General features: G+C 69.3%; 57 protein-coding genes and 1 tRNA gene (2 of these 58 running past the window's edge). 21 read left to right on the forward strand and 37 right to left on the reverse strand.

Going from position 1 to position 54,678, the window contains the following annotated elements; genetic code table 11:
• Nucleotides 1–585: the 5' end (the start) of an Ig-like domain-containing protein gene (locus ABZZ22_RS03795; protein ID WP_354926960.1), read on the reverse strand. Its footprint begins 5,637 nt before the window's first position; the window shows 585 of its 6,222 coding nt (coding positions 1–585); the start codon lies at nt 583–585; its stop codon lies beyond the left edge, outside the window.
• Nucleotides 586–906: 321 nt separating this feature from the next.
• Between ABZZ22_RS03795 and ABZZ22_RS03800 the strand changes: the two genes are divergently transcribed.
• Genes ABZZ22_RS03800 through ABZZ22_RS03810 form a run of 3 tightly spaced genes read left to right on the forward strand, consistent with a single transcriptional unit; the run spans nt 907 to nt 4,622 of the window.
• Nucleotides 907–1,713 carry a protein phosphatase 2C domain-containing protein gene (locus tag ABZZ22_RS03800; protein ID WP_354926962.1) on the forward strand — a complete coding sequence of 269 codons (807 nt, stop codon included), beginning with the start codon at nt 907–909 and terminating at the stop codon, nt 1,711–1,713.
• Nucleotides 1,706–3,040, forward strand: a complete 1,335-nt coding sequence (locus ABZZ22_RS03805; protein WP_354926964.1) for an FHA domain-containing protein — start codon at nt 1,706–1,708, stop codon at nt 3,038–3,040. The genes ABZZ22_RS03800 and ABZZ22_RS03805 overlap by 8 nt, the downstream gene beginning before the upstream one ends.
• Before the next feature lie 13 nt (nt 3,041–3,053).
• Nucleotides 3,054–4,622 (forward strand): serine/threonine-protein kinase, encoded by a 1,569-nt coding sequence (locus ABZZ22_RS03810; RefSeq protein WP_354926966.1) that lies wholly within the window; start codon nt 3,054–3,056, stop codon nt 4,620–4,622.
• An 18-nt stretch (nt 4,623–4,640) separates the two neighbouring features.
• On the opposite strand, the gene ABZZ22_RS03815 is transcribed toward ABZZ22_RS03810, so the two are convergent.
• Complete coding sequence (locus ABZZ22_RS03815) at nt 4,641–5,396, reverse strand: hypothetical protein (RefSeq protein ID WP_354926968.1); 756 nt, start codon at nt 5,394–5,396, stop codon at nt 4,641–4,643.
• Nucleotides 5,397–5,401: 5 nt separating this feature from the next.
• The gene (locus ABZZ22_RS03820) at nt 5,402–5,710 is read right to left on the reverse strand and encodes a hypothetical protein (RefSeq protein ID WP_354926970.1); all 309 of its coding nucleotides are present in this window, start codon (nt 5,708–5,710) and stop codon (nt 5,402–5,404) included.
• 124 nt (nt 5,711–5,834) lie between these two features.
• On the opposite strand from ABZZ22_RS03820, the gene galT reads away from it, so the two are divergent.
• Nucleotides 5,835–6,929 (forward strand): galactose-1-phosphate uridylyltransferase, encoded by a 1,095-nt coding sequence (gene galT, locus ABZZ22_RS03825; protein ID WP_354926972.1) that lies wholly within the window; start codon nt 5,835–5,837, stop codon nt 6,927–6,929.
• Nucleotides 6,930–6,939: 10 nt separating this feature from the next.
• Here galT and nagB read toward each other — a convergent pair whose 3' ends face one another.
• The 5 genes from nagB to ABZZ22_RS03850 form a co-directional block, all read right to left on the reverse strand.
• On the reverse strand, nt 6,940–7,737 hold the full coding sequence (nagB, locus tag ABZZ22_RS03830) for a glucosamine-6-phosphate deaminase (RefSeq protein ID WP_354926974.1): 798 nt from the start codon (nt 7,735–7,737) through the stop codon (nt 6,940–6,942).
• 2 nt (nt 7,738–7,739) lie between these two features.
• Nucleotides 7,740–8,657 carry an ROK family protein gene (locus tag ABZZ22_RS03835; RefSeq protein WP_354926976.1) on the reverse strand — a complete coding sequence of 306 codons (918 nt, stop codon included), beginning with the start codon at nt 8,655–8,657 and terminating at the stop codon, nt 7,740–7,742.
• On the reverse strand, nt 8,654–10,099 hold the full coding sequence (locus ABZZ22_RS03840; protein WP_354926978.1) for a glycoside hydrolase family 3 N-terminal domain-containing protein: 1,446 nt from the start codon (nt 10,097–10,099) through the stop codon (nt 8,654–8,656). The genes ABZZ22_RS03835 and ABZZ22_RS03840 overlap by 4 nt, the downstream gene beginning before the upstream one ends.
• On the reverse strand, nt 10,099–11,217 hold the full coding sequence (locus ABZZ22_RS03845; protein WP_354926980.1) for an ROK family transcriptional regulator: 1,119 nt from the start codon (nt 11,215–11,217) through the stop codon (nt 10,099–10,101). Before ABZZ22_RS03845 ends, ABZZ22_RS03840 begins: the two co-directional genes overlap by 1 nt.
• A gap of 132 nt (nt 11,218–11,349) precedes the next feature.
• Nucleotides 11,350–11,805, reverse strand: a complete 456-nt coding sequence (locus ABZZ22_RS03850) for an HNH endonuclease (protein ID WP_354926982.1) — start codon at nt 11,803–11,805, stop codon at nt 11,350–11,352.
• A gap of 460 nt (nt 11,806–12,265) precedes the next feature.
• Here ABZZ22_RS03850 and ABZZ22_RS03855 point away from each other — a divergent pair, with 460 nt between their 5' ends.
• From ABZZ22_RS03855 to ABZZ22_RS03875, 5 genes are all read left to right on the forward strand, one after another.
• A complete protein-coding gene (locus ABZZ22_RS03855) occupies nt 12,266–13,777 on the forward strand; it encodes a carboxyl transferase domain-containing protein (RefSeq protein WP_354926984.1) in 1,512 nt (503 codons plus the stop codon).
• Between the two features lie 104 nt (nt 13,778–13,881).
• Complete coding sequence (locus tag ABZZ22_RS03860; protein ID WP_354926986.1) at nt 13,882–14,784, forward strand: hypothetical protein; 903 nt, start codon at nt 13,882–13,884, stop codon at nt 14,782–14,784.
• A 47-nt stretch (nt 14,785–14,831) separates the two neighbouring features.
• Complete coding sequence (locus ABZZ22_RS03865; protein ID WP_354926988.1) at nt 14,832–15,503, forward strand: TetR family transcriptional regulator; 672 nt, start codon at nt 14,832–14,834, stop codon at nt 15,501–15,503.
• Nucleotides 15,504–15,574: 71 nt separating this feature from the next.
• Nucleotides 15,575–16,510 carry an ABC transporter ATP-binding protein gene (locus tag ABZZ22_RS03870; RefSeq protein ID WP_354926990.1) on the forward strand — a complete coding sequence of 312 codons (936 nt, stop codon included), beginning with the start codon at nt 15,575–15,577 and terminating at the stop codon, nt 16,508–16,510.
• Nucleotides 16,510–18,159 carry a polyketide antibiotic transporter gene (locus ABZZ22_RS03875; RefSeq protein ID WP_354926992.1) on the forward strand — a complete coding sequence of 550 codons (1,650 nt, stop codon included), beginning with the start codon at nt 16,510–16,512 and terminating at the stop codon, nt 18,157–18,159. The genes ABZZ22_RS03870 and ABZZ22_RS03875 overlap by 1 nt, the downstream gene beginning before the upstream one ends.
• Nucleotides 18,160–18,241: 82 nt before the next feature.
• Here the strand turns inward: ABZZ22_RS03875 and ABZZ22_RS03880 are convergent, their stop codons facing one another.
• The 4 genes from ABZZ22_RS03880 to pdhA all read right to left on the reverse strand — a co-directional run bounded on the left by ABZZ22_RS03880 (nt 18,242) and on the right by pdhA (nt 23,387).
• Entirely contained in the window at nt 18,242–19,828 is a 1,587-nt protein-coding gene (locus ABZZ22_RS03880; RefSeq protein ID WP_354926994.1) for a calcium-binding protein, read from the reverse strand.
• Between the two features lie 111 nt (nt 19,829–19,939).
• Nucleotides 19,940–21,283, reverse strand: coding sequence for a dihydrolipoamide acetyltransferase family protein (locus ABZZ22_RS03885; protein ID WP_354926996.1), 1,344 nt, complete (start codon nt 21,281–21,283; stop codon nt 19,940–19,942).
• Nucleotides 21,277–22,254: an alpha-ketoacid dehydrogenase subunit beta gene (locus ABZZ22_RS03890; RefSeq protein WP_354926998.1), complete on the reverse strand. Its 978-nt coding sequence runs from the start codon at nt 22,252–22,254 to the stop codon at nt 21,277–21,279. Before ABZZ22_RS03890 ends, ABZZ22_RS03885 begins: the two co-directional genes overlap by 7 nt.
• Complete coding sequence (gene pdhA / locus ABZZ22_RS03895) at nt 22,251–23,387, reverse strand: pyruvate dehydrogenase (acetyl-transferring) E1 component subunit alpha (protein ID WP_354927000.1); 1,137 nt, start codon at nt 23,385–23,387, stop codon at nt 22,251–22,253. The genes ABZZ22_RS03890 and pdhA overlap by 4 nt, the downstream gene beginning before the upstream one ends.
• A gap of 277 nt (nt 23,388–23,664) precedes the next feature.
• Between pdhA and ABZZ22_RS03900 the strand changes: the two genes are divergently transcribed.
• Nucleotides 23,665–24,759: a DUF2855 family protein gene (locus ABZZ22_RS03900; RefSeq protein WP_354927002.1), complete on the forward strand. Its 1,095-nt coding sequence runs from the start codon at nt 23,665–23,667 to the stop codon at nt 24,757–24,759.
• 66 nt (nt 24,760–24,825) lie between these two features.
• Here the strand turns inward: ABZZ22_RS03900 and ABZZ22_RS03905 are convergent, their stop codons facing one another.
• Together ABZZ22_RS03905 and ABZZ22_RS03910 are read right to left on the reverse strand one after the other, a co-directional pair.
• A complete protein-coding gene (locus tag ABZZ22_RS03905) occupies nt 24,826–25,791 on the reverse strand; it encodes a glutathione S-transferase C-terminal domain-containing protein (RefSeq protein ID WP_354927004.1) in 966 nt (321 codons plus the stop codon).
• A gap of 59 nt (nt 25,792–25,850) precedes the next feature.
• A complete protein-coding gene (locus ABZZ22_RS03910; RefSeq protein ID WP_354927006.1) occupies nt 25,851–26,321 on the reverse strand; it encodes a hypothetical protein in 471 nt (156 codons plus the stop codon).
• Nucleotides 26,322–26,711: 390 nt separating this feature from the next.
• On the opposite strand from ABZZ22_RS03910, the gene ABZZ22_RS03915 reads away from it, so the two are divergent.
• The gene (locus ABZZ22_RS03915; protein WP_354927008.1) at nt 26,712–27,407 is read left to right on the forward strand and encodes a hypothetical protein; all 696 of its coding nucleotides are present in this window, start codon (nt 26,712–26,714) and stop codon (nt 27,405–27,407) included.
• An 82-nt stretch (nt 27,408–27,489) separates the two neighbouring features.
• On the opposite strand, the gene hisC is transcribed toward ABZZ22_RS03915, so the two are convergent.
• Both hisC and ABZZ22_RS03925 read right to left on the reverse strand, forming a co-directional pair.
• A complete protein-coding gene (gene hisC / locus ABZZ22_RS03920) occupies nt 27,490–28,569 on the reverse strand; it encodes a histidinol-phosphate transaminase (RefSeq protein ID WP_354927010.1) in 1,080 nt (359 codons plus the stop codon).
• 10 nt (nt 28,570–28,579) lie between these two features.
• Nucleotides 28,580–29,470 (reverse strand): arginine deiminase family protein, encoded by an 891-nt coding sequence (locus tag ABZZ22_RS03925; protein WP_354927012.1) that lies wholly within the window; start codon nt 29,468–29,470, stop codon nt 28,580–28,582.
• Between the two features lie 218 nt (nt 29,471–29,688).
• Between ABZZ22_RS03925 and ABZZ22_RS03930 the strand changes: the two genes are divergently transcribed.
• The 4 genes from ABZZ22_RS03930 (at nt 29,689) to ABZZ22_RS03945 (ending at nt 32,200) form a co-directional block, all read left to right on the forward strand.
• Nucleotides 29,689–30,360 (forward strand): GntR family transcriptional regulator, encoded by a 672-nt coding sequence (locus ABZZ22_RS03930; RefSeq protein ID WP_354927014.1) that lies wholly within the window; start codon nt 29,689–29,691, stop codon nt 30,358–30,360.
• Between the two features lie 68 nt (nt 30,361–30,428).
• A complete protein-coding gene (locus ABZZ22_RS03935; RefSeq protein WP_354927016.1) occupies nt 30,429–30,821 on the forward strand; it encodes a phage holin family protein in 393 nt (130 codons plus the stop codon).
• Between the two features lie 54 nt (nt 30,822–30,875).
• Nucleotides 30,876–31,346, forward strand: a complete 471-nt coding sequence (locus ABZZ22_RS03940; RefSeq protein ID WP_354927018.1) for a low molecular weight protein-tyrosine-phosphatase — start codon at nt 30,876–30,878, stop codon at nt 31,344–31,346.
• Entirely contained in the window at nt 31,343–32,200 is an 858-nt protein-coding gene (locus ABZZ22_RS03945) for a fructosamine kinase family protein (RefSeq protein WP_354927020.1), read from the forward strand. The genes ABZZ22_RS03940 and ABZZ22_RS03945 overlap by 4 nt, the downstream gene beginning before the upstream one ends.
• Before the next feature lie 34 nt (nt 32,201–32,234).
• Here ABZZ22_RS03945 and ABZZ22_RS03950 read toward each other — a convergent pair whose 3' ends face one another.
• Nucleotides 32,235–32,579, reverse strand: a complete 345-nt coding sequence (locus tag ABZZ22_RS03950) for a metalloregulator ArsR/SmtB family transcription factor (protein WP_354927022.1) — start codon at nt 32,577–32,579, stop codon at nt 32,235–32,237.
• 105 nt (nt 32,580–32,684) lie between these two features.
• Between ABZZ22_RS03950 and ABZZ22_RS03955 the strand changes: the two genes are divergently transcribed.
• A complete protein-coding gene (locus tag ABZZ22_RS03955; protein ID WP_354927024.1) occupies nt 32,685–33,911 on the forward strand; it encodes an MFS transporter in 1,227 nt (408 codons plus the stop codon).
• Here the strand turns inward: ABZZ22_RS03955 and ABZZ22_RS03960 are convergent.
• From ABZZ22_RS03960 to ABZZ22_RS03985, 6 genes are all read right to left on the reverse strand, one after another.
• Nucleotides 33,890–33,977: transfer RNA gene (locus ABZZ22_RS03960), tRNA-Ser, on the reverse strand. The genes ABZZ22_RS03955 and ABZZ22_RS03960 overlap by 22 nt on opposite strands.
• 10 nt (nt 33,978–33,987) lie before the next feature.
• A complete protein-coding gene (locus ABZZ22_RS03965; protein ID WP_354927107.1) occupies nt 33,988–34,455 on the reverse strand; it encodes a nucleoside deaminase in 468 nt (155 codons plus the stop codon).
• Nucleotides 34,456–34,481: 26 nt separating this feature from the next.
• Nucleotides 34,482–34,994: a tRNA adenosine deaminase-associated protein gene (locus ABZZ22_RS03970; RefSeq protein WP_354927026.1), complete on the reverse strand. Its 513-nt coding sequence runs from the start codon at nt 34,992–34,994 to the stop codon at nt 34,482–34,484.
• A gap of 95 nt (nt 34,995–35,089) precedes the next feature.
• The gene (locus ABZZ22_RS03975) at nt 35,090–36,694 is read right to left on the reverse strand and encodes a polyketide antibiotic transporter (protein ID WP_354927028.1); all 1,605 of its coding nucleotides are present in this window, start codon (nt 36,692–36,694) and stop codon (nt 35,090–35,092) included.
• The gene (locus ABZZ22_RS03980; protein WP_354927030.1) at nt 36,691–37,638 is read right to left on the reverse strand and encodes an ABC transporter ATP-binding protein; all 948 of its coding nucleotides are present in this window, start codon (nt 37,636–37,638) and stop codon (nt 36,691–36,693) included. Before ABZZ22_RS03980 ends, ABZZ22_RS03975 begins: the two co-directional genes overlap by 4 nt.
• Nucleotides 37,635–38,423 (reverse strand): MerR family transcriptional regulator, encoded by a 789-nt coding sequence (locus ABZZ22_RS03985; protein WP_354927032.1) that lies wholly within the window; start codon nt 38,421–38,423, stop codon nt 37,635–37,637. The genes ABZZ22_RS03980 and ABZZ22_RS03985 overlap by 4 nt, the downstream gene beginning before the upstream one ends.
• A gap of 67 nt (nt 38,424–38,490) precedes the next feature.
• On the opposite strand from ABZZ22_RS03985, the gene upp reads away from it, so the two are divergent.
• Nucleotides 38,491–39,132 (forward strand): uracil phosphoribosyltransferase, encoded by a 642-nt coding sequence (upp, locus tag ABZZ22_RS03990; protein ID WP_354927034.1) that lies wholly within the window; start codon nt 38,491–38,493, stop codon nt 39,130–39,132.
• 264 nt (nt 39,133–39,396) lie between these two features.
• Here the strand turns inward: upp and thpR are convergent, their stop codons facing one another.
• The 9 genes from thpR to ABZZ22_RS04035 all read right to left on the reverse strand — a co-directional run bounded on the left by thpR (nt 39,397) and on the right by ABZZ22_RS04035 (nt 47,980).
• On the reverse strand, nt 39,397–39,957 hold the full coding sequence (gene thpR, locus ABZZ22_RS03995) for an RNA 2',3'-cyclic phosphodiesterase (RefSeq protein WP_354927036.1): 561 nt from the start codon (nt 39,955–39,957) through the stop codon (nt 39,397–39,399).
• 33 nt (nt 39,958–39,990) lie between these two features.
• Nucleotides 39,991–40,725: a VIT family protein gene (locus ABZZ22_RS04000; protein ID WP_354927038.1), complete on the reverse strand. Its 735-nt coding sequence runs from the start codon at nt 40,723–40,725 to the stop codon at nt 39,991–39,993.
• Nucleotides 40,709–41,248, reverse strand: a complete 540-nt coding sequence (locus ABZZ22_RS04005; RefSeq protein WP_354927040.1) for a hypothetical protein — start codon at nt 41,246–41,248, stop codon at nt 40,709–40,711. Before ABZZ22_RS04005 ends, ABZZ22_RS04000 begins: the two co-directional genes overlap by 17 nt.
• Nucleotides 41,248–42,486, reverse strand: a complete 1,239-nt coding sequence (locus ABZZ22_RS04010) for an amidohydrolase (RefSeq protein WP_354927042.1) — start codon at nt 42,484–42,486, stop codon at nt 41,248–41,250. Before ABZZ22_RS04010 ends, ABZZ22_RS04005 begins: the two co-directional genes overlap by 1 nt.
• 136 nt (nt 42,487–42,622) lie before the next feature.
• Entirely contained in the window at nt 42,623–43,768 is a 1,146-nt protein-coding gene (locus ABZZ22_RS04015) for an acyl-CoA dehydrogenase family protein (protein WP_354927109.1), read from the reverse strand.
• A gap of 27 nt (nt 43,769–43,795) precedes the next feature.
• Nucleotides 43,796–45,181 (reverse strand): MDR family MFS transporter, encoded by a 1,386-nt coding sequence (locus ABZZ22_RS04020; protein ID WP_354927111.1) that lies wholly within the window; start codon nt 45,179–45,181, stop codon nt 43,796–43,798.
• Between the two features lie 104 nt (nt 45,182–45,285).
• On the reverse strand, nt 45,286–46,479 hold the full coding sequence (locus tag ABZZ22_RS04025) for a Fic family protein (protein ID WP_354927044.1): 1,194 nt from the start codon (nt 46,477–46,479) through the stop codon (nt 45,286–45,288).
• 63 nt (nt 46,480–46,542) lie between these two features.
• A complete protein-coding gene (locus ABZZ22_RS04030; RefSeq protein ID WP_354927046.1) occupies nt 46,543–47,253 on the reverse strand; it encodes a hypothetical protein in 711 nt (236 codons plus the stop codon).
• Nucleotides 47,254–47,284: 31 nt separating this feature from the next.
• The gene (locus ABZZ22_RS04035; protein WP_354927048.1) at nt 47,285–47,980 is read right to left on the reverse strand and encodes an NAD-dependent deacylase; all 696 of its coding nucleotides are present in this window, start codon (nt 47,978–47,980) and stop codon (nt 47,285–47,287) included.
• Nucleotides 47,981–48,093: 113 nt separating this feature from the next.
• On the opposite strand from ABZZ22_RS04035, the gene ABZZ22_RS04040 reads away from it, so the two are divergent.
• The gene (locus ABZZ22_RS04040; protein WP_354927050.1) at nt 48,094–48,651 is read left to right on the forward strand and encodes a hypothetical protein; all 558 of its coding nucleotides are present in this window, start codon (nt 48,094–48,096) and stop codon (nt 48,649–48,651) included.
• A 9-nt stretch (nt 48,652–48,660) separates the two neighbouring features.
• On the opposite strand, the gene ABZZ22_RS04045 is transcribed toward ABZZ22_RS04040, so the two are convergent.
• The 4 genes from ABZZ22_RS04045 to ABZZ22_RS04060 are packed head-to-tail and all read right to left on the reverse strand — an operon-like array spanning nt 48,661 to nt 52,119.
• Nucleotides 48,661–49,722, reverse strand: coding sequence for an acyl-CoA desaturase (locus ABZZ22_RS04045; protein ID WP_354927052.1), 1,062 nt, complete (start codon nt 49,720–49,722; stop codon nt 48,661–48,663).
• Between the two features lie 5 nt (nt 49,723–49,727).
• A complete protein-coding gene (locus ABZZ22_RS04050) occupies nt 49,728–50,561 on the reverse strand; it encodes an ABC transporter permease (RefSeq protein ID WP_354927054.1) in 834 nt (277 codons plus the stop codon).
• On the reverse strand, nt 50,561–51,301 hold the full coding sequence (locus tag ABZZ22_RS04055) for an ATP-binding cassette domain-containing protein (protein ID WP_354927056.1): 741 nt from the start codon (nt 51,299–51,301) through the stop codon (nt 50,561–50,563). The genes ABZZ22_RS04050 and ABZZ22_RS04055 overlap by 1 nt, the downstream gene beginning before the upstream one ends.
• Nucleotides 51,298–52,119 carry an alpha/beta hydrolase gene (locus tag ABZZ22_RS04060; protein ID WP_354927058.1) on the reverse strand — a complete coding sequence of 274 codons (822 nt, stop codon included), beginning with the start codon at nt 52,117–52,119 and terminating at the stop codon, nt 51,298–51,300. The genes ABZZ22_RS04055 and ABZZ22_RS04060 overlap by 4 nt, the downstream gene beginning before the upstream one ends.
• A 276-nt stretch (nt 52,120–52,395) precedes the next feature.
• On the opposite strand from ABZZ22_RS04060, the gene ABZZ22_RS04065 reads away from it, so the two are divergent.
• The 3 genes from ABZZ22_RS04065 (at nt 52,396) to ABZZ22_RS04075 (ending at nt 54,531) form a co-directional block, all read left to right on the forward strand.
• Nucleotides 52,396–52,671 carry a twin-arginine translocation signal domain-containing protein gene (locus tag ABZZ22_RS04065; protein WP_354927060.1) on the forward strand — a complete coding sequence of 92 codons (276 nt, stop codon included), beginning with the start codon at nt 52,396–52,398 and terminating at the stop codon, nt 52,669–52,671.
• Between the two features lie 76 nt (nt 52,672–52,747).
• On the forward strand, nt 52,748–54,127 hold the full coding sequence (locus ABZZ22_RS04070) for a DUF4331 domain-containing protein (protein WP_354927062.1): 1,380 nt from the start codon (nt 52,748–52,750) through the stop codon (nt 54,125–54,127).
• Nucleotides 54,124–54,531, forward strand: a complete 408-nt coding sequence (locus ABZZ22_RS04075) for a hypothetical protein (protein ID WP_354927064.1) — start codon at nt 54,124–54,126, stop codon at nt 54,529–54,531. The genes ABZZ22_RS04070 and ABZZ22_RS04075 overlap by 4 nt, the downstream gene beginning before the upstream one ends.
• 76 nt (nt 54,532–54,607) lie before the next feature.
• On the opposite strand, the gene ABZZ22_RS04080 is transcribed toward ABZZ22_RS04075, so the two are convergent.
• Nucleotides 54,608–54,678, reverse strand: partial view of a response regulator transcription factor gene (locus ABZZ22_RS04080; RefSeq protein ID WP_354927066.1) — the 3' portion only. Its footprint extends 592 nt past the window's final position; only the last 71 of its 663 coding nucleotides appear in the window; its start codon lies off the right edge, out of view — the gene reads right to left on this strand; the stop codon is at nt 54,608–54,610.

The raw sequence follows: 54,678 nt of genomic DNA on the forward strand, positions 1-54,678 counted from the left end.
CTCCGGGGCCTTGGGGAGCTTGGTCTCGACGGGATCGGCGAACCGCTCACCGTCCGGCGCGAAGGCGGTCAGCGTCCGCTTGGCGGCAGAGACGGCGTACGCGGTCCCGTCGGTGCCGACCGTGAGCACCGCGTCCGCGCCGACCGTCTCGGTGGGCTTGGCCGAGCCGGAGAGGTCGGAGAGGTCGCCGACACCGGTGGTCGGGTCGACGGAGGTGAGCCAGACCTTCCCGGTCTTCTGCTCGGCGACGCCGATCGTGTTGCCGCCCATCACCACCCGACTGTCCTTGACGGTCACCGCGTCGTCGTCCAGGCCCTCGGCGAGCTTGGTGTTGACCGGCGTGATCGTGCGGGCGTCGCGGTCGACGGACGCCACGGCGATGCCGTTCTGCACCACGTCGAGCCCGTTGCGCTCGGACCTGGACCCGGTCTCGTTGCCCGCCCAGACGACACCGTCGAGCTGAGCCACCGGGCGGTTCTGCCGGCCCAAGGTGCCCCAGGACTGGTTGGTCACCCAGATGCCGCCGTCGTCGAGATCGGCCTTGTGCACGGGGTAGCCCGTCGACTGGATGGCGTAGACGGTCAAACCGCTGGCAACCACCGCAAGGGCAGCCCAGGATGCGATAGCGGTGCGGTGACGCCGCGTCCAACCGGGCGCCATCCCGAAACGTGCCACCAAGACTCTCCCCAGGTCCTTCCATGCCAAATCGGCCAGCCGACGCAAAAAGCCGGGCTTACTCTAGGCGCGCATCAGGGTTGAAGCCACACGAATGAGTCAAACGTGGCACACGGCTCAGTGAACACGCTCACCGGTACCGTACGTGATGTTCTAAAGTGTCCGCTCCCAGCATCACTAATTCGCATCCTGACCGTGATGTCCCGATAACTGGCTCCGCAAAGGAACAGCATGACCGCATACCCAGCCCTGCGTGCCGCGGGGGCGACTGATGTCGGCCGGGTCCGCGAGGTGAACGAGGACTCGTTCGTCATGCTCCCCGCGGTGGCCGTCGTCGCCGATGGGATGGGCGGTCATGCCAGTGGCGACGTCGCCAGCTCGCTCGCGGTGGAGACCTTCCAGAGCCGCTTCTCGGCCGTCTGCCCGATTCCCGAGGACATCCTCGACGCCGTCCAGGCCGCCAACGCCGCGATCACCGCTGAGGCGACCCGCCACTCCGAGAAGCAGGGCATGGGCACGACCCTGACCGGAGTGGCGCTCGTGGAGTCAGAGGGTGCGCCCCACTGGCTGGTGTTCAACGTCGGCGACTCGCGCGTCTACCGGCTCTCGATGACGGGCGTGACCCAGGTGAGCATCGACCACTCCGAGGTCGCCGCCATGGTCGAGGCGGGGATGATCACCGCCGCAGAGGCCCGTGTCCACCCGCTGCGCAACGTCATCACCCGGTCGCTCGGCACCTTTCCGTCGCCCGAAGCGGACACCTGGCTGATGGCCGTGTCGCCCGACGACATGTTCCTGCTCTGCTCAGACGGTCTCACCGGCGAGCTCGAGGACCACGAGATCCACGAGATCGTGTCCAAGACGCTCGGTGTGGGCGGAAGCATCGACAACCTCGCCCAGAGGCTGGTGGATGCTGCGGTTGCATCGGGTGGGCGCGACAATGTCACTGTGGTACTCGTGACACCGCCGCCCTCTCTGTTCGCCGCTCCCACGGACTCTGCCCGATCTTCAGGGGACGTCACGTCGTCTCATGAGTGATTCCGCTACCTACTGTGTTGGGCACTGGCTCGCGTTGAAGGGCGACCGGTGCTGGGCGCTGGTCCAGCTGGGGCCGGGCGACCCGCGGGTCGGCGGCGTCCAAGCCGCCCTGGCCGACCCCCGGCCCGTCGACGCGATCGCCGGACTGCTCTCCGCCGACGGACCGCGCGCCCCCGGCTTCGCGATCGTCGGACGCGAGGGCCCGCGAGTGCGCTACGCCGTACGCTCGCCGGCCAAGGTGACCGCTGTCGTCAACGAGGTGCCGGTCTTCGTCGACGGCATCGACGTCTCCGGCAAGTGGGCCGACGGTCACTTCGCCGCTGTCCCCGAGCGCGCCGAGCTCGCCAACGGCGCCTGGGGCGGCATGGAGGAGGACCAGCCGCTGCTCGATACCGCCCACGCCCGCTCGCTCGACGTCGTCTTCGATCCCAACCTCGGCGCGCAGGCGCAGGCCGACGCGACGATGGCGCAGATGGACCACACCATCCGGCGTTCGGACCTGGCCGCCTCTCCGCCTCCCCCGGCTCCGCCTGGTGTGCCTCCTCCGCCGTCGCCAGGCGTGCCGCCGTTCCAGAGCCCTCCCCCGGCCGCGGTGCCGCCGCCACCGGTGTCGCCGCCGCAGCCCGCGCCGGAGTCCAAGAAGGGCATCATCGACGGGCTTCCGTGGCGCAAGAAGGGTGCCAAGAAGCCCGACCCGAACGCGTGGGGGCCGCCCGACCGGCAGCCCATGCCGCCGGCCATGCCTCCGCAGAGCCCGCCGCCGATGCCTGGGCCCCCTCCTGCGCCCCACCCGCCCCAGGACATGGCCACCCGGGTGCGCAACACCCCGACCCCGACCCCGGTGCCACCCGCCGGCGGACCGACGGTCTGGGCGGTCTACTGCCCGCAGGGGCACGCGTCGCCGCCCTACTCCCCGACCTGCCGCATCTGCCGGATGACGCTGCCTCCTCATCAGCAGCCGGTCTCGGTCCCGCGCCCCGCGCTGGGTCAGCTCAAGCTGGACGACGGCCGGATCGTCGTCCTGGACCGCGGCGCGGTCTTCGGGCGGTCGCCGCGGGCGGATGCCAGCGGCAACACGGGGGCCGGCGGCGTACCTCCGCATCTGGTGAAGGTGATGCTGCCCGACATCAGCCGGCTGCACACCGAGGTGCGCCTGGAGGAGTGGCAGGTGCTCGTCCGCGACCTCGGCTCCGCCAACGGGTCCTACCTGACCCTGCCCGGTGGGCGTCCGCAGCAGATGCGGCCGATGGAGGAGTACGCCCTGGAGCCCGGTGCCGTGGTGAGCCTCGCCGGCTCGATCAACCTGACCTACGAGGTCCTCGGATGAGCGAGCGCAGCGAGTGAACCAGGCACAACACCCCGAGCTCGGTCCCGAGCTGCCGGGGATGACCTGCCTGGGCCGGCTCGGCTCGGGCGGCTTCGCCGACGTCTACCTCTACGAGCGGCACCACCCCAAAGTGCGGGTCGCGGTGAAGCTGATGCGGTCCGCCGACCTCGCCGAGGCCCAGCGGGCGCAGTTCGCCGCCGAGGCGGCGGTGATGGCCGAGCTGGCCGAGCACCCGTTCATCGTGCCGGTGCACAGCGCCGGCGAGACGCCAGACGGCCGGCCCTACCTGGTGATGGGCTACTACCCCAACGCCGACCTCGGTGCTCGCGTACGCAACAACCCGATGAAGGTGCAGGACGCGCTGCGCTTCGGGATCCAGATGGCGTCGGCGGTCGAGACCGCGCACCGCGCCGGGATCATCCACCGCGACATCAAGCCGTCCAACATCCTGCTCTCCCGCTACGACGTGCCTGGTCTGGCCGACTTCGGCATCGCCGGCCGTCCGCGCGACGACGAGGGCGACATCGGGGTCTCGCTGCCGTGGTCGCCGCCCGAGGTCCTCACCTCCGTATCCAACGGCACGGTGGCCTCCGACGTCTACTCGCTGGCCGCGACCGTCTGGCACCTCCTCGTCGGCCGGTCCCCGTTCGCGGAGCGCGGCAACAACTCAGACCGCGCCGTCTTCTCCCGCATCCTGCACACGGCTCCACCCGCAACAGGTCGGCCCGACGTACCTCCGTCGTTGGACCGGGTCCTGCAGCAGGCGATGGCGAAGGACCCGACCTACCGGCCGAGGACGGTCCTCGACCTGGCCCGCCACTTCCAGCGGATCGAGCAGGAGCTGCGGCTCGGACGCACCGAGGTGCAGGTCCTCGACCGCGACGCCGGCGGCAGCGGGTCCATCCCGGTCGTTCCCGACATTGCGGCCGCCCGCGGCGAGGGACCGACCACGGGCTCCGGCCGTGCACATCTCCCTTCCCCGCCCGCCGACCCGGAGATGGAGAAGGCCACCGAGCTCAAGCCGCCGTCCCAGGTCATCGCGCAGGCTCCGATCACCCAGCCCCCGGCCTCGCTCGCGTCGACGCCGGTGGCGGATGCCGGCTCGGCTTCCGGCGACCGCACCCGGTTCAGCTACCCGCGTACGGAGGAGGGCCCCTCCGTCCTCACCGGCGCGCGCCCGGGCGAGACCCGCAGCAAGACACCCGCGATCATCGGCGTCGTCGTCCTCTTTCTCATCGCCGCCACCATCGGCATCATGCTCTCCCGTGGCGGCGAGGACGAGAAGCCCGACGAGGTCCCGCCCCCGCCCGTCGAGACCGACCTCCCCGGCGTCACCGGGCCCGCCGCCCCGGGCAAGGTGAAGGGCACGCTCAACGGCAACCGCGCCGTCTTCACCTGGTCCGGCGTCCCCGGCGCCACCGGCTACAAGTGGGTCGGCGACAACTCCACCAGCGGGAACGTGAACCGCCCCAAGGCGGTCGTACGCCTCGAGGGGGCCACCAAGGTCTGCATCCAGGTCCGCTCCCTGGGTCAGAACGGCAACGTCTCCCAGGGCGCCGCCCAGGCCTGCGTGTCGAAGTAAGGGGTCGCGACCTCGAGCCTAGCTCGATCGGTGCGGCCCGGGATGCCCCTCACGTCGGATGCAGGGTCGCTTCGCGCGCTCGAGGATGGCACCGCAGCGTGGTTCGCGGCGCTCGGACATGATCCGGGTCAGATCCAGCGGATCAGCTCCTGCGCGAGCACGCCTCATCGCCGCGCCGAGAGCCGCGATCGGGTCGGGGTTGCCGGATGCGTCCCAACCGTGGGTCATCGCGGCTTCGAGCTCGTCCTTCGACAGGTTTGTCGCCGTCGTCTCATCGAGGATCCCGGCCACGACAGCTGCCTTGACCATGCCGGGTGGCGCCGGCTCGGGACGGTAATCCCAGCCATCGAGTCCAACGTCCTCCGCAACCACCTCGACCAGGGCGAGCACTTCCCAGACCTCGGTCATCAGGTCTGGGTCGATACGCCCGCTGCGAACGAGGGCGGCCGCCATGTCGTACGCCGCTTCCGCCCTTCGCGGTCCCGCGACCAGCACCTCGATCATTCCGACCGGAACCCCGTCGACGACATCAACGCGACTGGCGAAGACGACCCGGTACTCCTTGTGGAGTACGTCGAGGGTGTTCCATCCCGCCAGCTTCTGCCCTCCTCGGTTGCTGAGTGGTTGGGCACCGGCCGGGTTGCGACACAGAGCGATGACATCAGCCAGGAGAGACTCGCGCTGCGCGATCGTCAGCGGCTCGAGTGACTCGACGAACGCATCGTTGAACTCGACGTACGCCTGATCGTCAGGAAACTTCTCGCCTGCGCGCACAGGGGCTAGGCCACGTCGCGGTGTGCCATGGCCCGCTCACGGACCCGGTGCACATCGACCCCGAGCCGCTCGCAGACTTCCTCCAGAGACAACAGCTCGCCACGCGAGGAGACGATGTCGGCTGCCACGTCGAGCACCCGCGCCGTCGCCTCACGCAGCGCACGGAGGTCGGCGTCCAGATGCTCCGCCGACCCGATCACGGCCACTGCCCGGCCATGGCTGGTCAGGACGACTCGACCCTCGGTGCTCTTGGCCGCCAGCGCAGAAACACCCATCCGAGAGGCAGCTGTCATCGGCACACGTGTCTCCTTCACGGCTGCAACACTACCTAGATCTATGTAGTGTTGCAAGAAGTAGCGGGCGGTCGACGTTCCATCCAGATCGCAGATGACCGCATCCTGTCGTCGCGGCCGAAGTCGCCCGGGAGATAATCGGCGCATGCCGAACACCCCAGAGCCGACCAACCCTGTGGCCACGTCAGCGAAGCTGGCGGACGGTCGCGAGATCTGGTTCTTCGACGAGCAGCCGACGGTGCGGTCGGTGCACGACGAGCGGCCCTTGGAGCCGCGGGCGGGCGGGTCACAGCTGCGCTGGGACCGGCTGACCGCGACCTGGACGGCGGTTGCGGGACACCGGCAGACGCGTACGTTCAAGCCGCCGTCCAACGAGTGCCCGCTGTGCCCGTCGGTCGACGGGAGGCTCACCGAGATCCCGGCCGAGAGCTACGACGTGGTGGCCTTCGAGAATCGGTTCCCGGCGCTCTCGACGGTTGCGGTCGGCGAGGCTACCGGGGAGCCGTTCGTCTCCCAGCCGGGGCGGGGCCGGTGCGAGGTGGTCTGCTTCACCAGCGACCACGAGCAGAGCTTCGTCGACCTCCCTCACGAGCGGGTGCGGACAGTGCTCGCGGCGCTCGCGCACCGCACCGAGCAGCTGACGGCGATGCCGGAGGTGGCGTACGTCTTCTGCTTCGAGAACCGCGGCGAGGAGATCGGGGTGACCCTGCAGCACCCCCACGGGCAGATCTACGCCATGCCGGTGCTGCCGCCGCGGATCGAGTCCCTCGTGAACGCCGCCGATGCCCATCGCGACGAGACCGGCGAGTGCCTGCAGTGTGCGGTGCTCGCCGACGAGCTCGCCGACGGGTCGCGGGTGGTGGCCGGGAACGAGTCGTTCGTGGCGTACGTGCCCTATGCCGGTCGCTGGCCCTACGAGATCCGAGTCGTGCCGCGGCGCCACGTCGGCTCGCTGCCTGGGCTGACCGCCGACGAGATGAACGACCTCGCTGCGCTCTATCAGGAGTGCCTGCGCCGGATGGACGGGCTCGACGACGCCGGTCCGGTGCCCTACATCGCCGGCTGGCAGCAGGCCCCGACCGGCCGTGAGGAGACCTGGCACCTGGCTGCCGAGATCTTCACCATCCGGCGGGCGCCGGGACGGCTGAAGTATCTGGCAGGCATCGAGTCCGGAGTCGCGCTCTGGATCAACGACATCCCGCCGGAGACCGCGGCCGAGCGGCTCCGGGCCGCGCTCTGACGCCCCCGCCTCAGAGCCCCTGCCAGTCCGGCTTCCCGGCGTAGACCTCGCGGTAGTAGTCGCGGCGTACGAGGCGCGAGGCCGCGGCCTCGTCGAGCAGCACGGAGACGTGGGGGTGGAGCTGGAGGACCGAGGCAGGACAGCTCGCCGAGACCGGGCCCTCGACCGCTGCGGCGATGGCGTCGGCCTTGCCCTCCCCGGTCGCCAGCAGAAGCAGGTGGCCGGCTCTGGTGATGGTGCCGAGGCCCTGGGTGAGCACGTGGTGAGGCACCGCGTCGGGCGAGCCGAAGAAGCGCGCGTTGTCCTTGCGCGTCGTGGCTGTGAGCGTCTTGATCCGGGTCAGCGAGGCCAGCGACGAGCCGGGCTCGTTGAAGGCCAGGTGTCCGTCGGAGCCGATGCCTAGGAGCTGCACCTGGATCCCGCCCGCTGCCACGATGGCCGCCTCGTAGCGCTCGCCGGCGTCCGGCAGCTTGGCCTCGGTCGGGTCGGGGCCGTGGACCCGCTCGGGAGGGATGCCGATCGCGTCGGTGAACTCTCGCCGGATGGTCGTGAGATAGGACTGCTCGTGACCGTCGGGGAGGCCGACGTACTCGTCCAGGTTGAACGTCTCCACGCCGTCGTAGGACGGTCCATGGCCGTCCTGGGCGCGCCGGACGAGCTCGACGTACGTCGCCAGCGGCGTCGAGCCGGTGGCCAGGCCGAGCACCGCCGGGGCGCCGTCGTCCGCCCCGCGGCGGATGACGTCTTCGATGGTGTCGGCGGCGAGGGAGGCCACCTGGGCCGGGGTGTCGAGGACAACTACTTCCATGGTCAGTCCTTGGTCGGAGTGATCGTCGGAGTGATCAGAGCGGCGCCGATGGCGGCGACCGGTGCGGCGGAGACCACCCTCAGCCGCGAGGCGAGCTCGAGGGAGGCGAGGAAGGGCGAGGCCTCGGTCTGCCTGACGAGCGCGGCCGCGATCGCCTCGCGCAGCGGCTCACCGACCGTCGCCACTCCCCCGCCGATGACGACGCGTTCGGGGTCGACGGCAAGAGCGAGCGCGCGTACGGCGGCGGCGACGCCGTCGGCGAAACGGTCACGGACCGCGACAGCCGCCGGATCGCCCGCGGTCGCTGCCGCGAAGAGCGCGGCTGCGGGATGGCCGGTGGCGGTCGGCCAGGCGGCCGCGAGCGCGGCGCCCGAGGCGACCAGCTCGAGACAGCCACGCTGCCCACAGCCGCACACCGGGCCCTCGGGGTCGACCGGGAGATGCCCGACCTCTCCGGCTGCGCCGTGGAAGCCGCGGCGGAGCGCTCCGCTGAGGTAGAGGCCGGCGGCGAGGCCGGTGCCGAGCGAGAGGTAGACCAGGTCGTCGACGTCCTCGACCGCGTGCGCGCCGAGCGTGGCCGCGTTGGTGTCGTTCTCGAGGGTGACGACCGCTCCGGCCCGCGCGCCGAGGAGCTCCGCGAGCGGGAATGCGTCGCCGTCCAGACCCAGGTTGACCGCATGCTTCACCGTGCCCGCTCGGGTGTCGACTATGCCGGGGATGCCGACCCCGATCGAGCTGATCTCGCCGTCGGCGAGCGCATCCCGCAGGCTGGCGACCACCGCGGCCGCGCTCTTCACGACGCCCTCGGCGCCCGGGGTGGTGGCGGCACGGTCCTCGGCCAGCACGGCCCCGTCCGGGCCGATCGCGATGCCGTGGATCTTGGTCCCGCCGATGTCGAGGCCGACCCGTGCTGCGCTCACTGGTCCCAGCCCGATCGTCGCAGCACCTCGGTGACGGCGGCCACGCCCGGCCGGGAGAAGCCCTGCGGGCACAGCCGCGGCAACCGCCGTCCGTCGTACGTCCCAGGCCAACCCCACTCCACCAGCACCGCGGCGCCGCGGAGCTCCGCGACGGTCTGGCCGACGTCGGGACGCCGGTGGGCGTCGCGCACCTGCACGATGAGGGGCGCGTCGGGGAGCTCCGGGAGCGGTTCGCCCGGGCGCAGGACGATGTCCGGAGGCAGTCCCCACGGGACTTCCCCGACGGCGATGTTCGCCTCGGTGTCGACGGTCACCACCCGGGCACCGGTGAGGTCCGGGATATCGGTGAAGTCACTCGCCGTCGCGAGCGCGCGGCGGGCACCTTCGATCGAGCGCAGCTCGAGCTTCGGATCGTCGATGTCCGGGCACTGCTCGGTTCCGGGGAAGTCGGCGAGCAGCCGGTCGACACGCGCGACAGCATCCTGGAGCCGCTCCAGCGCGAGCTCGCCGGAGTCGACCGCGGCCACGATCGCGGCGGCCGTCTCGCGGACCAGCGAGGCGGGCTTGTCGGGACCGAGGACGAGCAGGTCGGCCCCCGCCGCGAGCGAGAGCACCGCGGCGGCCGGGATCCCGCGCTCAGCAGAGGCTCCGGCCATGTCGAGGGCGTCGGTGACGATCGGCCCGACGAAGCCCAGCTCGCGCAGCAGGCCCAGCACCGGCGCCGAGAGCGTGCCGGGCAGGTCGGGGTCCAGCGCCGGCACCACGATGTGGGAGGTCATCACCGAGGCCGCACCGGCCTCGACGGCCGCCAGGAACGGGACCAGCTCGCGCTCGTGAAGCGTCGCCAGGTCGGCGTCGAGTACGGGCAGGGCGACGTGGCTGTCCTGGCCGGTGTCACCGTGGCCCGGGAAGTGCTTGACGCAAGCGGCGACGCGGGTCGATTCCAAGCCCCGCACCCACGCGGCGACGTGCTCGGCGACCACGCCGGCGTCGTGGGAGAACGACCGGGTCGCGATCACCGGGTTGTCGGGGTTGGAGTTCACGTCCGCGACAGGAGCCAGATCGAGGTTGATGCCAGCCCGCGCCAGCCGTACTCCGACGGCTCTGCCGGTCTCCTCGGTCAGCGCCAGGTCGTCGGCCGCGCCGAGGGCGGCGGCCCCGAGCACCGAGGAGCCGGTGAGCGCCTCCAGTCGGGTGACGTCTCCGCCTTCCTCGTCGATGGTGATCACCGGGACCCGGCCACCCAGGGCAGCGGCGGATCGGATCTCGGCCGTCAGACGGCGTACGGACTCCGCACCGGCCTCGGTGTTGGTGCCGAAGAGGCAGATCCCGCCCAGGCCCTCGCGGAGCAGTTCGGCGTAGTCGGCAGGCAGCGTGGCACCTGCGAAGGCGGACACCTGGACGCGCAGCGCCAGGGTCTCGACGGCGGACGAGGGCGGCATCACGATACTCCCAGCTCACCGGCGAGGACGAGCACCGCAGCCCCGACGATGACGACGTCCTCGCCGAGCGTGGACGTACGGAACTCCAGCCGCTCGCCGCTGACCGGCATCGTCCGCTCGCGGATGATCCGATCGGCGGTCTCCCGCAGCGGTCCGTCGAGAAGTTCGGCCGGCCCAGAGAGGACCAGTTCGTGAAGGTTGAGGGTTCCGACCACGGGCGCCAGTGCCTTTCCAAGATGTTCTCCGGCTGCCACGAGCGCATCGTCGTGGCCTGTCTCGATGCGTTCCCGCAGGCGCGGCACCGCAAGGAATGTCTCCAGGCAGCCCGAGCGGCCACACGCGCACAGCGCGCCTCCTGGGTCGACGGTCACGTGCCCGAGCTCACCGGCCGCGTCGACGAAACCGTGGAGGAGCGCGCCCTCGAGCACGAGACCGGCACCGACACCGGTGCCGACCCTCACGAGCATCAGCCCGCCGTCGCCGGACTGCCCGAAGGTGTACTCCCCCAGCACCGCCGTGTTGGCGTCGTTGGCGACGTACGTCGGTCGGCCGGTCTCGCGGCGCACGTGCTCGGCCAGGGGGACATCGGTCCAGCCCAGGTTGGGCGCGTCGATCACGGTGCCGTCGGCCGAGACGACACCTGGGCTGCCGATCCCGATGCCGAGGATCGGCCGGGCGGAGCTGGCGATCAGCTCGGTGACCAGACCCGTCACCAGACGCACGGCCTCGCTTCCGGTGCGTCCCTCTCGGCACCTGGTGGTGCGGTGGATCACGTCGCCGGTCAGGTTGAGCACGGCCCCAGCCACCTGGTCGTCCCCGGAGACGTCGATCGCCACGATGTGGGTGGCGTCGGCGGCGAGCCCGACCAGCATGGGCGGCTTCCCCACCCGGCTCTCCACCGGTGCGCCGAGCTCCTCGACGAGCCCGTCGTCGAGCAGGCTGCCGACCAGATCGGAGACCGTCGCCCGGGTCAGACCGGAGGATCGAGCCAGGTCGGCACGGCTCGCGGGACCCACCGCGAAGAGGTGCTGGAGCACCAGAGAACGATGATGACGCCGCGCATCTTCCTGCAGCAGTTTCCCGATCGGCCGCAACGTACGCCGTCTCGCCTTCGACATGTTTGTTAGTCCATCGTACTTATTAATGGTGCGTCAAGTCGACGCGACCATTTTCCCGCCGAGACGTCACATTCTGACGCCGATGGGTCAGTTCCTGGGCCCCGAGGCGTCAGGAACTGACCTCTCGACGGGTCAGGCGATGGCGGCGAGCTGGGCACGGGTTGGGATGAACGGTTGGATTCGGAGGGACATGTGAGCCTCCTCGGGCGTGCGGTTGCCTTTGCGTCCGTTGCACCTGCCGCATGCCGCCACGGTGTTCATCCACGTCCACCTGCCGCCGCGTGACTGTGGCAGCAGGTGGTCGATGGTGCGAGCGTGGCCGCCGCAGTAGGCACAACGATGCTGGTCGCGCCTGAGCACTCCCTCGCGGGAGTAGCCGGCCGGGCGATACATCCAGTGCATGGCGATGTAGCGGACCAGCCGCACCGCCTTGGGCCACGGATGTGGCCCGATCATCTTGTCGCCCTGTTGCTCGTGGACCACCGCCACCTCGCGGAACAGCATCCGCACGGCATGCTTGAACGAGACCCTCCCGAGCGGCTCGAAGGAGGCGTTGTACAGGGTCACTGCACCCATGGTCGTGGTCATGCTCGGTTACCTCCCAGGAGAGTCGGATAGGGATCGCGTGTCGATCGGACGGAAACACTGGACTGAAACAAAAGGTGGGCCGCCCCGGCGAGACGGACATGTCTCGCAGGAGCGGCCCGGAGTGATCCGGTGCAGCTATGCACCCAGGTCACTGTCGGCTCCCGCGGGCATGAGGGTCGCGCTCGTGCGCAGCGGTCAGCGACCAGGCCGCCGGGGCGGTGGTCGAGTGCTGCGCGTTCATGGCCGGACCTTCGGTTGGGCTTGGATGGCTGAGCCCGGCGCGAACCGGGTGCTACCAGAGTAGAACGAACACCCTCCACCTACCAACGGTTTTCGCAGGTCAGCCGCATGTCGTTCCGGTTAACGACAGCCAACTCGCATCGTTTGTGCCCGTTAGCGACGAGATCTGCCGATCTGGACTGGACTGGCCACCAAGCCAATCCCTGGGTATGGTCGGCCCATGGGCTTGACCTCCGCTGAGCTGATCGACCTCGTGCTCGACCCCGACACCTGGACACCTTGGGACGCCCCGCCGTCCTACGGCGAGGTCCCGGAGGCGTACGCCGCCGACCTGGCCCGCGCACGAGAGCGCGCCGGGACCGACGAGTCGGTGGTCACCGGAGAGTCCCGGATCGCCGGACGACGGGTGGCGGTGGTGCTCTCGGAGTTCCGGTTCCTCGCCGGGTCGATCGGGCGCGCGTCGGCCGATCGGCTGATCGCCGCCGTGGAGCGGGCGACGCACGAAGGGCTGCCGCTGCTGGCCGGGCCCGCCTCGGGCGGGACCCGGATGCAGGAAGGTACGCCGGCGTTCGTGCAGATGGTGCGCATCGCCGAGGCGGTCACCCGGCACAAGGCGGCCGGACTCCCCTACCTCGTCTACCTGCGCCACCCCACCACCGGTGGAGTGATGGCCTCCTGGGGCTCCCTGGGGCACGTCACCGTCGCCGAGCCCGAGGCACTCCTGGGCTTCCTGGGGCCGAAGGTCTACGAGGTGCTCAACGGCCGGCCCTTCCCCGCCGGGGTCCAGGTCGCGGAGAACCTCTTCGCGCACGGTCTCGTCGACGGCGTCGTACCTCCCGACGAGCTCGCGGGGCTCGTCGACCGCGTACTCACCATCCTCGACCTCCGGCACGAGACGTCACTCGCGTCGGCCGAGACGTCAGCGAGTGACGCCTCGACCGACGGAAGTGACGCTTCGGACGACGCGCGCGACTTCTCGGCGATCGACACCTGGGACGCGATCACGCGGTCCCGGCGGGCGGACCGACCAGGAGCGCGAGCGCTGCTCCGGATCGCGGCCTCGGACGTCGTACCTCTCAACGGCACCGGGCAGGGCGAGCGCGACCCGGGGCTGATCATCGCGCTGGCCCGGTTCGGGTCGGCGCCGTGCCTGGTGCTGGCGCAGGACCGCCGCGAGCAGGCCCATCAGCCGCTCGGCCCGGAGGGGCTGCGCGAGGCGCAGCGCGGGATGAAGCTCGCCGCCGGGCTCGGCCTCCCCGTCGTCACCGTCATCGACACCCCAGGCGCCGCACTGTCGGCCGAGGCGGAGAACGGCGGCATCGCCGGCGAGATCGCGCGTACGCTGGGAGCGCTCGTCAACGTCGAGACCCCAACGCTCAGCCTGATGCTCGGCGAGGGCAACGGGGGCGGCGCGCTCGCCTTCCTCCCGGCCGACCGGGTGGTCGCCGCCCAGCACGCCTGGCTCTCTCCGCTCCCGCCGGAAGGCGCGAGCGCGATCGTGCACGGCAACTCCGACCACGCCGCCGAGATGGCCGAGGCGCAGCGGGTGCTGGCGGTCGATCTCCAGCAGATCGGCGTGGTCGACCGGATCGTCACCGAGTCCCCCGACGCCGCCGACGAGCCCGTGGCCTTCTGTCGCCGGGTCGGCGCGATCCTGGAGGACGAGCTGCTCGCGCTGCTCGCCGCCGGCCCGGGCACCCCGGCGGCGCGGGCCGCTCGTTACACAGGCTGACTCGCGCCGATCCGAGGACACCCGCGGCGACGTCCGCCACGATTGGGGTAGCTCGGCGCTGCCGACTCCGGCAGCACCCCCACACTGTCGATCGGAGTTTTCTCGTGCCTCAGATCAACCGTCTCCTCGCCGTCGCGACCATCTCGCTCGCCACCGCCCTACCCCTTCTCGGCGCCACCCCGGCGCAGGCCCAGGACGGGAGCTTCAGCGCGCTGACGTACAACATCGCCGGCCTGCCCGAAGCCATCTCCAGCGCCCCGACACCCCGCAAGAGCGCCACCAACGAGATCGGCCGACGGATCGACGGGTTCGACATCGTCAACGTCCAGGAGGACTTCAACTATCACGCCTACCTCTACGAGACCGACGTGCACGCCCACCGCACCCCGACGTCGGGCGGCGTGCCGTTCGGCAGCGGGCTGAACAGCCTGCACCACCAGCCGTACGAGGCGCTCGATCGCGTCACCTGGAAGCACTGCTGGATCGGCTCGGCCGACTGCCTGACCCCGAAGGGGTTCACCTTCCACCGCGCTCAGATCGCCCCGGACACCTGGATCGACGTCTACAACCTGCACGCCGACGCCGGCGACGGTGCCCTGGACGAGGCCGCTCGACGCGGAAATCTCAAGCAGCTCACGGCGTACATCTCCGCGCACTCCGCCGGCAACGCCGTCCTGGTCATGGGCGACACGAACACGCGCTACACCCGCGAGGGTGATCGCATCTCCGACTTCGCCGCCGCCAACGGGCTCACCGATGCCTGGGTGGAGCTGGTGCGCAGCGGCGACGAGCCCGACCGCGGCAGCCCCGCCCTGGGGTGCCCGGAGGTGAACCCAGGCGTGGAGTGCGAGGTCGTCGACAAGGTGCTCTACCGCGACGGCGACGGCGTGGATCTGAGCGCGACCTCCTACCGCAACCTGGACGCCGACTTCCGTGAGGACGGCACCGGTCTGATGCTCTCCGACCACTTCCCCATCGCGGTCGACTTCAGCTGGACCACCGACTGATCGGGTAATCCCTTGCGCGGGGGCTGAACACGTGTTTAACATTGAACATGCGTTCAGCCCCTGCCGACCCAACGACTCGCGAGCGGATCCGCGACGCGGCCGTGCTGCGGTTCGCGCGTGACGGCTTCAGCGCCTCGATCCGCACGATCGCCACCGACGCCGGAGTCAGCCCGGCCCTGGTGATCCACCACTTCGGCTCCAAGGACGAGCTGCACGCCGAGTGCGACGCGAAGGTGCTCGACGAGATCCGGGCGACGAAGAACGAGACGATCGACGAGCTCGCCTCGGGCCAGAGCATCCTGCACCGGTTCGCCGCCGCGGACGAGTACGCGCCGATGCTCGCCTACGTCCTCCGCTCGCTGCAGGACGGTGGCCCCGTCGGGCGCGTCTTCATCGAGCAGATGATCGAGGACGCGGTCGGCTACACCAAGCATGGCGTCGAGGCCGGCCTGATCAAACCCAGCCTGGACGAGCCGGCGCGGGCGCGCTACCTGGTGCTGTCCGCCCTCGGCATGCTGATGCTCGAGCTCAACCTCGACCCGCCCAAGGACCCCGCCGACCTCGGCGGAATCGTGCGAGAGTTCATGACGACCAGCTACTTCCCGATGATCGAGCTCTATACCCAGGGCGTCTTCACCACCCGTCGCATGCTCGACGACTACATGCTCTACGTCCCGGACCCGCCGAAGAACCCCGCGACGGAACCCCCAGTCACCTGAGCACATCAGAGTGATGGCCTGTTCCGTCGGCGTACGTCCTCATACGTCTCCAACGTGGAAGTGAGTTCTTCATGTCCGACAACATCCCTGCGGTCGAGATCGCGGGCCTGCACAAGTCCTACGGTTCGTTCAAGGCCCTCGACGGCCTCGACCTGACCGTCCAGCCCGGCCAGGTGGCCGGGTTCCTCGGCCCCAACGGCGCCGGCAAGTCCACCGCCATCAAGGTCCTGCTCGGGCTGCTGCGCGCCGACGCCGGCACCGCGCGCCTCTTCGGCGGCGACGTGTGGCGCGACGCGGTCGAGCTGCACAAGCGGATCTCGTACGTCCCCGGCGACGTGTCGCTGTGGGCCAACCTCACCGGTGGTGAGTGCATCGACTACCTCACCCGGCTCAAGCCAGGCGGCGACAAGGCCCGACGCAAGACGCGCCGGGTCGAGCTGCTGGAGCGGTTCCAGCTCGACCCGACGAAGAAGGCGCGCACCTACTCCAAGGGCAACCGGCAGAAGGTCGCCCTGGTCGCGGCCTTCCTCGACGAGTCCGACCTCTACATCTTCGACGAGCCGACCTCGGGCCTGGACCCGCTGATGGAGGCCGTCTTCACCGAGTACGCCCGGGAGGCCAAGGCCGCGGGCTCGTCGGTGCTGCTCTCCAGCCACATCCTCAGCGAGGTCGAGAAGGTCTGCGACACCGTCACGATCATCCGGGCCGGCGTCGCCGTCGAGTCCGGAACGCTCGACGAGCTGCGCCACCTCACCCGCTCCGCCGTCGTCGCCACCGTCGGCGGCGACCCGTCCCCGCTGAGCAGCCTCGAGTCCGTCAACGACCTCGTGACCAGCCAGAACGGTGTCGGCACCCGAGTCGCCTTCGATGTGGACAACCACGCCGTCGGTGACGTGCTCAAGACGCTGACCGACCTCGACGTACGCGGTCTGACCATCACCCCGCCGTCGCTGGAGGAGCTCTTCATGCGGCACTACGGCGACGTCATCGAGACGGAGGAGGTGTGATGAGCGCGCTTGCCCCGGCTGTTCCGAGGCGTACGCCCCTGGACTCCTTCGCCGGCACCTGGCACCTGACCCGGTTCATGCTGCGGCGCGACCGGGTCCGGCTGACGGTGTGGACGGTCTCGCTGCTGGCTCTCTACGCCTACTTCGTCACCGCGCTGAGCGCGCTCTACCCGGCCGCCGAGGACCGCCAAGGGCGCGCCGCGCTGATGGAGCAGCCGGCGTCGATCTTCCTCGGCGGGCCCAACTACGGGCTCGACGACTACACGATCGGCGCCATGTTCGCCAACGAGATGACCCTGTGGATGATCGGGCTGCTCGGCGTCATGAACATGTTCGAGGTCGTGCGCAACACCCGCGCCGAGGAGGAGAGCGGTCGGGCCGAGATGGTCCGCTCCGGCGCCGTCGGACGGCACGCGGCAGTCGCCGCGTCGCTGCTGACGGTGGTCTTCGCCAACGTCGTCTTCGCCCTGCTCGGCAGCGCGCTGCTCATCACCGCCGGCGGCCTCGCCGTCGCGGACACCTTCGCTCTCTCGACGGCGATCGCGGTCACCGGCCTGGTCTTCGCCGCCGTCGCCCTGGTCACCTCGCAGCTGACCACGCACGGGCGCGGCGCCACCGGTCTCGGCCTCGCGGTCCTCGGCTTCGCGGTGCTGGTGCGCGGCATCGGCGACCTGCAGGCCGAGCCCGGCGAGCACGGCACCTGGCTCTCCTGGCTCTCGCCGATCGCGTGGGCACAGCAGATGCGGGCGTACGTCGACCTGCGCTGGTGGCCGCTCGCGCTGAGCGTCGTGGCGATCCTGGTGCTGCTCGCGCTCGGGGCTTTCCTGGCCTCGAAGCGCGACTTCGACGGGGCTCTGCTCACCGGCGGATCGGGTCGGGCCGAGGCACCTTCGATGCTCTCGAACCCGCTCGCGATGTCCTGGCGTCAGCAGCGGATCGCTCTGTTCTGGTGGTTCCTCGGCACCTTCGTGATGTTCGGGGCGACCGGCACCTACCTCGGCGAAGGCGTCGAGGACATGGTCGACGACATCGCGGGCTCCAACCCCGAGGCGGCCAAGATGTTCGGCGACGACCCGCTCACCGGGTTCCTGGCGATCATGATCCTGTACGCCGCACTGGCCGCTGCCGGGTATGCGATCGCCACCACGCTGCGGGCCAAGAACGAGGAGGCCGACGGCCGGCTCGACATCACCTTGGCCAAGCCGGTCTCGCGTGGCCGCTGGTTCGCCGCACACCTCGCCGTCGTGGCGTTCGGCGCCTTCGTACTGACCATGATCTCCGGCGCGCTCGCGCTGTGGGCCGGTGCGCTGGTCAACGGTGAGGTCGAGCTGGCGACGTTCCTGAAGGGCGGCGCGGCGTTCCTGCCCGCAGTCGCCGTCTTCATGGCGCTGACCGCGGCCCTGTACGCCTGGGTCCCGAAGATCACGCCGGTCGTCTGGGCGCTCTTCGCGTTCACCGCCATCACCGGGATGTTCGGGCCCCTCTTCGACCTCCCGGACGCCGTAGCCGGCATCTCCCCCATCTGGTGGGTCGGCCGCTACCCGCAGGAGCCCATCGAGCCGTCACACATGATCGGCCTCAGTGTGGTCGCAGCCGTTCTGCTCGTGGCTGCGTTCGTCGGCTTCCGCCGCCGCGACATCACGAGCTGACGCACTGCCGAGAAGTCACGTACGCCGGTCGAATGGGCACCTCGGTGCCCACTCGACCGGCGTTACTGACGTCTCGGCGGGGTCAGGATCCGGTGACCTTGAAGGTCGCGTTCGGCAGCTGCTGCTCCGGCCGCATCGAGCTCGGATAGGTGTCGACCCACTCCTGGTAGAGGTGCGGGCCGTAATACTCCTCACTGACTGAAATACGGTCATCCGCATCGACCTGGAGGTCATAGACGCCGGTCGGGGTTCCCTTCGGGACCATCAGGCTCACGGTCCACTCACCGGAGTAGATGGTCCCGGCGGTACGCACCGGGTCGGACCCACAGATGAAGTCGCCGTCCATCGTGCGGCCGAAGCACACGGTCAGGGACTTCAGCCCGTTCATCTTTTCCACCCCGATCCGGTCCGTCACCACCAACACCGCCTTGATGGTCTTCGCGCCGGTACGCACGTCGACCGACGTCGCGCTCAGACTCTTGAGCTTCACCACCGGCGGCGCCGTGTCCGGGTTGGTGCTGGTGACCTGCGTCGACGCGACGTCGAACTCGTCAGTCGTACGCCCAGACGTGTCCGTCGCGATCGCCTCGAGCGAGAGCTTGCCCCCGGGCGTCCACCTGGGCACAGTGACGTATCCCTGCCACCAGCCGTCGCGCACACCGCCTGAGACCATGGGCATGAAGTTGGTGTAGAGCTGCGCCGGGTTGTCGTCGGCGAGTCCGGAGACCCATCCCTGGACCCGGGAGACGCGAAGGTCGTCCTTCACGTGAATCCGCACCCGGACCTTCGTGTCGCCGGAGTCAGAGTTGATCGCGGTCGGGGAGAGAGACGCCCCTACGACAACCGGCGCAGTCCTATCGCGGAAGCATCCGTAGAGGTGGTCGTAGACGTCGTAGTAGCAGGTGTTGGCGCCGGCATTGCCATGGACCTCGTCCAGCCCCGCCCCACCGGAGAGCTTGTCGTTGCCGTCGCCACCACTGAGGGTGTCGGCGCCGTTCTCACCCCAGAGCCGGTCATGGCCCGGACCACCGTTGACGGTGTCCAGGTGGTTGTTCCCGTGGAGCTGGTCATCACCATGGTTTCCGGACAGGCTGTCATTTCCGTCGCCGCCATACAGGCGGTCGTTGCCGTCTCCGCCGCTGACCGAGTCAGACCCTGTGCCGCCAGAGATGACGTCCCAGCCGGTGCCACCATAGATGGTGTCCCCGGCAGCACCGCCGTAGATGCGGTCAGGCCCGGCCCCGCCTGAGATCACGTCGTGGTGGCCGCCGCCGGAGATGACGTCGCCGCCGCTTCCGCCCCAGATGTTGTCCTGACCTGTGCCCCCGCTGAGGCTGTCCCGGCCACCACCGCCGTGGATCCAATCCTCACCGCTCCCAGCGAGCACCCGGTCGGCGCCGTAGCCGGCGTAGACGTGGTCTCCGCCGGACCCGGCATCGATGAGATCGTCGCCGCCCTTGGCGTAGATGATGTCGCCGCCACCGCGGCCACAGATGACGTCGCGGCGCGAGGTCCCTCGCAGGACATCACCCCCCGGCGTACCGACGATCGTGCAACGTACGCCGGTCGAAGTTGTCGCCGCGCTTGCGGGGCTCGCCACGAGTACGGTCGCCGAAGCGGCCATCGCGACGATCCCGGCGAGCAGCGTGCGCCCCGTCAGGAGCACCATTCCTGCCTCCAGAAGATCCTCAGGCCCGCGTCAGCGCGGGCCTGAGGATAGTTGCAGATCCGATACCGGCCTGGGTAGCGAATTGACGTTCTGTGGAGCGATTGTCGAACCTCAGAACAGCAGGGCTGTGCTCGGGTCTCCGACGATCTTCGCCACGTCAGCCAGGTAGCGGGAGCCGGCCTCGCCGTCGATGTGGCGGTGGTCGAAGCTGAGCGCGAGGGTGCAGACGTCGCGGGGCTCGATGCGCTCGTCGTCCCCGGTGCCGACGATCCACGGCTGGCGCTTGAAGGCACCGACCGAGAGGATCGCGGACTCGCCCGGGTTGATGATCGGGGCGCCGCCGTCGATGCCGAACGGGCCGATGTTGGTGATCGTGAAGGTCCCGCCCGCCTGGTCGGCCGGCGGGGTCTTGCCGGTGCGCGCGGTCGCGGTCAGCTCGTTGATCGCGGCGCCGAGCTCGACCAGGGACATCCGGTCGGCGCCCTTCACGTTCGGCACCTGCAGGCCCCTGGGGGTGGCCGCGGCGATGCCGAGGTTGACGTACTCCTTGAACACGATCTCCTGGGCGGCCTCGTCCCACCAGGAATTGATGATCGGCGTACGTCGCATCGCCAGCAGCGCTGCCTTGGCCACGATCAGCAGGGGGCTGACCCGGACCTCCGCGAAGTCACGGTCGCTCTTGAGCTCGCCGACCAGCTCGGACGTACGAGTCACGTCGAGCGTCGTCCAGATCGTCACGTGCGGCAGCGTGAACGCCGAGTCGACCATCGCCTGGCCCATCTGCTTGCGCAGGCCCTTGATCGGCTCGCGCCGCTCGCCTTCTGCGACGGTCGAGCCGTGCTCGGGGGGCGCGAAGGAGCTCACGTCGGCACCGGCGCTGTGGAGGTCGGCGATGGTAATCACGCCGTCTGGCCGCTCGGGGACGACCGTGGCTAGGTCGACGCCCAACTCTCGCGCGGCCTTCCGGGCGGACGGCTTGGCGAGGACACCAGTGCCCGCGGAGGCGGTTGGGGCAGAGACGGTGCGGGTGCGGCGTACGACTGCGTCTTCCTTGGAGCCGTAGCCGACTAGCGTCAGCGGCTTCTCGGGCTCGTCAGGGGCCGTGTTGGTCTCGACACCGCTCACTTCGCTCGCGGGCTCGACCGACGGTTGGTCGGTCGAGGCTTCCCCGTCGGTCGAGCCGTCGGAGCCGCTAGGCGGAGACGTGTCGAGACCAACAGAGTCGCCGATGCGGATGATCGGGGTTCCGACCTGGACCTCGGCGCCTACCTCGACGAGGAGCTCCTGGACCACACCCGCGTACGGAGACGGCAGCTCGACCACGGACTTGGCGGTCTCGATGTCGCAGACGGGGTCGTTGACCTTGATGACGTCGCCGACGGCGACGTGCCACTCGACGATCTCCGCCTCAGTGAGGCCCTCACCGACGTCGGGCAGCTTGAACTCGTTCACCATGCCAGGCTCCTGTCCACGGCGTCGAGGACCCTGTCGAGGTCCGGAAGGTAGTGTTCCTCGGCTCGCGCCGGCGGGTAGGGCGTGTCGAACCCGCCCACGCGCAGCACCGGCGCCTCCAAGGAGTGGAAGCAGGTCTCGGTGATCCGGGCGGCGAGCTCGGCGCCGAGGCCGAGGTTGACGTGGGCCTCGTGGACGACGACAGCCCGCCCCGTACGCCGCACCGACTCGAGCACCGGCGCCATGTCCAGCGGCGAGAGGGTGCGCAGGTCGATCACCTCGAGCGACTTGCCCTCCCCCGCGGCCGCTTCGGCGGCGGTCAGCGCCGTCTTCACGGTGGGACCGTAGGCGAGCACCGTCACGTCGGAACCGGACCGCACCACCCGCGACTCGAACAGCGCCCCCGGCGTCGCGTCGACGTCGACGTCGGCCTTCGTCGAGTGGTAGAGCCGCTTCGGCTCCAGGAAGATGACCGGATCAGGATGGGAGATCGCCTGCTGGATCATCCAGTAGGCGTCGACCGGGTTCGAGCAGGCCATGACCTTGAGGCCTGGCGTGTGTGCGAACTGCGCCTCCGGCGACTCGCTGTGATGCTCGACGGCCCCGATGCCACCGCCGAACGGGATCCGGATGACCATCGGCATCGCGACCCGGCCGCCGGAGCGGTAGTGGAACTTGGCGACCTGGGAGACGATCTGGTCGTAGGCCGGGTAGACGAACCCGTCGAACTGGATCTCCACCACCGGCCGGTAGCCACGCAGCGCGAGGCCGACCGCCGTGCCGACGATCCCCGACTCCGCCAGCGGCGTGTCGATGACCCGCGCCTCGCCGAAGTCCTTCTGGAGCCCGTCGGTGATCCGGAAGACACCGCCGAGACGGCCGATGTCCTCACCCATGAGGACGACCTTGTCGTCGTCCTCCATCGAGCGCCGCAACCCGGCGTTGAGCGCCTTCGCCATAGTCATCTTCGTCATCGGGAAGCCCCCTCGTGCTCGAAGGAGGAGAGGTACGCCGCGTAGCCGTCGCGCTGCTCGCGCAGCTCCTCGGGCAGCTCGGTGTAGACGTTGTCGAAGAGCTTGACCGGGTCGGGCTCGGGCAAGGCCTGGATCCCGGCGCGCAGGCGTTCACCGAACTCGTCGGCCTCGGCCTCCACCTTGGTGAAGAAGGAGGTCGAGGCGCCGCCGCCACGGCGCAGGTAGGCCTCCACCCGGGCGATCGGGTCCTTGAGCTTCCAGGCCTGGACCTCGTCGGAGAGCCGATAGCGGGTCGGGTCGTCGGTGGTGGTGTGCGCGCCCATCCGATAGGTGTAGGCCTCGACCATCGTCGGCCCGCCGCCCTCACGGGCCCGCTTGAGCGCCGACTTCATCACCTCGTACGTCGCCAGCACGTCGTTGCCGTCCACGCGGATCCCGGGGAAGCCGAAGCCCTGGGCGCGCTTGTAGAGCGGCACCTTGACCATCTGCTCGACCGGCTCGGAGATGGCCCACTGGTTGTTCTGGCAGAAGAAGACGACCGGCGCGTTGTAGGTGGCGGCGAAGACCATCGCCTCGTTGACGTCGCCCTGCGAGGAGGCTCCGTCGCCGAAGTGGGCCACGACTGCCGTGTCCCGCGTCGGGTCGCCGGTGCCGACGAGACCGTCCATCTGCACTCCCATCGCGTAGCCGGTCGCGTGCAGCGTCTGGGCTCCGATGACGATCGTGTAGAGCCCGAAGTTGTGCTCGGCGGGGTCCCAGCCACCCTGGTCGGTGCCGCGGAACAGCCCGAGCAGCTGCATCGGGTCGACCTCGCGACACCAGGCCACGCCGTGCTCGCGGTAGGTCGGGAAGACGAAGTCCTGGGGCGCGAGCGCGCGGGCCGCGCCGATCTGCGCTGCCTCCTGGCCCAGCAGCTGAGCCCACAGGCCCAGCTCACCGTGGCGCTGCAGCGCGGTGGCCTCGACGTCGAGGCGACGGGTCAGCACCATGTCGCGGTAGAAGCCGCGTACGGCCTCGTCCTCGGGGCGGTCGGGTGAGAACTCGAAGTCCGGGTGCGTGACCCGTTCTCCCTCAGGGTTCAGCAGCTGCACCATGTCGGTGTGGCTGGGACTCGGATCCAGAAATTCAGTCATCACGCTTCCTTCACACGGGGTGGGGTCGCCACCGCTGGTCATGTCGTACGCAGACTTGTGATCTGTCACACATCGACATAGTCAAACGGTACCCGCCCGCGGTTGCTTCCTCAGTCACACCGGAAACCGATGGGTGGCGGAGGTGTTCATCCCGGCCAATGCAGATCGGCGGTGCCGTCCTCGGTTACTGAAACTCACTCCGCGGTAGACAACTAAGCAAGCGCTTAGTAAGTTTGCCGGACGCGATGCCCCCCAAGGTCCAGGAGATGAGGAACCGATGACTCGAATCACCCGAGTGGAGTCGCTCAAGAGCGACCTCGGCGTGGCTGATCTGGTGGACATCTCGGCACCATCGCTCGAGGAGGGCGAGGTGCTGGCGCGGATCGAACGCTTCGCTCTCACGACGAACAACATGACCTACGCGGTCTACGGCGACGCCCTGAAATATTGGAATCTGTTCCCTGCCGAGCTGCCCGGACACGGCTGCATGCCTGCGTGGGGGCACGCAGAGATCGTCGAGTCGCGGTCGTCCGAGGTCCCCGTCGGGACGCGGGTCTTCGGCTACTTCCCCCTCGCGACCCACCTGACGATGCGACCCACGAAGGTCACCTCCCGCAGCTTCACCGACGGCGCCGAGCACCGCACCGGGACGCCCGAGGTCTACAACCTCTACGAGCTCCAACCAGAGGATGCCGATCCTCGGCTGGACAGCCTCACCGCCATCTTCCGCGCCCTGTTCATCACCTCCTACACCGCGGCGGACTACCTGCGCGAACGCGACTACTTCGACGCCGAGCAGTTCGTGATCTCGAGCGCCTCGAGCAAGACGGCGTACGGCATCGCCTACTGCCTGACCGACTCTCCGGCCGAGAAGATCGCGCTCACCTCCGCCCGCAACATCGACTTCGTCAACGGTCTCGGCCACTACACCCAGGCACATGAGTACGCCGACCTGACAGCCCTCGACCCGAGCAAGCGGACGGTCTATGTCGACCTTTCAGGCGACGGTGACCTCCGCCGCCGAGTTCACGAGCACTTCGGTGACCAACTCGCCTTCGACTGTCTCGTCGGGTCGACCCAGGCCGAGGGATTCCCCGAGGAGGACGCCAGCCTCGTAGGGCCGGCTCCGGTCTTCTTCTTCGCGGCCCTCCAGCTCGACGCCTACAAGGCCGCCGGCCAGTCGCGTCCTTTCATGCAACGCTATCGAGACGACGAGCGGGAGTTCCTCGAGCGTGTGGCGGCACCGGAACGGCCCTCGATCAAGCTGATCGAGCACGCCGGCCTCGAGGATGCCCCAACCGTCATCGCCGAGTTCCATGACGGCACGACGGACCCCGTCGCCGGCCATGTGTTCATCCCCAACGTTGGCTGACCGACCGGTCGCGCCGGCGCGCTTCTCCGTGCGCAACCTCCAAGCCGGCTGAAAGAAGATCTTCTTTCAGCCGAGCGACTCACGCCCGTGCGGCTCGTCCCAACCGGAGAGATCCGGGCCGGCGGGAACGATCTGGGTGGGGTTCAGGTCGGTGTGGACGATGTAGTAGTGCTGCTTGATCTGGTCGAAGTCGAGCGTCTCGCCGATCCCCGGGGTCTGGTAGAGGTCGCGCGCGTAGGCCCATAGCGCCGGGATCTCGGCGAGCTTCTGCCGGTTGCACTTGAAGTGGCCGTGGTAGACCGCGTCGAAGCGGGCCAGCGTCGTGAACAGCCGGATGTCGGACTCGGTGAGCTGGTCGCCGACCAGGTAGCGCTGCCGCGACAGCCGCTCCTCCAGCCAGTCGAGAGCCGTGAAGAGGCGGTCGTACGCCTCTTCGTACGCCTCTTGGGAGCCGGCGAAGCCACACCGGTAGACCCCGTTGTTGACCTCGGTGAAGACCCTCTGGTTGACCTCCTCCATCTCCTCACGGAGAGCGCGCGGCCACAGGTCCGGCGCGTCGTCGGCGAAGAAGTCGGTCCACTCGTGGAAGAAGTCGTGGGTGATCCACGGGAAGTCGTTGGTGACGACCTCGCCCGAGGACTCTTCGACGATCGCCGGCACCGTGATGCCGCGCGGGTAGTCGGGGTAGCGCTTGAGGTAGGCCTGCTGCAGCCGCTCGATCCCCAGCACCGGGTCGACGCCGCCAGGGTCGAGGTCGAAGGTCCACGACCTGGCGTCGTGGGTCGGCCCGGCGAGACCGAGGGAGATGACGTCCTGGAGCCCGAGCAGGTTGCGGACGATGATCGCCCGGTTGGCCCACGGGCAGGCGGCGGCCGCGACCAGCCGGTAGCGGCCAGGCTCGACGGGCCACAACGGGACTTCGCTCGGCCCGAACTCCGGCTTCCGCGCGTCCCGGGTGATCCGGTCCGGGATGTAGTTCATGTCCCGGTTGAACTCGTTGCCCGGCTGGATGTAGGTCGCCTTCTCCCCCATGCACCTCACCTTAGGCGCTGGGCCGGAACGTGAACCAGGGAGACGACGAAAGTCGAGCCTCAGGCCGTTCCCCAGCTCTCGACCCGCCATTCGCCGCCCTCCCGGACCAGGAAGACGATCATCGACTCGTCAGGGACCGGGCCGTCCTCGGCGGCGTACGAGACGGCGACGGTGACGCTGGCGGTCTCGCCTTCCACCTCGGGCTCAGCGAAGACCATGGTCCGGGTCACGGCGCGCGGGTTGGGGTCGACATAGGTCCGTTCGCCCTCGGCGGCGTCGATCATCGCGCGGGCGCCACCGCCGTCGAGGAGCTCGTCGCCCTCGTCGGAGGCCAGCTCGTAGAGGGTGGCGACCGAGGTCGTCTCCATGAACTCACGGGAGACCTCGCCCGGACCCGAGGATCGCGCCATCCACCAGAGCGCGAGCGCGGCAAGAGCCACGACCGCCACCAGCAGTCCGGAGATGCGTACTCCGCGACGCCAGCGGCGGCCGCGGGTCACGATGCTCGCCCGCTGCGGAGGCTGTCCCACGAGCAACACCGTAACTTCACTCCTGCTGGTCGGGGGCCACATCGACCGATACCGGCCGACATCAGGTGAGCGGAACTCCGCTGGACCTAGTGGGTACCACGATGAAGGGAACTACTGGATCCGAATACGTTGATTGGTAATCGCGTTTCACCCGATGGCTTTCGAAAGTCGAGTCTTATATACCTTTTTACCTGCAGCCAACATTGGATTGTTTGAAATCGAGCAAAAACCCGGTCTTTAGTCCCGGTTGACGGCATACCAGAAAGAGCCTTGAAAACCGAAGACAACGCACTCATAGGAACCAATAGATAAGAGAAAGTCCTTGACTTTAAGGTCATGAGCGTCTCAGGATTCAACTGGTACGACCCAACAGCAAACAAAGGAGATCTCGTGAACTCTCGGGCTCGAATCGCCGCTGTCGTCACCGGACTCGCAATGGCCACGGTCGCCGCACCAGTCATGGCCAGCCCTGTGCCACCCCCAGGTCCTGACTGCCCAGTCCCGGAAACACCAGCCCCGGGCGTCCCGGTCCCCGGCTGCCCGGTTCCGGACGACCCGGGCCCGGACGTTCCGGACACCCCGGACACCCCGGACACCCCGGACACCCCGGATACCCCGGACGCGCCTGACGCCCCGGACACCCCCGAGGTCCCGGATGCGCCTGACGCCCCGGACACCCCCGAGGTCCCGGACGCGCCTGACGCCCCGGACACCCCCGAGGTCCCGGACGCGCCTGACGCCCCGGACACCCCCGAGGTCCCGGACAACCCGGCCCCGGACGTTCCTGACGCCCCCGACAGCCCTGAGGTCCCGGGCACCCCGGCTGCGGACGTTCCCGCGCCGGACGTGCCGGTCCCGGATGTCCCCGTTCCGGACGTTCCCGTTCCGGACGTGCCGGTCCCGGACGTTCCGGTTCCGGACGTTCCGGTTCCGGACGTTCCGGTTCCGGACGTGCCGATCCCGGGCACCCCTGAGCTGCCCAACGTCACCGACAGCCTGCTGGGCATCATCAACAGCCTCCCGGTCGTCGGCCCAGTCCTGACCGACCTCCTCAGCTCGATCCTCGGGAAGCTCCCGGTGCCGTAAACCCATACATCGCAACCACATAGCAGAGGTCCAGCAGCGCGGGGTGCTGCTGGACCTCTGCTATCTGGCCGAACGCCCGTTCTCAGCCCGTCGGGAACGAACCCGCGAGCTCGATGAGGCGAGTGTTGGCCTCCGCCTCGCCGATCGAGACGCGCACGCCTTCCGGCGGGTAGGGACGGACCATCAGGCCGATCTCGTCGGCAGCCGCGGCGAACTCGGCGCAGCGGTCTGCCGAGGCGAAGGCGAACCAGACGAAGTTGCCCTGGGCGTCGGGGACGTCCCAGCCGGCCGCGCGTACGCCCTCTACGACGCGGACGCGCTCGGTCACCAGGTCGTCGACGCGGGCCAACAGCTCGGTCTTCCGCTCGAGCGAGGCGACGCCGGCCGCCTGCGCGACCACATTGACCCCGAACGGCAGCGCCATCGCCCGCAGGGTCGCGGCGATCGGCGCGGGCGCGAAGGCATAGCCGACACGGAAGCCGGCCAACCCGTAGGCCTTGGAGAAGGTGCGCAGCACGACCACATTCGGCCGGGACCGGTAGGTGGCGATGCCGTCGACGGCGTCGTCCATGCGCACGAACTCGGCGTAGGCCTCGTCCACCACGACCAGCACGTGCTCGGGGACCTTCGCCAGGAAGGCATCGAGCTCGGCCTGGGTGACCGAGGTGCCAGTCGGGTTGTTGGGGGTGCAGACGAAGACGACCTTCGTACGCTCCGTGATGGCCGCCGCCATCGCGTCCAGGTCATGGCGGCCGTCGTCGGCGACGGGCACCTTCACGGCGGTCGCACCGGCGGCGAGGACCGCGATCGGGTAGGCCTCGAAGCTGCGCCAGGCGAAGACGACCTCGTCCTCGGGCCCGCAGTAGGCAGAGACCAGCTGGAAGATCAGCGCGACGGCGCCGGTCGAGAGCGCGAGCTCCTCGGCCGGGACCTGGTAGTTCGTCGCGAGCGCCTCGTAGAGCTCGGTGTTGCCGGCGTCGGGATAACGGTTGACCCGTCCCGCCGCCGCGGCGGCGATCTCGACGACACCGTCGAGCGGCGGGTACGGGTTCTCGTTGGAGGAGAGCTTGTAGGTCACCAGCCCCGGCCGCTCGGCCGGCGGCTTGCCCGCAACGTACGCAGGCATCGCAGCGACACTGGGACGAGGCTGTGGGGTGTTCATGATCACAACTCTAGGTCGGGATGACCTCGCCCCCGTAAACCACGGGAAGGTCGCGGCCGACCACGATGTCGAGCGGGTTGGTGACGCAGCGGACCGACCCGCCGCCGAGGTGGAGCTCGCTCATCTCGACGATCCGGATCGTGAAGCCCCAGCCCTCGAGAACGGTGCGGATACGGTCCGGGCAGGACGGCATCACGATGGTGCGGCCGATCACGATCGAGTTGGCGGCGAACGTGCTGAGCGCCTCCTCCTCGGTGATGACCAGTGGCTCCGGGATCAGGTCGAGGAGCGCCTGCGCCGACTCGGGAGCGAGCGCGTCCGGGCAGATGATCGCCCGGCGCTCGTCGAGCGGGCAGAAGGCGAGGTCGAGGTGGTACATCCCCGAGTGGGTCGTGCGCACGCCCAGCACCCGCACGTTCATCTCTGCCGCCAGGGTCTTCAGCGCCATCTCGTCGGTGCGCGGCCCGGTGCCGGCGACCAGGTGGCCAGCGAACGGGAAGACGTCCCCCGCCTCGAAGGTCGGGCCGATCCCGTCCTTGCCGACGTACGCCGTCCCCCAGCCGTTCGTGGCGAACCACTCGACAGCGGTGAGCGTCTCGTTGCGTCGCTCGGGAAAGCGCATGTGAGAAAGGAGCACGTGGCGACGCCCGTCCGCCAAGCCAGCCGCGAAGCCGAGGTTCATCGCGTAGACCATGTCGGGGCTGTCCTCGCGGGGCGCGATGACGTCGACGCGCCCGCCGAGCTCCTCGATGGTCGCCCGGAGGGTGTCCCACTGCGCGCGAGCGCGGGCCGGATCCGGCTGGATCTCGGTGTCCATGAACGGGTTGATGGCGTAGTCGATGCGGTAGTGCGTCGGCTCGGTCATCAGGTAGTGACGGCCCCAGCTCAGCGATGTGCTCACGCGACCACCTCCCTAGCGCAGGCGCCAGAATACGGACGCGGTCGCGTGTTGCTTGGACGGTTCACTCGCTGGCGCTCGCTCACTCGCTAACCCCTCTCAGTTCTGATCATCAGATCGTCCGATTGCCTGATTGACTGATTGTCAGACAATCTCCTGCCGATAGGTTAGTACACGAACGGTCAGCACCGGAAGACAGCGCAGGTAGGACAATGGGGCCCATGTTCGAGTCGCTCACCCTGGACGAACCAGCCTCGACGGTCGACCGAGTCGCCGACGAGCTCCGCCGGGCGGTGTTCGAGGGCGAGCTCGAGTCCGGCACCCCACTGCGCGAGCACGGCCTCGCCGAGTCCCTGGGGGTGGGCCGCTCCACTGTCCGCGAGGCGCTCACCATCCTCGTCGCCGAGGGGCTGGCCATCCGTGCCCCCAACAAAGGCGTCGCCGTCGCGACCCCTGAGGCCGCCTCGGTCCGCGACGTCTGCGCCGCCCGCTGGGTGCTCGAGGGGGCCGGGGTCCGCAACTGGGCGAACGCCTCCGTCGAGGATCGCAGGGCCGTGCACGAGTCCCTCGATGCGTACATCTCGGCGGTCCACTCGGAGCACTCGACCTACCGTGAGCTCAACGAGCGCCATCTCGCCTTCCATCTCTCGCTCGTCGCGCTCACCGGATCGCCTCGGCTGATCGCGATGCAGGAGCACCTGGTCCTCGAGCTCAAGCTCGCCCTCGCCCAAGTCGACCGCATCCGACGCAACGCCCACGACCAGGCCGAGGACCACGCCGCCCTGGTTCGCCTCCTCGACGCCGACAGCATCCACGACGCCGAGCGGTTCCTGCAGAAGCACCTCTCCGACGCCGCCCACTCCATCTGCAAGGCACTTCGCCTGGAGAGATAACGGTCTCGCGACGTCACACCTCGTGTCGTACCCTTGCGTCCCGCGGGGAGACTGACACACTCTCCGGCATGCGTATCGCAACCTGGCTCATCACCAACGCCATCGCTCTGGCCGTGGCCACGTGGCTCGTCGGCGGGATCTACTTCGACGGCCCCACCAGCGGCATGGAAGAGATCAAGCAGAAGCTGATTCCACTGCTGCTCGTCGCTCTGGTGCTCGGCATCGTGTCGGCGTGGGTGAAGCCGATCCTGAAGTTCGTGGCATTCCCGTTCATCCTGCTCACCTTCGGCCTGCTTCTGCTGGTCATCAACGCGGCGATGCTCGGCCTGACCGCGTGGATCCTCGGTCCGACCGAGATCGGTTTCCACGTCGACGGGTTCTGGGCCGCGGTGCTCGGCGGCATCATCATCTCGATCGTCGGCTGGGCCCTCGACCGGCTCTGGCCGGAATCCGCCAGCTGAGGTCCAGGATCGGCATCCGCCCCGCGTTCTTGGCCAAAATGTAAAACTCGGGTCATGAAGATCGCGGTCGTCTGCCTGGGCAACATCTGCCGTTCACCGATGGCGGAGGTCGTGCTGCGGGATCGTCTGGACCGTGCCGGGCTCGACGACGTCGAGCTCGTCTCGGCCGGCACCGGCGGCTGGCACGCCGGCGAGAAGATGGACCGCCGCGCGGCCGCGACGCTGCTCGAGGCGGGCTATGACCCCGACCGTCACCGGGCCCGGCAGTGGCCGGTCGGGGACCCCGAGACGTACGACCTCGTGCTTGCGATGGACGCGGACAACCTGGCTGATCTCGCCGATCTGGCTGGTCAGGCGCCAGAGAGCAGGCTGCGGATGTTTCGTGATTTCGATCCCGAAGGCCCCGGTGATGTGCCCGATCCCTATTACGGTGGTGCCGAGGGGTTCCGGGAGGTGCTGGCCATGGTGGAGCGTACGAGTGATGCGATCGTCGCGTCCCAGGCCACGTCGAGGCGCGGTTCGTGACCCGCCAGCCCGCGGTCGCCCGACGTGCAGAGCAGCTGCTCGGGGCCGCGGTGGTGAGCACATCCCCAGTTGCGGGCGGCGACACCTCTACCGCCACCAAGATCCGGCTCAGTGACGGCTCGCTGGTGCTGATGAAGGCACTCTCCCCCGCTCGTGACGACTTCGTCGCCGCCGAGGCCCGCAGCCTTCGCTGGCTGGAGGAGTCGGGCGCCGTGAAGGTCCCCGAGGTGCTCGCGGCCGAGCCCGACTGCCTGGTGCTGCGCTGGATCGATCCCGGCCGCCCCAACGCCGAGACCGCCGAAGAGCTCGGCCGCGCGCTCGCGGGCCTGCACTCCACCCCCGTCTCGGGGTTCGGCGCCGACAAGGACGGGTTCATCGGCCGGCTGCCGATGCCCAACAAGACCGCGGACACCTGGGCCGAGTTCTATGCCGTACGCCGCCTGCTCCCCTATCTCAGGGCCGCCCGCGACCGCGGCACCATCGACGCCGCCGGCGCCGAGCGCGTCGAGCGGGTCGTCGGGAAGCTGACGTCGCTGATCCCGGAGGAGCCGCCTGCCCTTCTCCACGGCGATCTCTGGAACGGCAACGTGCTCTGGGACCGGAGCGGCGACGCCTGGCTCATCGATCCCGCTGCGTACGCCGGTCATCGTGAGATCGACCTCGCCATGCTCGCGCTCTTCGGCCTCCCCCATCTGGAGCGGATGATGGCCGCCTACGAGGACGCGACTCCCCTCGCCGAGGGCTGGGAGGACCGCCAGGGCCTACACCAGCTCTTCCCGCTGCTCGTCCACGCCGCGATGTTCGGCGGTGGCTACGGCGCCCGTGCCGCCACCGTGGCCGCTCGCTACCTCTGATCCAGAGCGCCGGCGGCAGGCCGAATCGGGCGGCCTACTTCAACCCGACCGCAGCCGCTTCTCCCGGCGCTGCCTCCAGCAGTGACGACAAGACTCCCGGAAAGCGTGACTCCAGGTCATCGCCGCGCAGGTGGACATAGCAGCGGGTGCCCTCGTCGCGAGTGCGGGTGATACCTGCGCTGCGGAGGGTTTTCATGTGATGGCTGAGCGTCGACTTCGACACCGGGGCGTCGAGCTCGCCCCACTGCCGCTCCCGTCCGTCCGAGAGCAGCAGCACGATCCCCAGACGGATCGGGTCGGACAGCGCAGACAGCACGCGGGTCAGCGAGATGTCATCGGTGGCCGGGTGCCTGGCGTCGAGATGGTCGGCGGGGCTCATGAGCCGATTCTACCTTTGTTCGGCAAACATCGAACGATCGAGTAGTGTGTTCGATGTTCGTGAAACATGAAACATTGGCCGCCGCTTCGACACGAAGGATTCCCGATGCCCCGCAGCCTGTTCTGGCTCACCGCCCTGTTCATCGCCACGCTCGCGCTCGGCACCGACGAGTTCGTCATCGCCGGAGTCCTGAACACCGTGGCGGCCGACCTCGATGTCACTGCCGGGGAAGCGGGGCAGCTCGTGACCGGATTCGCCCTCGCGTTCGCACTGGGAGCACCCGTCCTCGCCGTCTGGCTGGACCGATACCCGCGTCGACTCGTCCTCGCCGGCGGGCTGGCCGTGTTCGTGCTCGCAAACCTCGGCTGCGCGATCTCTCCCGACCTGACCACCCTGTTCACCCTGCGGATCGTTGCAGGCCTGGCCGCGGCGGCGGTCTCGACGACGGCGTTCGCCGCCGCTGCGGAAGGAGCCCCCGAAGGGAAGCAGGGCACCTACCTGTCGGTGGTCACCGCCGGACTCACCGTGGCGCTGTTCACCGGAGTGCCCGTGGGCACCTTGCTCGCGGAAGCACTGTCCTGGCGTTCGACCTTCGTGCTCATCGCCATCGTCGCCGCGGTCGCCGCGGTCATAACCTTGGCGACCATGCCCCATCTTCCCGGTGCGGCGCCGGTGACCCTGGGTGAGCGACTTGCTCCGCTGCGTAACGCCGGCGTACTGCGAATGGTCGCGGCGATCTTCCTCTGCGGTGCCGGTGGGCTCATGTTCTACACCTATCTCGGCCCCATCACTGCCTACACACTCGGCACCGATGCGGCCCTTCCGGTCCTTCTGCTGATCGTAGGTCTCGTCGGCGTAGCCTCCGCGCTCCTGGGCGGACACCTGACTGACAAGCACGGTCCCCGTCTGGCGCGACTCGCGATCCTTGGCGGGCATGCGCTCGCGCTCGCCCTGATGGCGGTCCTGGTCGTCGCCCATGCACCTGTGTGGGCCTTCGGGGCCGGGGTGGCGATCTGGTCGACCTTCGCCTGGGCACTCAATCCGCCCATGCAGGCCAGCACCATTGCCGCATCGCCCGAGACGCCGATGATCGCCGTGTCGCTGAACATCTCCGGCCTCTATCTCGGCGCCGCCGCAGCCGGAGCACTCGGCGGCCTCACCCTCGAGCGACTCGATGCTGGAGCGATCCCCGTCGTGGGCGCGATCGTACTGGTCGTCGCATGGATCGTCGCCGCGCCCGCGGTAGGACCGTCGCGACATGACGAAGGCCCCGGACCATTGATTTCTCAAGGATCTCGGGGCCTTCGAGGTGGCGGTGACGGTGGGATTTGAACCCACGGTAGGTCTCCCTACACAACATTTCGAGTGTTGCACCATCGGCCGCTCGGACACGTCACCGCCGAATAAGTTACAACCTCGGGTGGTCTTCGCCGAAATCGGGGGCGTTTCGCTGGGCACCGAAGAACTCCTCCAGCAGCGCGCGCTGCTCCTCGGCCATCAGCCCGGCGACGACCTCGGGTCGGTGGTTGAGCCGGCGGTCGCGTACGACGTCCCACAGCGACCCCACCGCACCGGCCTTGTCGTCGAAGGCACCGAAGACGATCCGCTCGACCCGCGCCAGGACCGCGGCGCCGGCGCACATCGTGCACGGCTCCAGGGTCACCACGAGCGTGCAGCCCTCCAGGCGCCACTCACCTCTGGCCTTGGCCGCCTCGCGCAGCGCGACCACCTCGGCATGTCCGGTCGGGTCGGCCTCGGCCTCGCGTACGTTGCGCCCGGTGCCGATCACGGCTCCGAAGGGGTCCACGACGACCGCGCCGATCGGCACGTCACCGGTCACCAGGGCAGCCCGGCCCTCGGCCAGGGCGGCCCGCATCGGGGCCTGCCACCGGTCGGTTGGGGTCACGCGGGCATGAGGCCGACGGCGTCGTCGAAGGCCTCGCCGCAACCGATCGCCCGGGCGATCTCGGAGAGCGTCTCGTCCGGGTAGAGGTCGTCCTCGAACATGTCGTCCAGCAGCATGCCCATCTCGACCGCGCTCATCCCGAAGTCGGCGAGGATGCCGAGGTCGCCAGCAGGGTCGGCCTCTTCCTCCTCCTCGACCTCCTCCGGCAACGGCAGTCCGAGCACTTCGAGAGCCGACGCTGCCAGCTCCCACTCGTCGGCCGCGGTCACGTCGGAGAGCAGCACCCTGGTCGAGGCGCCGGCGACCCGGACGATCACGAAGAAGTCCTCATCGATCGCTGCCATCGCGATCGCGCCACCATCACCTGGAAAGCGGTGGAGCGCGTGCCTCAGAGTCTCGACGTCGGTCAGGAGGTCGTGCGCGAGCTCGCGCACAACCCAAGCTCCGTCCTCGCGATACATCGCGACGGCGAAGTCAACACCCTCGATCTGCTCCAGCTGATCAGACACACGACCAGAGTGACACCGAAACCGCCTCGGGTCTAGGCCGTATCTCTGAAATCCACGCTCACTGTGCGACGTCTCGCATCCGAACCACCCGCAGGTCACCCCACGTCGCGACGCCGGTAGCCGACGAAGGCCAGCGCTGCGACGACCCCCGTCGCCGCCAGCAGGACGACCGTCGGGCCGGCGGTCCAGGTCTCCGTCGGATACGCCGGCAGGTGGAAGAAGGGTGACAGCGAACGGACCCCGTCGGGCAGCTCGAGCGTCTCCCCGAGGAACGCGTCGAGCACCACCCATGCCACCAGTGCCCACGCCAGGACCGCGAACCGCGGCAACCAGGCCAGGACGAGGAGCGCGAGGGCGGCGACGAGCAGCATCGCCGGCAGCTGGGCGAGAATGCCGAGCACCAACTCGGAGACACGCGAGCCGGACACCTCGCCGGCGACCGGGACGTACCCCAGCACCATCCCCGCACTCATCGCCAGCGCCACCAGCACCACGCCGACGACCGTCACGGCGAGCGAGCCGACCAGCCAGCGGGCCCGCGTGAGCGGGGTGGCGATCAGCGCCTCCAGCCGCCCGGTGTCCTCTTCCGCCCGGAGCCGCAGCACCGAGGCGACGCCGAAGACCGCGCCGACCACTCCGAGGGTGAGATTGATGTAGCCGAGGAACGCGTCGATCAGGGCGTCGCCCGCGCCGGCCCCCAGGCCCATCGCCTCGAGCATGTCGGGGTTTCCCTCCAGCATGTCGGGCACCTCCGGGATGACGGAGCCATAGATCGCGGCGAGCGCCGCCAGCCCGACCGCCCAGCCGATCACCAGGCCCCGCTGGGTGCGCAGCGCCAGACCCCACGGCGTTCCGAGGGCGGCCGAGGCCCGCGCGGCACCGGCCCGCGGTTGCAGCAGACCCGCACCGGCATCCCGTCGCGCGGTCAGCACCACGGTCAGACCGAAGCAGACGGCCGCAGCCGCGAGCAGCACCCCCAGCAGCCACCATCGCTCGCCACCGAATGCGTTCACCCCCTGGGCCCACCCGAACGGCGAGACCCAGTAGAGCGCGCTGTCGCCGACAGCGCCGACGCCGCGGACGACGTACGCCGCCCCCAGCAGACCACCCGCGATCGCGAGCGCGCCGCGGGCCGACGCGGTGACCTGGGCGGCCGCCGCGGCGAGGCCGGCGAAGAGGAGGCCGAGCATCCCGACCTCCGCCGCGAAGGCCAGCGACCCGGTCCGTTCCAGGCCCAGTCCGCCCAGCACCGCGGCCAGCAGCCCGCTGATGACGACCGTCGCGACGAGCGCGACCACGAGTGCGGCCACCTGCGCGGCGTGACGCCCCACCACGCCCGAGCGGACCAGCTCGGCCGCCCCGGACTCCTCCTCGGCGCGCGTGTGGCGGATGACCGCGAAGACGACCAGCAGGGTGATGCCGAGCGTGACGATCAGGGTGATCTCGTTGGCGATGATCCCCTCGACCGTGTCGAGGGCGACCTGTCGGCCGCTGGTGATTCGCGACGCCGCGCTCTCCCCTGCCGTCGGTCCGTACGTGGCGATCTCTGCGGGCGTGTCGTATGTGCTCTTCACGGTGGCCGCACTGGCCGCGGAGATCCCGACGATGCCGAGGGTCCAGAGCGGGAGGCGCACCCGGTCGCGTCGCAGCGCCAGCCGGACCAGGGTCGGCGTACCGGCGAAGAACTCGTGGGCACTCATCGGGTCACCGAGCCCTCGTCGTCGCCCGTGACGCCGTCCCCGTCTCCGGGCACGACGTCGCCGTACTGACGAAGGAACAGCTCCTCCAGGGTCGGCGGGTGTGCCTGGAGGGCGACGATCCCGGCCCGGTGCAGGATGCCGACCACCTCGTCGAGCTGGGCGGTGTCGACGGCCAGGGTGACGGTGTGGGTGCCATGGCTGTCGTCGTACTCGGGGTCGTGGACGCCGGGGAGGGAGACCAGGTCGGCGACCGGGCTCCGGGTCTCGGCGACGACCGTGGTGCGGGTCAGCGTGCGCAGCTCGGTCAGCGTGCCGCTCTGGACCGTGCGGCCGGACCGGATGATGCTCACCCGGTCCGCGAGCCGCTCGACCTCGGCGAGGATGTGACTGGACAGCAGCACCGTCGCGCCCCGCTGGACGACCTCCTCGACGCACTCCTGGAAGACCGCCTCCATCAGCGGGTCCAGACCCGAGGTCGGCTCATCGAGCAGATAGAGGTCGGCCTCGGCGCTGAACGCCGCGACCAGCGCCACCTTCTGCCGGTTGCCCTTGGAGTAGGTGCGCGACCTCTTGCGCGGGTCGAGCTCGAAGCGTTCCACCATCTGCTTGCGCAGCTTCTCGTCGAGGCCGCCGCGCAGCCGGCCCAGGACGTCGATCACCTCGCCACCGGTCAGGCTGGGCCACAGCGGCACGTCGCCAGGCACGTACGCGATCCGACGGTGGAGCGTGGCGACGTCGCGCCACGGGTCACCGCCGAGCAGTCGCACCCTGCCGCTGTCCGCGCGGAGCAGGCCCAGCAGCACCCGCATGGCGGTGGACTTGCCGGCGCCGTTCGGGCCGAGGAAGCCATGCACCTCGCCGGTCTCGACGTGCAGGTCGAGCCCGTCGAGCGCTCGTACGCTGCCGAAGGTCTTGACTACTCCGGTCATCTCGATGGCGGTCATTCTTCGTTCTCCTCCTGGGTGACGGTGTGCGGCGCACGAGTGCGCTCGATCAGCAGGCGAGCGGCGGCTGCCTGGGCGGGGGTGAGCTCCTCGATGACCGTGTCGACGAGGAACTCGCCGCCGGCGGTCACGAGGTCGTGCTCGGACAGGGCGCGCAACGACTCCTCCGGCAGCAGGTCGAGGATCCGGTCGACGAGCGCGGCGACCGCCGGGTCGTCGGGGTCCACGTCCGCGAGGCGGTCGAACTCGTCGTACATCCGGACCAGGCGCCGGGTGTAGTCCTCGTCGCCGAGCAGCGGCAGCATCGGCGCGATCCAGCGGCTCGCGTCGGCGCTGGGGACGAACGCGAGCACGTCGCGGTCGAGGCGGGCCATCGGGCCGGTGGCGCCGGCGGCCTCGACGCGGGTGAAGAACTCGACCAGCTGCGGGTCGGGGAGGTCGTCGAGTGCGAGGCGACCGTCGCGCACTCGTTCCTGCAGCTCGGCGAGACGTCGCCGCTGAGCGGCCAGGCGCTCCTGCTGCAGGGCGAGGGCGGCGTCCATCGAGGCGACGATCTCGCCGAGGTCGCGTCCCTCCTCGTCCGCCAGCACCTGCCGAACCTCGTCGAGGCCGAGGCCGAGCTCGACGAGCCGTCGGGCGTGGCTGAGGAGCACCAGGTCCCGCATGCTGTAGACGCGATATCCGGACGCGGAGCGCTCCGGCTCAGGGAGCAGTCCGACCTGGTGGTAGTAGCGCACCGTGCGGGTGCTCACCCCCACCGCCGCCGCCAGCTCTCCGATCCGCATGAGACCAGTCAAGACCTTGACGGAGCGTCAAGGTCAAGGTCTGAGGGGTGACGTAATGTTTCGCCCCATGGAAACCCTCGTTGTGGACCACCCGCTCGTCGCCCACAAGCTCACCACCCTGCGCAACAAGGAGACCGACTCATCGACCTTCCGTCGTCTCGCCGACGAGCTCGTCACGCTGCTCGCCTACGAGGCCACCCGCGGCGTGCGGGTCGCCCCGGTCGACATCGTGACCCCGGTCGCCCCGACCCAGGGCGTACGCCTCACCGACCCGCAGCCGCTGATCGTCCCAATCCTCCGGGCCGGTCTCGGGATGCTCGACGGGATGATCCGGCTGCTGCCGACCGCGGAGGTCGGCTTCCTGGGGATGGTCCGCAACGAGGAGACCCTCGAAGCGACGACGTACGCCGAGCGTCTCCCCGCCGACCTCTCCGGCCGTCAGTGCTACGTCGTCGACCCGATGCTGGCCACCGGCGGCACCCTCGCCGCGGCGATCGACTTCCTGGTCAAGCGCGGCGCCGACGACATCACCGCCGTCGTACTTCTCGCCGCCCCGGAGGGTGTCGCCGCGCTGGAGAAGGAGCTCGAGGGCATCGACGCCCCCGTCCGCGTCGTCACCGCAGCGATGGACGAGAAGCTCAACGAGAAGGGCTACATCGTCCCCGGGCTCGGCGACGCCGGCGACCGGCTCTACGGCGTCGCGGGCTGAGACTGCCGTAACCGCCGCTGGTCGTGGGGCTCGCTCGCATGTAACACGTCGTTCGTAGAACTATCCGGTCGTTCTAAAAGGCGAGTAGACCTACGAACGACGTGTTACACGGGCGGCGAGCAGCACGACGTCGTTGAGCAGTCCGGTGTAGGCGTTACGCCCCACTCGTCGACTCATGTCCCGGTTCTCCTCTGGATCAGCTCAGAACAGCCCGCACACGGCAGCGACCTCGGGTCCGGGCCGTTACCACCCCGGGGCTTGCTCTCAGCCGAAGGGAAATTCCGCTACGACCTGGTGGGCCGGGCGCTTCCTCGGCCCCTCGCCGAGCCGTGAGCGCACCAGCGCGAACGACGAGACGGTCCAGGACGGGCCCCGGTACGCATCGAGCAGCCGCACCCAGTTGCTGAGCTCGACCGGAACGCCGGCCCGGGCGACCGTCAGGTGGGGTCGGAACCGCCCGCCGTCGACCTCGGCGCCGGCCTTGACCAGCGCATTGCGAGCGCCTGCGGCCACTCGATCGAGCTCCTCGGAGGCGTCGGTCTCGACCCCGGCGTAGAGGACCTTGCCCTCGGTGACGTTGGGGAAGGCACCGCCGCCCGTGATGGTCAGCGTGAAGGGAGTACGCCGCCCCGCGGCCGTCTCCAGCCGCTCGATCGCGTCGTCGAGCGACCGGTCGGGGACGTGAGCGGCGAAGGCGACCGTCAGGTGGAGCTGGTCAGGCGCCGACCAGCGGAAGGCGGCCGCGTCGCGGCGTACGGACAGGAACTCGTCGAGATCTTCGATCACCGACTCCGGCGGGATCACCGCCACGAACATTCGATTCATCGATGTCCATTGTGCCTGGCGACGCCCTCGGGGTCACCCGAGTTGTGTGCCGAGCAGGTCGCCGACGACATAGGTCACCAGCATCGCCAGCAGCCCGCCGGCGATATTGCGCAGCGCCGCCCGGACGGGTGGCGCGTAGCCGAGACGCGCGCTGGTCCAGCCGGTGACGGCGAGCGCGACGGTGACGGTGAGGACGGTCCCCCAGATGCGGACGCCGTCCGGGAGGAGCATGATCGACAGTAAGGGCAGCAGTGCACCGAGGGTGAACGACAGCATCGACGCCCAGGCCGCGGACCATGGCGAGGTGAGGTCGTCGACGTCGATACCGAGCTCGAGGACTGCATGGGCACGCAGCGCGTCGCGATCGGTGAGCTGAACGGCGACCTCGGCGGCAGTCTCAGGCTCCAGCCCTCGCTCGCGCAGGAAACCCTCGAGCTCGCGCAGCTCCTCCTCCGGCATCTCCCGCAGCTCGCGACGCTCCTTGGCGATCAGCGACTTCTCGGTGTCGCGCTGGGTGGACACCGAGACGTACTCTCCCGCCGCCATGCTGATCGCGCCCGCCACCAGGGCGGCGACGCCCGCGATCAGGACCGTGGTCGTGCCCGTGGTCGCGCCCGCGACACCCATGACCACACCGGCGGTGGAGACGATGCCGTCGTTGGCTCCGAGGACGCCTGCCCGCAGCCAGTTGAGCCGATTCTTCAGGCCGTCGGCCCGCTCCTCGGCGTCACCGTGGCCCGCGTGGGCCCCCTCACTGGGGAGCGTCACTGGTCCCCTCGCTGGGGACGGGCTCCTGTGGGTTCTCGCAGAAACGGACCGTCCCGCTCTTGCCGCCGTGATACGCGTACGTCTTCCCCGCTGCCTCGAGCACGACGCGGACGCCGTCGACCAGGGCCATCGAGTACATCTTCCCCGGCTCCGGGCAGCCCAGGCTGCCGTCGCGCCAGGTCACCTCGTCGTTGGAGACGACGGTGATCTCCTCGGCGTCGATCCCCTGTCGCTCGGCGAGATCGGCGATCGCGGCGGCGACGTTCGGGTCTTCGGCCGACGTCGGGCTGGATGAGCTGGACACGACAGACACGTTAGCGCCTGGGTCGGTCGCCTCGGAGCCACATCCGGCCAACGTCGGTGCCAGCATCAGCGCCAGGACGGGCAGGACGTACACCGCGAGGCGGGCCGTGGGCTTGCTCTTGTCGCTGTAGTTCTGGGTGCTGGTCATGACCTTGGGTACGCCTGCGGTGCGCGGTTCGTTGCGTCCGGGTCGCCTGCGCAGCCCCATCAGCGACGCCATCAGACCCCGAACCTCGTCGCGCGTTCCCGCGTGCTCCCGGCGCCGCGGCCGGCGTCGGCCTCGCTGTCCCAGGCGTAGACCTCGGTCCCGGTGATGAAGACGCGCTCTGCGCGGTGGTCGGTGTCGAGCGGATCCCCGGACCAGAGGACGACGTCGCCGTCGAGACCGGGCGCGATCGCGCCGACGCGGTCGTCGAGACCGAGGAAGCTCGCCGGGTTCGTGGTGATCGCGGCCAGGGCCGTGTCGCGCGGGAGGCCGTCGCGTACGGCGAAGGATGCCTGGTGGACCAGGAAGTTGATCGGGATGACCGGGTGGTCGGTGGTGATCGCGACCCGCACGCCCGCGGCGGCCATCGCGGCGATGTTGCGGTTGGCGCGATGGCGCACCTCCACCTTCGAGCGGCTCACGAACATCGGTCCGTAGATGACCGGGATGTCCTTTTCGGCGAGCACGTCGGCGAGCAGGTGGCCCTCGGTGCCATGGTTGACGACCAGGCGGTAGCCGAACTCCTCGCTCAGCCGGATGGCGGTGACGATGTCGTCGGCGCGGTGGGTGTGCTGGTCCCAGGCGAGCTCACCGTCGAGGACCCGGGCGAGGGTCTCCTTGCCGAGGTCGCGGTCGAAGGGCTCGCCCTTCTCCTCGGCGGCCGCCCTCTTGGCGGCGTAGTTCTGGGCGTCGACGAAGGCCTTCCTGATGATGCTGGCGACGCCGAGACGGGTCGACGGAGTCTTCTTCTGGTCGCCGTAGACGCGCTTGGGGTTCTCTCCGAGGGCGCTCTTGACCGAGACGGAGTCGGAGACGACCTGCTCGTCGATGGTCCGTCCGCCCCAGGTCTTGATCGCGACCGTCTGACCGCCGATCGGGTTGCCGGACCCGGGCTTGATCACCGCAGTGGTCACCCCGCCGGCCAGGGCGTCACGGAAGCCCTCGTCCTCGATGTTGACCGCGTCAACCGCCCGCAGGGCCGCGCCGTCGGGGTCGGTCATCTCGTTGGTGTCCTCGCCGGCCCAGCCCTCGCCCTGCTCGGAGATCCCGATGTGGCCGTGCCCCTCGACGAAGCCGGGAAGCAGCCATTTGCCTGTCGCATCGAGGGTTTCGATGCCGTCGGGGACTTCGATGTGCGCGCCGACCGCGGTGATCACCCCGTCCTCGATCAGGACCGTGCCGTTCTCGATCGGGTCGGCGGAAACAGGGACGACGTACGCGTTGGTGATGGCGACAGAGGAGCGCTGGGTCATGGGCGCCATCATGCCGGGCTCCGCGCACCTGTCGATCGGTTTAGGTCAGCGCGCCGCGAGGGCGGGCGGCCCAAAAGCGCCGGCGGACGCCCACCCGAGGGTGGACGCGCGCCAGGGACGTACTAGGCCTGGAAGCTCAGAAGCCCAGGTCGCGGCCGATGAGCTCCTTCATGATCTCATTGGAGCCGGCCCAGATCTTGGTGACACGGGCGTCGCGCCAGGCGCGAGCGACTCGGTACTCGTTCATGAAGCCGTAGCCGCCGTGGATCTGGACGCAGTGGTCGAGGACCTCGGACTGCGCTTGCGAGGACCACCACTTGGCCTTGGACGCCTCGACCGGGGTGAGCTCACCGCGGGCGTGGGCGGCGACGCACTTGTCGATGTACGCCTCGGCGACCTCGATCTGGGTGACCAGCTCGGCGAGCAGGAACTTGTTGTGCTGGAAGGCGCCGATGGACTGGCCGAAGGCCTTGCGGTCCTTGGCGTACTGCACGGTCTCGAGCAGGATCTGCTTGGCCTGCGCGACGTTGGCGACGGCGCAGGAGACGCGCTCCTGCGGGAGCTCCTCCATCATGTGGATGAAGCCGCGGTTGAGCTCGCCGATGATCTCGGCGTCGGTGACGCGGACGTTCTCGAAGAAGAGCTCGGCGGTGTCGGACTCCTCCATGCCGACCTTGTCGAGCTTGCGGCCGCGGGAGAAGCCCTCCTTGTCGGACTCGATCGCGAAGAGGGTGATGCCCTTGGCGCCCTTCTCCGGGTCGGTGCGGACCGCGGTGATGACCAGGTCGCAGGAGTAGCCGTTGGTGATGAAGGTCTTCGAGCCGTTGATGACCCACTCGTCGCCGTCGCGGACCGCGGTGGTCTTCAGCGCGGCCAGGTCGGAGCCGCCGGACGGCTCGGTCATGCCGATGGCGAGCAGGATCTCACCGGAGGCCACGCCCGGGAGCCAGCGCTGCTTCTGCTCCTCGGTGCCGAGGCGGACCAGGTAGGGAGCGGTGATGTCGGAGTGGATGCCGACGCAGGTCGGGTAGGCCGCGCCGATCTTGGCGAGCTCCTCGGCGAGGACCGCGTTGAAGCGGAAGTCCTCGGCGCCGGCGCCGCCGTACTCCTCCGGGATCGCGAGACCGAGGAAGCCGTTCTCACCGGCTTCGAGCCAGAACTCGCGGGGCAGCGCCTTGTCGGCGATGTGCTTGTCGGTGTGGGGCTTGACCGAACGCTCCAGCCACTGCTGGACGGACGCTCGGAAGTCCTCGTGGTCTTCCTCGTAGACGTCGCGCTTCATCATGCGTCGGAGTCTACGACGCAGTGGTTACTCGGTGGTAACCACCGTTCGAGGAGTGAGCCGGACCGGCGTACGCCACGCCACGATCAGCAGCGGCAGCGAGACGATCAGCCCGACGACGAAGACGGCATGAAGCGCCGGGGCGAGGACATCGGCCGGGAGGACCTCGAGCGGAGGCACCTCTCCCCCGGCGTACTCACGCCTGACCAGCCCGTTCGCGATCGCACCGAAGAGCGCGACGCCCAGCGCCGAGCCGACCGAACGGGCGAACATGTTGGACCCGGTCGCCACCCCGCGCACCTCCCAGTCGACCGCCGACCCGGCGGCGACGACACCCGGGTTGACCGACCAGCCGAAGCCGAGACCGAGTACGAAGCACGGGATCGCCAAGTGCCAGATCGACGAGCTCTCGCCGACCGTGACCAGCACGAGCCCGCCGACGATGACCAGCAGCGCACCGAGCGCGACCGCGGTCCGGAACCCCTTCGAGAGGTAGATCCGGCCGGCCGTGGCGGCGGCGATCGGCCAGCCGATGCTCATCCCGGCGAGCGCGAACCCGGCCACCACTGCCGAGTGACCGAGCACGCTCTGGGCATAGAGCGGGACGTACGTGGTCAGTCCGAGCATCACCACGCCGACGATCAGGCTGGCGGCGTTGGCCGGCGCGAGGACCCGGTGGCGGAGGACCCACGGCGGCAGCACCGGGTCGGCGGCACGGCGCTCGACGAACCCGAAGGCGACCAGGGCCGCGATGCCGACCGCGAAGATCAGGTAGGACGGCCACGAGGCCCACGCCCAGGCGTGCCCGCCCTCGAGCAGACCGAGCAGCAGCGCGATCCCGCCGACGGTCAGCAGCCCGGCGCCGGCCCAGTCGATCGCCTGCGTCGCCGCGGGCTGCCGGTCCTCCTTGAAGTGGCGCAGCAGCCACAGCGCGATCGCCCCGATCGGCAGGTTGATCAGGAAGATCAGGCGCCAGTCGAGGTAGTCGGCGAAGAGGCCGCCGAGGGTCGGGCCGACGATCGCGGCGGTGGCCCAGACCGAGGCGACGTACGACGTCGCGACCGCCCGCTCCTCCAGCGTGTAGATGTCGGAGACGATCGTCATCGCCATCGGCTGGATCGCCCCCGCGCCGATGCCCTGGATCGCCCGGAAGACGATCAGCGCGGTCAGTGACCACGCCAGCCCGCACAGCAGCGACCCGACCAGGAAGGCCACGATCCCGGCGATCATGACCGGCTTGCGGCCGAGCCGGTCGGCGACCTTGGCGAACAGCGGCGTGGTCACCGCGGTGGCCAGCACGTAGATCGAGAAGAGCCACGGGAACTGCTCGAACCCACCCAGATCCTTCACCACGCTCGGCACCGCGGTCGCCAGGATCGTCATGTCGATCGCGACCAGGCTCAGCGACACCATCACCGCGAGCAGGATCGGCCCGCGTTCGCTACGAAGTCCTATCGATCTGCGAGTGGGTCTGGTCGAGGTGGACACATTTTTCAGCAAGCCTCACGGCCGCCGATTCATTCCTCCCGTGCGCGGGCCGCGATGCGTACGTCCAGGTCGGCGAGCTCATCGAGGATGTCACCAGCGCCCCACACCTGGTTGCGGGTGCGGGTGGTGAGCGGGCGGATGATTCCGGCGCCACGGAGGCGGTCGATGACCCGATGTGTCGTCGCAACGGAGAGGCCCAGAGCGTCCTCTACGTCGTCGGTTGTGACCACGGGCTCCGCCGCCAGCTTGTCCAACAGCGACTCGGCCGCGCTGGCCCGGCTCGGCTTCACCCGCTCACGCCAGTCGTTCGGCAGCTCAGCCAGCCTGGACGCCGTGATCTTCGACTCCTCAGCGGCGACCGTCGACGCGGTCGCTATGAGACTGATGATGGGCTCGGTTTCGCCCGCATGGAAGTCGTTCAGCGCCTGGAAGTAGACACCACGACGAGCCGCCAGTGCGGAAGCCACCGGAACCGTCACAGAGCGCGCGATACCGCGGCGACGCACGACCGCCGCAGCAAGCGCCCGACCGATGCGGCCGTTGCCGTCGGTGAACGGATGAATCGCCTCCAACTGCGCGTGCGCGATCGCGGCCTGCGGAATCACCGCGATGTCGTCACGGGTCGCGAAGTCGACCAGATCACCCATCAGGTCGGGGACACGATCCGGCGGCGGAGGCACGTAGATCGCGCCCCGAGGTGAGTGGTCACTGCCCCCGATCCAGTTCTGCATGTCACGCCAGCGCCCGGCGTACGGCCCATCGATGGGGTCGTCACGCATCAGTCGGCGATGCGCGTCCAGGAGGGTCTCCAGATCGAGCGGACCGGAGACGAGCCGGTCCAGAGCTCCTGTGGCACGGACCATCGAGAGCGCAGATGAATTCGACTTCGCGCCATGAAGAGCGCGGACATAGTCCTCGACCGAGGCGATCTCGTGCTCGATCTTCGACGACGCGATCGACTCGGCGCGCAGGAGCATCGTCGCCAGCGGGCGAAGCTGAGGCCCGTGGGTGGCGTCCAGCGAAGCGATCGCTCGAACGGCCTCATCGCACTCGGCGGCCACACCGGGCGGGACACTCAGCCTGACGCCGGAGATGCGCGCGGGGATGCTCACCGTCACCTCTGCCAGCCGACGGTCATCGATGGTGCCGCCTTTGACACGCTGGCGCCACGGAACGACGACACGCTCCGCGGCCGGAATCAACGCCGCGCCGTGCTCAGTCATGAGAAGAGGGTAAGCGCTATTCTCATTTTTCTCTGAAAAATGAGAATAGCGGCGGTGATGTTCTCACTTCTCCAGCTCGGCGAGGTCGAAGACCTCGCCGGCAGCGGGCTCCTCGACCTGGAACTCCTCGTCGAAGTCGGAGAAGAAGAGCTCGCCGGAGCCGCCCTGGGTCCACTTCACGATCCGGTGCGGCTCCGCGGCCAGGACGTACGTCCGGCTCTCGGTGTCACCGTGGGTGACGTCGAGGCGCACGGACGGACCGGCGGCGGACATCGCCGGGCCGACCGCCTGGGCCTCGGCCTCGGACGGGACCATCTGGGCAGTGAGACTGTCGATGCTGCAGAAGGCCCGCAGGCTGGCCAGCTCACCCTCGAGCTTCACCCACTTGTCGCCCACCCGATCGGCGATGCGCGCGCCCTTCTCCGGCGCGATCGACTTCCAGAACTCCTCGTCGCCCTGATACCAGGCCGAGCCGGCGATGGCACGCAGCGAGATCTCGCCGTCGCCGATGCTCACCTTGCCGACACAGGTGTCCTCGGCGGAGACGTCGAGGTCGACGGTGATCTTGGTGCCCTCCGAGTCGAGCACGTCGCCCTCGACATGGACGGTGTCGAGTTCGTGCATCGCGGTCCGCGCGTGCTCGGCGATCTGGTTCCCGGGCTCCTTCGCGTACTCGCGCGCCTGGGACAGCGTGCCCTCCTCCTCGCCGCAGCCGGTAAGAGCGCTGGTCAGCGCGACAGTGAGGGCGGTCGTGAGCACGGCATGGCGAAGCACGCGGCCTATCGTGACAGAATTTGCCAACGGGTCAATGCGAAGGCGCCTGTACGTCGGCGACCCACTCGGGCACCAGCCTGCTGGCCGGCCCCTGACGGGCGTCGTGGAAGAGATGCGAGGTCTCGGACGAGTCCAGATTGAGCTCGAGCGTCCTGGCCCCGCCGACCGCGGCCATGCGTACGAAACCGGCGGCCGGATAGACCGCGCCGCTGGTGCCGATCGCGACGAAGAGGTCGGCCTGGAGGAGGGCCCGCTCGATCAGGTCGAGGTCGTAGGGCATCTCACCGAACCACACCACGTCGGGCCTCAGCATGCTGTTGCCGCACCCGGGACAGGCGGGCACGTCGCCGAGGTCGTCGTCCCAGGCGAACCGGCCCTGACACGAGGTGCAGAGAGCGGAGAGCAGCTCGCCGTGCATGTGCACGACCCGGCGGGAGCCGGCTCGCTCGTGCAGGTCGTCGACGTTCTGCGTGACCACCAGCAGGTCGTCGCCGAGGATCTGCTCGAGTCTGGCCAGCGCGATGTGGGCCGGGTTGGGGGCCACCGCCCGCAGCTCTCGGCGCCGGTCGTCGTAGAACCGGTGGACCGTCGCGGGATCGCGTCGGAAGGCCTCGGGGGTGGCTACGTCGTCGACGTGGTGCCCCTGCCAGAGCCCGTCGGCGTCGCGAAAGGTCGCGAGACCGCTCTCTGCGGAGATCCCGGCTCCGGTGAGCACGACAACTTTCACAAGCACTGAGGCTAGCGAGGTCGACGAAACCTCCGCTGCCCCCCGGCCGTCGTCGTGGGCACTTGTTCGATATTTGTGATCGTCCCGCGCCGCTGGGCGGCGATACTGGGCCCATGGGCGCGGGCGGGGCAGTTCTGATCATCATCGTCGGGGCGGTGCTGCTCGGCTTCGTGGCGCTCGCGGTCGCCCTGCTCGTCGCCGCCGGGGTGGTGCGGATGTCGGGGCGGAACCCGAAGCCGCTGGCGTGGACCGGCGTCGGCGTGCTCGCGGTTCCGGTGCTGTTCGTCGTCACGCTCGTCGTCTTCTCCCAGCTCACCCGCGACCCCGGCACCATCGAGATCGACCTGCGCGAGCCGGTCCGGCTCTCCAGCCTGCCCGAGGACAACGAGTCGTACCCGGGGATGCGCGACTACGCCAGCGACCGTGTCGATCTCGTGCTGCCCGACGGTCGTCGCTTCGAGGCCGAGGTCGACGGGGTGCTGGTCTGGTCGGAGGACGGGTACGTCACCCGGGTCACCTTCGACCGGCGGGCCCGGAAGGACGGTGAGACCGAGTCCCTCACCCGTGAGTGGGAGAGGGAGCTCGGTGGCGCCGGCACCGTGGAGGTCGATGTGAACTACTCAGATCACGGGCGGGTCCGGGCAGCGGTGCTCGCCGATCCGACCCCGTAGGGCCAACGGTCAGCCCGTCCGGTTGACCACGACGAACGGGCAGGCGAACGGGTCGCGGTCGCCGAGACCGACGCGGTTGAGGTGGCGCACGACGATGGCGTACGACTCCAGGAGACCGGCCTCGGTGTAGGGGACGCCCTGCTCGGCACAGTAGGCGCGGACGATGGGCTGGGCACGGCGAAGGGTGCTGCTCGGCATGCTGGGGAAGAGGTGGTGCTCGATCTGCAGGTTGAGGCCACCCATGAGCCAGTCGACCCAGCGCCCGCCGCGGATGTTGCGGGAGGTCAGGACCTGGCGGGAGAGGAAGTCGATCCTGGTGTCGCGCGGGACCAGCGGCATGCCCTTGTGGTTGGGGGCGAAGCTGGCGCCCATGTAGACACCGAAGACGGCCAGCTGCACGCCCAGGAATGCCGCGCCCAGGCCGAGGCCGAGAACCGAGAAGACCAGCACCGGCCAGCCGATCAGCCGCACCGCCAGGAACGCCGCCTCCGTACGGCGATGCTTGAGGTCTCGGTCGGCGATCACGGTGCGGACGGCACCGACGTGCAGGTTGATGCCTTCGAGGGTCAGCAGGGGGAAGAACAGCCATCCCTGGCGGGCGGTGAGCCACCGTTTGAGACCTGTACGCCGCTCGACGTCCTCGGGGGTGAACAGCAGGACCGAGGGGCGGATGTCCTCGTCGGCGTCGACCTTGTTCGGGTTGGCGTGGTGGCGGGTGTGCTTGCGCATCCACCAGCCGTAGCTCAGCCCGACGACCAGGTTGCCGAGGATGCGAGAGGTCCATTCGTTCTTCGGGCCCGAGGCGAAGATCTGCCGGTGGGCGCCGTCGTGGGAGAGGAACGCGGTCTGGGTGAACAGGACCCCGAAGGCCGCTGCGACCAGCAGCTGCCACCAGGTCTGGCCGAGGGCGAGCAGAGCGATCAGCGCGAGCGCGAAGCCGGTGCCGAGGAGGGCAGCACGGCGGGCGTACGTCCGTGGCGACCGCGCCAGGAGACCCTCCTGCCTGACGCGACTCATCAGCTCGGTGTAGGCGTTCACCTGGCGGTTCGCCTGGCCGGGAAGCGTGGTCATCGTGGTCACCGCCCCAGTCGCCGCAGGCGGATCATGGCCAGCGGCAGGCAGATCGCGATGATGGCGACCGGCCAGAGGACGGCCATGGTCAGCGCGTGCTCGCCGAGCCAGGTGGTGGCGGGACCGGCCGTGTTGCCGAAGAGCTCACGGGTGGCGATGACGGTGGAGGAGAGCGGGTTCCACTCGGCGGGGATGGCCAGCCAGCCCGGCATCAGGTCGGTCGGCACGATCGTGTCGGCGACCATGGCGAGCGGGAAGACGAGCGCGAAGTACTTCATCGCCGCCTCGGGTCCGCTGACCAGGAGCCCGAGCAGGATGCCGACCCAGGAGAAGGCCAGGCGCAGCAGGACCAGCAGCCCAAGCGCGACGAGGACCCCGCCGAGTCCGAGATGGGCCTGCCAGCCGAACAGCGTCCCCAGCGCAAGCAGGATGGACAGCTCGACCACGGCCAGGATCATGTCGGCCAGCGACCGCCCGGCCAGCACCGCGACCGGAGACATGGGGAGGGATCGCATCCGGTCCAGCACCCCACCGCGTACGTCCTCGGCGACCGAGATCGTGGTGTTGCCGATGCCGAACGCCATGGTGAGCGCGAAGAGGCCCGGGAGCAGGAACTCCCGATACTCCGACCCCGGCACGTCCATCGCGACCCCGAAGGCCTCACCGAAGACGAAGCCGAACATGGCTACCGCCATCACCGGGATCATCAAGGTGCCGAGGAGCTCGTCGGGGCGGCGTACGAGGTGGAGGAGGTGGCGCTTGGCCACGACCCAGGTGTCGACCGCCGCCCACGTGATGCGTGATCCGTGGGTGTCGGCGACTTCGGTGAGCGTGCTCATCAGGCCCCCTCGGTCAGCAGCAGGAACGCCTCGTCGAGGTCGCGGCCACCGACGCTGGACTTGAGCTCGGCGGGTGACCCCTCGGCGACGACGCGACCGCGGTCGACCATCGTGATGCGTGAACACAACCGGTCGGCCTCCTCCAGGTACTGGGTGGTCAGCAGCACGGTCGTGCCGGACTCGGCCAGCTCACGGACCGCGTCCCAGACCTCGATCCGGCTGCGCGGGTCGAGCCCGGTGGTGGGCTCGTCGAGAAAGAGCACGTGGGGGCTGCGGATGAGACTGACGGCCAGGTCGAGCCGTCGCCTCATGCCTCCGGAGTAGCCGCGGACCGGTCGGTCGGCGGCTTCGACGAGCGCGAAGCGCTCCAGCAGCTCGCCAGAGCGCTGACGTGCTTCCTTGGCCCGCATCCGGTACAGGCGGGCGAACATCTCCAGGTTCTGCCGGCCGCTCAGGACCTCGTCGACGGCGGCGTATTGCCCGGCCACACCGATGCGGGCGCGCACCCCCGCCCGGTCGTGGACGACGTTGCGGCCGGCGACCCAGGCCTGACCGGAGTCGAGGCGGGCGAGGGTGGCCAGGATGCGTACGGTGGTGGTCTTGCCGGCCCCGTTGGGGCCCAGCAGTCCGTGGATGGTGCCGGGGGCGACGGCGAGGTCGATGCCGTCCAGGGCGGCACCGCGACCGGGATAGCTCTTGCGGAGCCCTTGGGTCCAGATGGCGGGTTGGTCGGTGATCATGCTGCTGTCTCCAGTTCTGTCGGTCGAGCCGACGTCGTGAGGGACGAACGACGGCGTGTCGAGACCAACGCAGTCGTCACCTCGTCGTAGCGGCCCAGGGCGATCCGGGCGATGTTGAGCAGCGACTCGCTGCCCTCGGCGTAGTAGCCGCAGTGGCCGGGGATGTCACCGGTGCCGAACGTGGTCGCGCCGAGCTCGGGATGCAGCGGGTTGCGGCCCAGACCGAGCCGGCCGAGGCGTACCTGCGGGATCAGGCGGATCCGGTCGGTCTCGCCGTAGCCGGCCCACAGCCGCGTGCCGGTGCCGAGCTCGGAGCGGTGGACCACGCCCATGCCCGGGCTGCCCAGCGCCACGCAGTCCTCGGCGCGGGCCGCGGCGAGGGCGAGGCCGGCGACCGTGGAGCCGTAGCTGTGGCCGATCAGGGTGAGGTGGGCATCGCGGGGCAGGTAGTGGGTCAGCGCGGCCAGGTCGTTCGCGCCGGCATAGGCGGCGTCGTTGGTGATCGCGTTGTACCACTCCGGCGGCGCGTGGTAGCCCACCCAGACCACGACGGCCGAGCGGCTCTCGGGGGCGAGCTCCTGCATCGTACGAAGCAGCAGCTGCCCGCGGCTGCGGGGGCTGTGCGCCTCCTGGCTGGTGAAGTAGTTGCCGAGGTGGTGGCCGTTGCCGGGCACGACGACCGCGATGTGGTCGGCGTTCACGACGTCTCCGAAGACCTCGACGACCCGCGCTCCGCCGGGAGGGTCGCAGGCGAGCAGCCGGGGTCCGATGGTTCCGTCGGCCTCGTCGAGGCCGTATCTGAGCGGCGTCACTGTCATGGCTGTGACGTTAGGAAGCGGATTTGCCGCTACGCGTCACTCCCGGGTGCCATTCGACCCCCTACCGGGGTAGTGGGGGATGCCCCTGGACCAGCCCCGATGCGACTCGTCGCGGGGATGGGCCGCACTGAAATAAAAAGTCGCGTCTCGTCAAATCCGTCTCGCCCTGGACGACGAACCACGCCGTGGCGCGACTTTGTGATCCAGATCACCACCATCAGCCCCGGCCGCGGCCGGCCGTTCGGTGGCAGCGCCTGTCGAATGGAAGGGACAGTCATGAGTGAACAGTCACGTCGCGGTTTCCTGGTGTTTGCCGGGGCCGGGACAGCGGCAGCGGTCGGTGCGGTTGCCGCACCCAAGATCTTCGGTCCGACGTCCGCCGAAGCGGCGGCCGGCCTGGAGTCGGTCGACCTGGCGAACGCGGAGTCGTTCGTGGTGCACGTGAAGAACGTCAAGCAGGGCCAGCTGGCGATCATGGTCGGCGACCGCGAGGTCCTGGTGACCGATCGGGAGCTCGCCGCCCGCCTGGCCGGATCCGCACGGACCGCCTGACCTGACCACGGGCCGGCGTACCGCGGGCCCCTTCGTACTTCATCTCATCGATCAGCACCTCTAGTGGAGGAACTTCATGTCGTCCCATCGCGAAGCACCGGAGATCTCGAAGGATCCGGTCGCCGACAACACCGATGTCTACGCGTTCGTCAGCCCGGACAAGCCGGACACGGTCACCCTCATCGCAAACTTCATCCCGTTCCAGAACCCGTTCGGCGGGCCGAACTTCTACGAGTTCGGCGACGACGTCCTCTACCAGATCCACATCTCCAACGGCGGAGACGGTAAGACCGACATCAGCTACCAGTTCCGGTTCCGGGCCGAGATCCGGAACAAGAAGACCTTCCTCTACAACACCGGACCGATCACCTCGATCGAGGACGAGACCTGGAACCGTCCGCAGTACTACACGGTCACCCGAGTGGAGAAAGGCAAGTCCCGGACCCTGGCCCGTGACCTCCCCGTACCGCCGGTCAACGTAGGCATCCGGAGCACGCCGGACTACGCCAAGCTCGCGAAAGCGGCAATCCACACCCTCGATGGCGGACGCACGGTGTTCGCCGGGCAGCGCGCGGACGGCTTCTTCGCCGACCTGGGCAGCATCTTCGACCTCGGTACGCTGCGGCCGTTCCAGATGGCGCACCTGATCCCGTCGGCTGAAGCGGCCGGGGTCAACGGCCTGCAGGGCTCGAACGTGCACACGATCGCACTCCAGGTCCCGATCAGCGACCTGACCCGCAACGGCCGGGCCCCCAAGGACGTGATGGACCCGAAGGCGACCATCGGCGTCTGGGCCTCGGCCAGCCGGAAGCAGTCCAGGATCTTCGACGAGCTTCTCGGCATCTCCGTGTGGCACGGCCCGCACAAGCAGGTTTCGCGGCTGGGCAATCCCCTGTTCAACGAGGTCATCGTGCCGATGGCGGAGAAGGACAAGTGGAACAGCCGGCGGCCGTCGGAGGACCGCGAGTACGCCAAGTACGTGACCAAGCCGGAGCTCGCCGGCCTGCTGCCCGCTCTCTACCCGGACGTGTTCCCGAACCTGGCGGCGTACAAGAAGCCGCGGGCGGACCTCGCAGCGATCCTGCTGACCGGGATCCCGGAGGGCGTGGTGCCGGGGTTCCAGAACTACACCGGCCCGGTCGAGTCCGACCTGCTCCGACTGAACGTCGCCGTTCCGCCGGCCAAGACACCGAATCCGCTCGGCCTCGTCGCCGGCGATGCCGCCGGGTTCCCCAACGGACGCCGGGTCTTCGACGACGTGGTCACGGTCGAGCTGCGAGCGGTCGCCGGGCTCACCATCCCGCTCGTCGACCCGAAGTTCACCCCCGACGACGCGACGAGCGCGATCAACGACGGTACGTCGAACACGAACTCCGACTACCTGAAGGTGTTCCCGTACCTCGGTACGCCTGCCGGCGGATACCAGTCCAAGCCGGGCGTGCCGGCCGCGTCATGAGCAGGGAAGCGAATCTCCTCGAGAACCCCCATGCCGGGCAGGGGTCATCGGTGCTGTTGGACATCGGTGGCGACATCGGTGCCCTGGTCATCGAGATGCCGGCCGAGCTCGAAGGGCTGGAGATCGAGCTGCGCCCGACCGGCCGAGCCGTCCCGCCTGGGCCGGAGGGGGCGAAGCACCGCAACGATGAGCTCGACCACGGTCATCACCACGGTCATCACCACGGGCTACCGCACGTCGCGGTGGTGCCGCGACCGACTCCCGAGGGCGACACGGTCTACTCGGTTGTCTTCTACGAGGTCGCCGAGGGGCGCTACGAGCTTTACGTCCGACCGGACGGGCCCGTCCAGCTGACCGTGGACGTGATCGGAGGAAAGGTCACCTACGCAGTCTGGCCACGCTGACCTGCATGACCCGGCCCGCACCGTTGCGGGCCGGGTCGTCGGACGTTCACGGGGGAGCGACGGCACTCCTCGCCCGTCAGACGTGCGGCGCGACCAGGCCGCTCTCGTAGGCGAACACCACCGCCTGGGCGCGGTCCCGCAGGCCGA

This window comes from Nocardioides sp. NPDC006273, assembly GCF_040613495.1.
Lineage (GTDB): Bacteria > Actinomycetota > Actinomycetes > Propionibacteriales > Nocardioidaceae > Nocardioides.

What these genes read in the sequence shown, in the direction of transcription:
- ABZZ22_RS03800 (WP_354926962.1), top strand. Translation starts at nt 907, where the DNA reads ATGACCGCATACCCAGCCCTGCGTGCCGCGGGGGCGACTGATGTCGGC.
- ABZZ22_RS03805 (WP_354926964.1), top strand. Translation starts at nt 1,706, where the DNA reads ATGAGTGATTCCGCTACCTACTGTGTTGGGCACTGGCTCGCGTTGAAG.
- galT (WP_354926972.1), top strand. Translation starts at nt 5,835, where the DNA reads ATGCCGAACACCCCAGAGCCGACCAACCCTGTGGCCACGTCAGCGAAG.
- nagB (WP_354926974.1), bottom strand. Translation starts at nt 7,737, where the DNA reads ATGGAAGTAGTTGTCCTCGACACCCCGGCCCAGGTGGCCTCCCTCGCC.
- ABZZ22_RS03840 (WP_354926978.1), bottom strand. Translation starts at nt 10,099, where the DNA reads ATGCCGCCCTCGTCCGCCGTCGAGACCCTGGCGCTGCGCGTCCAGGTG.
- ABZZ22_RS03845 (WP_354926980.1), bottom strand. Translation starts at nt 11,217, where the DNA reads ATGTCGAAGGCGAGACGGCGTACGTTGCGGCCGATCGGGAAACTGCTG.
- ABZZ22_RS03850 (WP_354926982.1), bottom strand. Translation starts at nt 11,805, where the DNA reads ATGACCACGACCATGGGTGCAGTGACCCTGTACAACGCCTCCTTCGAG.
- ABZZ22_RS03855 (WP_354926984.1), top strand. Translation starts at nt 12,266, where the DNA reads ATGGGCTTGACCTCCGCTGAGCTGATCGACCTCGTGCTCGACCCCGAC.
- ABZZ22_RS03865 (WP_354926988.1), top strand. Translation starts at nt 14,832, where the DNA reads ATGCGTTCAGCCCCTGCCGACCCAACGACTCGCGAGCGGATCCGCGAC.
- ABZZ22_RS03870 (WP_354926990.1), top strand. Translation starts at nt 15,575, where the DNA reads ATGTCCGACAACATCCCTGCGGTCGAGATCGCGGGCCTGCACAAGTCC.
- ABZZ22_RS03875 (WP_354926992.1), top strand. Translation starts at nt 16,510, where the DNA reads ATGAGCGCGCTTGCCCCGGCTGTTCCGAGGCGTACGCCCCTGGACTCC.
- ABZZ22_RS03880 (WP_354926994.1), bottom strand. Translation starts at nt 19,828, where the DNA reads ATGGTGCTCCTGACGGGGCGCACGCTGCTCGCCGGGATCGTCGCGATG.
- ABZZ22_RS03885 (WP_354926996.1), bottom strand. Translation starts at nt 21,283, where the DNA reads ATGGTGAACGAGTTCAAGCTGCCCGACGTCGGTGAGGGCCTCACTGAG.
- ABZZ22_RS03890 (WP_354926998.1), bottom strand. Translation starts at nt 22,254, where the DNA reads ATGACGAAGATGACTATGGCGAAGGCGCTCAACGCCGGGTTGCGGCGC.
- pdhA (WP_354927000.1), bottom strand. Translation starts at nt 23,387, where the DNA reads ATGACTGAATTTCTGGATCCGAGTCCCAGCCACACCGACATGGTGCAG.
- ABZZ22_RS03900 (WP_354927002.1), top strand. Translation starts at nt 23,665, where the DNA reads ATGACTCGAATCACCCGAGTGGAGTCGCTCAAGAGCGACCTCGGCGTG.
- ABZZ22_RS03905 (WP_354927004.1), bottom strand. Translation starts at nt 25,791, where the DNA reads ATGGGGGAGAAGGCGACCTACATCCAGCCGGGCAACGAGTTCAACCGG.
- hisC (WP_354927010.1), bottom strand. Translation starts at nt 28,569, where the DNA reads ATGAACACCCCACAGCCTCGTCCCAGTGTCGCTGCGATGCCTGCGTAC.
- ABZZ22_RS03930 (WP_354927014.1), top strand. Translation starts at nt 29,689, where the DNA reads ATGTTCGAGTCGCTCACCCTGGACGAACCAGCCTCGACGGTCGACCGA.
- ABZZ22_RS03935 (WP_354927016.1), top strand. Translation starts at nt 30,429, where the DNA reads ATGCGTATCGCAACCTGGCTCATCACCAACGCCATCGCTCTGGCCGTG.
- ABZZ22_RS03940 (WP_354927018.1), top strand. Translation starts at nt 30,876, where the DNA reads ATGAAGATCGCGGTCGTCTGCCTGGGCAACATCTGCCGTTCACCGATG.
- ABZZ22_RS03950 (WP_354927022.1), bottom strand. Translation starts at nt 32,579, where the DNA reads ATGAGCCCCGCCGACCATCTCGACGCCAGGCACCCGGCCACCGATGAC.
- ABZZ22_RS03955 (WP_354927024.1), top strand. Translation starts at nt 32,685, where the DNA reads ATGCCCCGCAGCCTGTTCTGGCTCACCGCCCTGTTCATCGCCACGCTC.
- ABZZ22_RS03965 (WP_354927107.1), bottom strand. Translation starts at nt 34,455, where the DNA reads ATGCGGGCCGCCCTGGCCGAGGGCCGGGCTGCCCTGGTGACCGGTGAC.
- ABZZ22_RS03975 (WP_354927028.1), bottom strand. Translation starts at nt 36,694, where the DNA reads ATGAGTGCCCACGAGTTCTTCGCCGGTACGCCGACCCTGGTCCGGCTG.
- ABZZ22_RS03980 (WP_354927030.1), bottom strand. Translation starts at nt 37,638, where the DNA reads ATGACCGCCATCGAGATGACCGGAGTAGTCAAGACCTTCGGCAGCGTA.
- ABZZ22_RS03985 (WP_354927032.1), bottom strand. Translation starts at nt 38,423, where the DNA reads ATGCGGATCGGAGAGCTGGCGGCGGCGGTGGGGGTGAGCACCCGCACG.
- upp (WP_354927034.1), top strand. Translation starts at nt 38,491, where the DNA reads ATGGAAACCCTCGTTGTGGACCACCCGCTCGTCGCCCACAAGCTCACC.
- thpR (WP_354927036.1), bottom strand. Translation starts at nt 39,957, where the DNA reads ATGAATCGAATGTTCGTGGCGGTGATCCCGCCGGAGTCGGTGATCGAA.
- ABZZ22_RS04005 (WP_354927040.1), bottom strand. Translation starts at nt 41,248, where the DNA reads ATGGCGTCGCTGATGGGGCTGCGCAGGCGACCCGGACGCAACGAACCG.
- ABZZ22_RS04010 (WP_354927042.1), bottom strand. Translation starts at nt 42,486, where the DNA reads ATGACCCAGCGCTCCTCTGTCGCCATCACCAACGCGTACGTCGTCCCT.
- ABZZ22_RS04015 (WP_354927109.1), bottom strand. Translation starts at nt 43,768, where the DNA reads ATGAAGCGCGACGTCTACGAGGAAGACCACGAGGACTTCCGAGCGTCC.
- ABZZ22_RS04020 (WP_354927111.1), bottom strand. Translation starts at nt 45,181, where the DNA reads ATGGTGTCGCTGAGCCTGGTCGCGATCGACATGACGATCCTGGCGACC.
- ABZZ22_RS04025 (WP_354927044.1), bottom strand. Translation starts at nt 46,479, where the DNA reads ATGACTGAGCACGGCGCGGCGTTGATTCCGGCCGCGGAGCGTGTCGTC.
- ABZZ22_RS04040 (WP_354927050.1), top strand. Translation starts at nt 48,094, where the DNA reads ATGGGCGCGGGCGGGGCAGTTCTGATCATCATCGTCGGGGCGGTGCTG.
- ABZZ22_RS04045 (WP_354927052.1), bottom strand. Translation starts at nt 49,722, where the DNA reads ATGACCACGCTTCCCGGCCAGGCGAACCGCCAGGTGAACGCCTACACC.
- ABZZ22_RS04050 (WP_354927054.1), bottom strand. Translation starts at nt 50,561, where the DNA reads ATGAGCACGCTCACCGAAGTCGCCGACACCCACGGATCACGCATCACG.
- ABZZ22_RS04055 (WP_354927056.1), bottom strand. Translation starts at nt 51,301, where the DNA reads ATGATCACCGACCAACCCGCCATCTGGACCCAAGGGCTCCGCAAGAGC.
- ABZZ22_RS04060 (WP_354927058.1), bottom strand. Translation starts at nt 52,119, where the DNA reads ATGACAGTGACGCCGCTCAGATACGGCCTCGACGAGGCCGACGGAACC.
- ABZZ22_RS04065 (WP_354927060.1), top strand. Translation starts at nt 52,396, where the DNA reads ATGAGTGAACAGTCACGTCGCGGTTTCCTGGTGTTTGCCGGGGCCGGG.
- ABZZ22_RS04070 (WP_354927062.1), top strand. Translation starts at nt 52,748, where the DNA reads ATGTCGTCCCATCGCGAAGCACCGGAGATCTCGAAGGATCCGGTCGCC.
- ABZZ22_RS04075 (WP_354927064.1), top strand. Translation starts at nt 54,124, where the DNA reads ATGAGCAGGGAAGCGAATCTCCTCGAGAACCCCCATGCCGGGCAGGGG.